48 protein-coding genes, 3 tRNA genes and 1 pseudogene (2 of these 52 running past the window's edge) are annotated in these 57,671 nt (G+C 53.8%); 38 read left to right on the top strand and 14 right to left on the bottom strand.

Translation table 11 applies throughout. The features are described 5' to 3' along the window. From ABKA16_RS05115 to rsmD, 5 genes are all read left to right on the top strand, one after another. Positions 1-703, top strand: partial view of a permease gene (locus ABKA16_RS05115; protein WP_381000353.1) — the 3' portion only. It extends 431 nt beyond the left edge of the window; the window shows 703 of its 1,134 coding nt (coding positions 432-1,134); its start codon lies beyond the left edge, outside the window; the stop codon is at positions 701-703. After that, positions 700-1,668, top strand: coding sequence for a TIGR03943 family putative permease subunit (locus ABKA16_RS05110; protein WP_381000355.1), 969 nt, complete (start codon positions 700-702; stop codon positions 1,666-1,668). The genes ABKA16_RS05115 and ABKA16_RS05110 overlap by 4 nt, the downstream gene beginning before the upstream one ends. Positions 1,669-1,806: 138 nt before the next feature. Next, positions 1,807-2,001, top strand: a complete 195-nt coding sequence (gene rpmB, locus ABKA16_RS05105; RefSeq protein WP_381000356.1) for a 50S ribosomal protein L28 — start codon at positions 1,807-1,809, stop codon at positions 1,999-2,001. A 129-nt stretch (positions 2,002-2,130) separates the two neighbouring features. Next, positions 2,131-4,572, top strand: coding sequence for an ATP-dependent DNA helicase RecG (locus tag ABKA16_RS05100; RefSeq protein ID WP_381000358.1), 2,442 nt, complete (start codon positions 2,131-2,133; stop codon positions 4,570-4,572). 193 nt (positions 4,573-4,765) lie between these two features. Continuing rightward, entirely contained in the window at positions 4,766-5,362 is a 597-nt protein-coding gene (gene rsmD / locus ABKA16_RS05095) for a 16S rRNA (guanine(966)-N(2))-methyltransferase RsmD (RefSeq protein WP_381000360.1), read from the top strand. Between the two features lie 337 nt (positions 5,363-5,699). Here rsmD and rpmF read toward each other — a convergent pair whose 3' ends face one another. From rpmF to coaD, 4 genes are all read right to left on the bottom strand, one after another. Then, positions 5,700-5,897, bottom strand: a complete 198-nt coding sequence (gene rpmF / locus ABKA16_RS05090; RefSeq protein WP_007148013.1) for a 50S ribosomal protein L32 — start codon at positions 5,895-5,897, stop codon at positions 5,700-5,702. Positions 5,898-6,033: 136 nt separating this feature from the next. Further along, complete coding sequence (locus ABKA16_RS05085; RefSeq protein WP_381000361.1) at positions 6,034-6,624, bottom strand: YceD family protein; 591 nt, start codon at positions 6,622-6,624, stop codon at positions 6,034-6,036. Positions 6,625-6,720: 96 nt separating this feature from the next. Further along, complete coding sequence (locus tag ABKA16_RS05080; RefSeq protein ID WP_381000363.1) at positions 6,721-7,509, bottom strand: hypothetical protein; 789 nt, start codon at positions 7,507-7,509, stop codon at positions 6,721-6,723. Positions 7,510-7,656: 147 nt separating this feature from the next. Beyond that, positions 7,657-8,157 carry a pantetheine-phosphate adenylyltransferase gene (gene coaD, locus ABKA16_RS05075; RefSeq protein WP_381000365.1) on the bottom strand — a complete coding sequence of 167 codons (501 nt, stop codon included), beginning with the start codon at positions 8,155-8,157 and terminating at the stop codon, positions 7,657-7,659. 216 nt (positions 8,158-8,373) lie between these two features. Between coaD and ABKA16_RS05070 the strand changes: the two genes are divergently transcribed. After that, positions 8,374-8,640, top strand: coding sequence for a DUF3039 domain-containing protein (locus tag ABKA16_RS05070; RefSeq protein WP_381000609.1), 267 nt, complete (start codon positions 8,374-8,376; stop codon positions 8,638-8,640). A 72-nt stretch (positions 8,641-8,712) separates the two neighbouring features. Here ABKA16_RS05070 and ABKA16_RS05065 read toward each other — a convergent pair whose 3' ends face one another. Then, positions 8,713-10,059: a nicotinate phosphoribosyltransferase gene (locus ABKA16_RS05065; RefSeq protein ID WP_381000611.1), complete on the bottom strand. Its 1,347-nt coding sequence runs from the start codon at positions 10,057-10,059 to the stop codon at positions 8,713-8,715. 176 nt (positions 10,060-10,235) lie between these two features. Between ABKA16_RS05065 and rph the strand changes: the two genes are divergently transcribed. Both rph and ABKA16_RS05055 read left to right on the top strand, forming a co-directional pair. Then, entirely contained in the window at positions 10,236-11,072 is an 837-nt protein-coding gene (gene rph / locus ABKA16_RS05060; protein ID WP_381000366.1) for a ribonuclease PH, read from the top strand. A gap of 4 nt (positions 11,073-11,076) precedes the next feature. After that, positions 11,077-11,778, top strand: a complete 702-nt coding sequence (locus ABKA16_RS05055) for a non-canonical purine NTP pyrophosphatase (RefSeq protein WP_381000368.1) — start codon at positions 11,077-11,079, stop codon at positions 11,776-11,778. A gap of 52 nt (positions 11,779-11,830) precedes the next feature. On the opposite strand, the gene ABKA16_RS05050 is transcribed toward ABKA16_RS05055, so the two are convergent. Beyond that, positions 11,831-11,911 (bottom strand) — tRNA-Leu (locus ABKA16_RS05050). A 79-nt stretch (positions 11,912-11,990) separates the two neighbouring features. Continuing rightward, positions 11,991-12,063 (bottom strand) — tRNA-Thr (locus tag ABKA16_RS05045). Positions 12,064-12,334: 271 nt separating this feature from the next. Between ABKA16_RS05045 and ABKA16_RS05040 the strand changes: the two genes are divergently transcribed. From ABKA16_RS05040 to ABKA16_RS04985, 12 genes are all read left to right on the top strand, one after another. Then, positions 12,335-15,592, top strand: a complete 3,258-nt coding sequence (locus ABKA16_RS05040) for an Rne/Rng family ribonuclease (protein WP_381000369.1) — start codon at positions 12,335-12,337, stop codon at positions 15,590-15,592. A gap of 186 nt (positions 15,593-15,778) precedes the next feature. Continuing rightward, positions 15,779-16,087: a 50S ribosomal protein L21 gene (gene rplU, locus ABKA16_RS05035; RefSeq protein WP_007148023.1), complete on the top strand. Its 309-nt coding sequence runs from the start codon at positions 15,779-15,781 to the stop codon at positions 16,085-16,087. 46 nt (positions 16,088-16,133) lie between these two features. After that, positions 16,134-16,385: a 50S ribosomal protein L27 gene (gene rpmA, locus ABKA16_RS05030; protein ID WP_381000371.1), complete on the top strand. Its 252-nt coding sequence runs from the start codon at positions 16,134-16,136 to the stop codon at positions 16,383-16,385. A gap of 242 nt (positions 16,386-16,627) precedes the next feature. Further along, a complete protein-coding gene (gene obgE, locus ABKA16_RS05025) occupies positions 16,628-18,286 on the top strand; it encodes a GTPase ObgE (RefSeq protein WP_381000373.1) in 1,659 nt (552 codons plus the stop codon). Next, positions 18,276-19,472: a pyridoxal phosphate-dependent aminotransferase gene (locus ABKA16_RS05020; protein WP_434156657.1), complete on the top strand. Its 1,197-nt coding sequence runs from the start codon at positions 18,276-18,278 to the stop codon at positions 19,470-19,472. Before obgE ends, ABKA16_RS05020 begins: the two co-directional genes overlap by 11 nt. A 265-nt stretch (positions 19,473-19,737) precedes the next feature. Next, a tRNA-Trp gene (locus ABKA16_RS05015) sits at positions 19,738-19,810 on the top strand. Positions 19,811-19,879: 69 nt separating this feature from the next. Beyond that, positions 19,880-20,110 carry a preprotein translocase subunit SecE gene (gene secE, locus ABKA16_RS05010; protein WP_007148027.1) on the top strand — a complete coding sequence of 77 codons (231 nt, stop codon included), beginning with the start codon at positions 19,880-19,882 and terminating at the stop codon, positions 20,108-20,110. A gap of 63 nt (positions 20,111-20,173) precedes the next feature. Next, positions 20,174-21,124: a transcription termination/antitermination protein NusG gene (gene nusG / locus ABKA16_RS05005; RefSeq protein ID WP_381000376.1), complete on the top strand. Its 951-nt coding sequence runs from the start codon at positions 20,174-20,176 to the stop codon at positions 21,122-21,124. A 158-nt stretch (positions 21,125-21,282) separates the two neighbouring features. After that, entirely contained in the window at positions 21,283-21,714 is a 432-nt protein-coding gene (rplK, locus tag ABKA16_RS05000; protein WP_007148029.1) for a 50S ribosomal protein L11, read from the top strand. A gap of 61 nt (positions 21,715-21,775) precedes the next feature. Beyond that, entirely contained in the window at positions 21,776-22,468 is a 693-nt protein-coding gene (gene rplA, locus ABKA16_RS04995; protein ID WP_381000378.1) for a 50S ribosomal protein L1, read from the top strand. Between the two features lie 920 nt (positions 22,469-23,388). Next, positions 23,389-24,069: an HNH endonuclease family protein gene (locus ABKA16_RS04990; RefSeq protein WP_381000613.1), complete on the top strand. Its 681-nt coding sequence runs from the start codon at positions 23,389-23,391 to the stop codon at positions 24,067-24,069. Between the two features lie 485 nt (positions 24,070-24,554). Further along, positions 24,555-25,955: an NCS2 family permease gene (locus ABKA16_RS04985; protein ID WP_007148033.1), complete on the top strand. Its 1,401-nt coding sequence runs from the start codon at positions 24,555-24,557 to the stop codon at positions 25,953-25,955. Between the two features lie 340 nt (positions 25,956-26,295). Here ABKA16_RS04985 and ABKA16_RS04980 read toward each other — a convergent pair whose 3' ends face one another. Beyond that, positions 26,296-26,481, bottom strand: a complete 186-nt coding sequence (locus ABKA16_RS04980; protein ID WP_381000381.1) for a hypothetical protein — start codon at positions 26,479-26,481, stop codon at positions 26,296-26,298. Between the two features lie 474 nt (positions 26,482-26,955). Here ABKA16_RS04980 and ABKA16_RS04975 point away from each other — a divergent pair, with 474 nt between their 5' ends. Further along, positions 26,956-27,855: a hypothetical protein gene (locus ABKA16_RS04975; protein ID WP_381000383.1), complete on the top strand. Its 900-nt coding sequence runs from the start codon at positions 26,956-26,958 to the stop codon at positions 27,853-27,855. A gap of 642 nt (positions 27,856-28,497) precedes the next feature. Here the strand turns inward: ABKA16_RS04975 and ABKA16_RS04970 are convergent. Then, positions 28,498-29,538, bottom strand: a complete 1,041-nt coding sequence (locus tag ABKA16_RS04970; RefSeq protein ID WP_381000385.1) for a G5 domain-containing protein — start codon at positions 29,536-29,538, stop codon at positions 28,498-28,500. Between the two features lie 260 nt (positions 29,539-29,798). Continuing rightward, entirely contained in the window at positions 29,799-30,152 is a 354-nt protein-coding gene (gene trxA, locus ABKA16_RS04965; protein WP_381000387.1) for a thioredoxin, read from the bottom strand. Positions 30,153-31,108: 956 nt separating this feature from the next. Between trxA and ABKA16_RS04960 the strand changes: the two genes are divergently transcribed. From ABKA16_RS04960 to ABKA16_RS04910, 11 genes and pseudogenes are all read left to right on the top strand, one after another. Then, complete coding sequence (locus ABKA16_RS04960; RefSeq protein WP_007148039.1) at positions 31,109-31,744, top strand: DUF4916 domain-containing protein; 636 nt, start codon at positions 31,109-31,111, stop codon at positions 31,742-31,744. Further along, positions 31,744-32,748 (top strand): alpha/beta fold hydrolase, encoded by a 1,005-nt coding sequence (locus ABKA16_RS04955; protein WP_381000390.1) that lies wholly within the window; start codon positions 31,744-31,746, stop codon positions 32,746-32,748. Before ABKA16_RS04960 ends, ABKA16_RS04955 begins: the two co-directional genes overlap by 1 nt. 464 nt (positions 32,749-33,212) lie before the next feature. Then, positions 33,213-33,584 carry a glycine cleavage system protein GcvH gene (gene gcvH, locus ABKA16_RS04950; protein ID WP_381000615.1) on the top strand — a complete coding sequence of 124 codons (372 nt, stop codon included), beginning with the start codon at positions 33,213-33,215 and terminating at the stop codon, positions 33,582-33,584. Next, positions 33,559-35,151 (top strand): App1 family protein, encoded by a 1,593-nt coding sequence (locus ABKA16_RS04945; RefSeq protein WP_381000391.1) that lies wholly within the window; start codon positions 33,559-33,561, stop codon positions 35,149-35,151. The genes gcvH and ABKA16_RS04945 overlap by 26 nt, the downstream gene beginning before the upstream one ends. Position 35,152: 1 nt before the next feature. Next, positions 35,153-37,684: a S9 family peptidase gene (locus ABKA16_RS04940; protein ID WP_381000393.1), complete on the top strand. Its 2,532-nt coding sequence runs from the start codon at positions 35,153-35,155 to the stop codon at positions 37,682-37,684. A gap of 54 nt (positions 37,685-37,738) precedes the next feature. Further along, positions 37,739-39,274, top strand: coding sequence for a lipoate--protein ligase family protein (locus ABKA16_RS04935; RefSeq protein WP_381000394.1), 1,536 nt, complete (start codon positions 37,739-37,741; stop codon positions 39,272-39,274). 125 nt (positions 39,275-39,399) lie between these two features. Beyond that, positions 39,400-39,663, top strand: a pseudogene (locus ABKA16_RS04930) (ribosome maturation factor RimM); the annotation flags it as partial. 78 nt (positions 39,664-39,741) lie between these two features. Continuing rightward, on the top strand, positions 39,742-40,200 hold the full coding sequence (locus ABKA16_RS04925) for a ribosome maturation factor RimM (RefSeq protein WP_434156717.1): 459 nt from the start codon (positions 39,742-39,744) through the stop codon (positions 40,198-40,200). 101 nt (positions 40,201-40,301) lie between these two features. Beyond that, positions 40,302-41,270: a tRNA (guanosine(37)-N1)-methyltransferase TrmD gene (trmD, locus tag ABKA16_RS04920; RefSeq protein ID WP_381000395.1), complete on the top strand. Its 969-nt coding sequence runs from the start codon at positions 40,302-40,304 to the stop codon at positions 41,268-41,270. A 793-nt stretch (positions 41,271-42,063) separates the two neighbouring features. Continuing rightward, positions 42,064-42,579 (top strand): 30S ribosomal protein S16, encoded by a 516-nt coding sequence (gene rpsP, locus ABKA16_RS04915; protein ID WP_381000396.1) that lies wholly within the window; start codon positions 42,064-42,066, stop codon positions 42,577-42,579. A gap of 2 nt (positions 42,580-42,581) precedes the next feature. Then, positions 42,582-42,815 carry an RNA-binding protein gene (locus ABKA16_RS04910; protein ID WP_007148048.1) on the top strand — a complete coding sequence of 78 codons (234 nt, stop codon included), beginning with the start codon at positions 42,582-42,584 and terminating at the stop codon, positions 42,813-42,815. A 446-nt stretch (positions 42,816-43,261) separates the two neighbouring features. On the opposite strand, the gene ABKA16_RS04905 is transcribed toward ABKA16_RS04910, so the two are convergent. The 3 genes from ABKA16_RS04905 to cysS all read right to left on the bottom strand — a co-directional run bounded on the left by ABKA16_RS04905 (position 43,262) and on the right by cysS (position 48,055). Next, on the bottom strand, positions 43,262-44,434 hold the full coding sequence (locus ABKA16_RS04905; protein ID WP_381000398.1) for an endonuclease/exonuclease/phosphatase family protein: 1,173 nt from the start codon (positions 44,432-44,434) through the stop codon (positions 43,262-43,264). A gap of 223 nt (positions 44,435-44,657) precedes the next feature. Continuing rightward, on the bottom strand, positions 44,658-46,286 hold the full coding sequence (gene ffh, locus ABKA16_RS04900; protein WP_381000400.1) for a signal recognition particle protein: 1,629 nt from the start codon (positions 46,284-46,286) through the stop codon (positions 44,658-44,660). A 32-nt stretch (positions 46,287-46,318) separates the two neighbouring features. After that, positions 46,319-48,055, bottom strand: coding sequence for a cysteine--tRNA ligase (gene cysS / locus ABKA16_RS04895; RefSeq protein ID WP_381000401.1), 1,737 nt, complete (start codon positions 48,053-48,055; stop codon positions 46,319-46,321). Positions 48,056-48,318: 263 nt separating this feature from the next. Here cysS and ABKA16_RS04890 point away from each other — a divergent pair, with 263 nt between their 5' ends. From ABKA16_RS04890 to ABKA16_RS04865, 6 genes are all read left to right on the top strand, one after another. After that, on the top strand, positions 48,319-49,038 hold the full coding sequence (locus tag ABKA16_RS04890; protein ID WP_381000403.1) for a type 1 glutamine amidotransferase: 720 nt from the start codon (positions 48,319-48,321) through the stop codon (positions 49,036-49,038). Continuing rightward, positions 49,038-50,924, top strand: a complete 1,887-nt coding sequence (locus tag ABKA16_RS04885) for an ABC-F family ATP-binding cassette domain-containing protein (RefSeq protein ID WP_381000405.1) — start codon at positions 49,038-49,040, stop codon at positions 50,922-50,924. Before ABKA16_RS04890 ends, ABKA16_RS04885 begins: the two co-directional genes overlap by 1 nt. A gap of 97 nt (positions 50,925-51,021) precedes the next feature. Continuing rightward, complete coding sequence (gene arcA, locus ABKA16_RS04880) at positions 51,022-52,356, top strand: arginine deiminase (RefSeq protein ID WP_007148055.1); 1,335 nt, start codon at positions 51,022-51,024, stop codon at positions 52,354-52,356. 257 nt (positions 52,357-52,613) lie between these two features. Next, the gene (gene argF / locus ABKA16_RS04875) at positions 52,614-53,648 is read left to right on the top strand and encodes an ornithine carbamoyltransferase (protein ID WP_381000407.1); all 1,035 of its coding nucleotides are present in this window, start codon (positions 52,614-52,616) and stop codon (positions 53,646-53,648) included. 549 nt (positions 53,649-54,197) lie between these two features. Beyond that, positions 54,198-55,010: a ribonuclease III gene (gene rnc / locus ABKA16_RS04870; RefSeq protein ID WP_007148057.1), complete on the top strand. Its 813-nt coding sequence runs from the start codon at positions 54,198-54,200 to the stop codon at positions 55,008-55,010. 391 nt (positions 55,011-55,401) lie between these two features. Beyond that, the gene (locus tag ABKA16_RS04865) at positions 55,402-56,547 is read left to right on the top strand and encodes a quinone-dependent dihydroorotate dehydrogenase (RefSeq protein ID WP_381000409.1); all 1,146 of its coding nucleotides are present in this window, start codon (positions 55,402-55,404) and stop codon (positions 56,545-56,547) included. A 5-nt stretch (positions 56,548-56,552) separates the two neighbouring features. On the opposite strand, the gene ABKA16_RS04860 is transcribed toward ABKA16_RS04865, so the two are convergent. Further along, positions 56,553-57,671, bottom strand: partial view of an NADH:flavin oxidoreductase/NADH oxidase gene (locus ABKA16_RS04860; protein WP_381000410.1) — the 3' portion only. It continues 165 nt past the right edge of the window; 1,119 of the gene's 1,284 nt are visible here — the last part of the coding sequence; the start codon falls outside the window, past its right edge; its stop codon occupies positions 56,553-56,555.

The following is a 57,671-nucleotide window of genomic DNA, read 5'->3' as shown; positions in this document are numbered from 1 at the left end:
TGTCACATTCCTGCTGTGTGCCCCGGTGGCGAACCCTATCGTAGTGTGGTCAACATACTACTCTTTTAACGGGTCGTGGGCTGCTGTCCTTCAGCGCTCAGGGTACGGCATACTCGTCAGCGTTGTTGTAGGGATGCTTTTCGCCCTGTTCCCGGTAAAATATGATATCTTCAAAAAACCGGATAGCCATGATAGCGTAAACTCTGCTGAGGCAGATAATATCCAGGACCCCAGCACCGGCCATCACCATAAAAAAGTACCTGAAAAAGCTACTTGTGCCCAGATGCTCACTATTTATCTGGAAGATGCCAGGGATGAGTTTTTCTCTGTTGGCGGCTATCTCCTTATCGGGGCATTGATCGCCAGCGCCCTGGGGGCTTCGGCGCTGACTGCAGTGCTCAAATCATGGCCGCATGGCAGCGGGACGCTTCCGGCCGGCCTTGTGCTCCTTGCAGTAATGATGCTGGCAGGTTTCGTGATGTCTGTCTGTTCATCATCAGATGCTGTTATCGGACGGAGCTTCTCCACATACATCCCGTTCGATTCGGTCCTGGGATTCCTTGTTTTCGGTCCTATGATGGATATTAAAAATGTGCTTATGCTCCAGTCCCGCTTCAATCGGAGATTTATTATGCGCCTTGTGCTGTCCGTAGCAGGGACCTGTTTTGCAGCTATGGCTGTGCGGTTGGTGGTGATGATATGACGGGATATGATACGGACTCTGTCCGTTGCGCCCCTTCTGCCGCGCAGGCATCTTCACAGGAATATGCGCAGGGGCCCAGGCAAATGCCTGCGCATGCTGATGCCTTTGATGTGATCCAGGCTCTGGCCTCTTTATGCAGTTCTGGGGCCTTTATATATCTCCTTGTAAGCGGAAGATATGCGAGATTCGTTACGCCGCGGCTGGTCCCTGTCCTGTGGATAGCGGCGCTGGCACTGCTGGCGTGGGGAGCTGCAGGGGTTCTGCGCATTGCCGGGGTACGCCGCCAGGCCCATCCCGGTATCTGCAGGGGGGATGGAAGAGCTGAAAATAAGGGGCGTAACGGTAACAGCGGGTGCTGCGGGGAAAATAATAATGGAAGCAGCCATGCCGCGGAAAGCTGGATCCATATATGGACACGCTGGCTCAGGCTCCTTGTGCTCCTCCTTCCCGTTACTCTGCTTGCAGTACCGTACACCGCTTTTGCCTCCACCCTGGCAACCTCATTGGGGTCGCCTCCGGCGTATGAAAGCTCCTTCAGCAGCGGACAGTCTGAGTCCGGGAAGTTGCCCGGGCTGGACAGGGCTAAAAAAGCGATCACTATTGATGCTGCGCATTTCGGCCCATGGTTTGAAGAAATAGGCGCCCATCCGGATGTGTACAGCGGGTATTCTGTCACTGTTGCCGGTTTCGTTGAACATACTGCCATGAACACCGGTAAGGATTTCACTGTTTCCCGTATGCTGATGACATGCTGCGTGCAGGATATGACAGCTTTTGGCTTTACGGTAAAAGGCAACAGCGCTGTCAGAAAGGCAGGGGACAGTGTCAGGGAGCACCAGTGGGTCCTGGTAACAGGGAAGATCAGGACATATAAATCTGCATCCCGGGATGCTGAAGACGGTGTTGCGATTGAGCCGGACAAGGTTGAAAAGACGGCAGATGTGCAGGGATATTTCTACAGGTAGCATAGAAACACGGCAGAAGTTTGCGCATGTACGGGCATTAGGCTAGTATAAACAAGTTGCGTGCCTGCAAGGCTTTTGTGCGCTCAGACGGCGTTGCTACGCGGGCGCAGGATGACGTGAAACTACTGAGGAGTTATTATGGCAGCTCGTTGTGATGTATGCGGCAAAGGCCCGCAGGTCGGCTATTCCGTATCCCACTCACATATCCGTAATAAGCGCCGTTTCCTTCCAAACCTTCAGGCTGTTCACACAACTATAGATGGCGAGAATGTCCGTCTGCGCGTGTGCACTTCCTGCCTCAAGGCCGGCAAGGTCCAGCGCCGTGTTGCATAGTGTGCGGCACACAGGTTATTAAAGCTTTACCCCGCATATTGCGGGGTTTTGTTATTGTGGAGCTGGATCCTGATACCGCGGGATCCTGTGTGTACCGCAGCGCTTCATCACTGTGACAGGGAGGCAATAATGGCTGTATCGCTCCAGTCTTCATTATCTTCCGTTATGCCTAATAAGCGGCGTGTGAGCGCATTCAAAAGCCTTGGGGTCTTCAATGTTGAAGATCTGCTTACTTACTACCCTTTTCGGATCACGGACCCTGTACCGCACTGCAGCCTGCGTGATGTGAAGATTGGGCAGAAGGCTGCCTTTGCAGCTGCTGTAAAAAGGGTGAGGTCTGTCCCTATGAATGCCCGCAAGGGGTATCGCGTGGAAGTACAGGTTGAAGATTCAGCTTCCGCAGACACTTCGGCGGGAGGATATCCCGGTACCGCAAGCTTTATTTTCTTTTCACATAAAAAGCATTATGTTGACTGGCTTTTAGGGAGATTCAGGCAGGGGGCCGCCATCGTGGCATCAGGGGAACCGGGCCTGTATGGGAATACCCTTCAGTTTACCCATCCTGATGTGCTGGTTATAGGGAAGGACATTGATACGCCTGAAGAAGGGCTGGAGCTGCTGTCGAGGCCGCAGCCTGTGTATCATGCGAGCTCCCGTATATCATCTCAGCATATACATGAATCTGTTGTCGGCATAATAAAGATGCTTGCCCAAAATAGCGGGGCAGGAGCAGTCCCGCCTCCATCCGGGGACTCCGGCCCCGGGGAAGGCGGCAGCAGTCCCGGTTCCGGGGATATAAGGGAAGAGGCCGGTTACGAGGCTGATACTGCCGGCATACCGTACAGCCAGCTCAGCGGGGCTGTCCCTGATATCCTTCCTGAAGAAACTGCTGCATCGCAGAAGATAATGCACCGTGCCCAGGCGCTGCTTGCTATCCATATGCCGCAGGCTGTTAATGAGTTTTGGCAGGGGATACGTGCTATGCGGTTTGAAGAAGCTTTCATCTCGCAGACGGCACTGCTGCAGCAGCGGGAGAAAATGCGTGAAAGCAGGTCGTATGTGTGCAGCGGCGGGGAAGGGGCCGGCAGCCGGGATACGGACGGCAACAGGGCCGGAGAAGGTGCTCAGGAAGGGCTGGCGGCCCAGTTTATTAAAGCGCTGCCCTTCGCCCTTACCCAAGGGCAGAAGGATGTGATCGCCCGGATCCAGGCGGATATGGCACGGAGTTATCCGATGAGCCGCCTTCTCCAAGGGGAGGTTGGATCGGGCAAAACTGTTGTGGCGATTGCCGCAATGCTCCAGGCGGTACAGTCCGGATATCAGGCTGTGCTGGTTGCCCCGACACAGGTGCTGGCCCAGCAGCATTATCAGAATATTAATGCAATGCTCGGCAGTGCCGGGATCAATATCCCTGTTGTACTGCTTACCGGAGGCATGCGCCTGGCTGAACGCAGGCGCGCCCTGTCTGTGCCGGCAAGCGGCGTGCCCTGTATAACCGTCGCTACGCATGCTGCGTTTTCATCAACCTTCCAGGCGCCGAACCTTGCTCTTGAGGTGATTGATGAGCAGCACCGTTTCGGTGTAGGGCAGAGGGAACAGCTGAGACGTGATTCTGAAATCATGCCGCATCTCCTGGTAATGACCGCTACGCCGATCCCCCGTTCTGCAGCAATGACATGGTTCGGGAACCTTGACATCTCATGGCTTACTGAACTGCCTGGCGGACGTAAGCCGGTCACATCGGTTATTGTACAGGAAAATGATGCGCGTACTATGGGGCAGATGTTTGTGCATGCCCGCAGGCGTATTGATGCCGGGGAGCGGGTGTACGTTATCTGCCCCAGGATCGACAGCAGTGCTGAAGGTACTGCTCCCGAAACGGACGGCCTGTTCCTGCGACAGTCGTATAACAGCAACGGCATGCCGGACAGTGAATCTGAAAACGGGATCCGTCAGCTGCATTCCGTAGAAGAGATATCCGAAAGGCTGTCATCGCTCCCGCAATTTTCGGGTATAGCGGCTGCAACGCTGACAGGCCGGGATGATGACGGGCAGAAGGATGCGGTTATGAGGTCGTTTGTATCCGGCGAGACTCCACTGCTTATTGCTACCACAGTGATTGAAGTGGGGGTGGATGTACCGGAGGCAAGCTGTATTATTATTTTTGATGCTGACAGGTTCGGACTGTCGCAGCTCCATCAGCTTCGCGGGCGCGTGGGCAGAGGAGGGACGCCCGGCTGGGCCTTCTTTATAACCCGTGCAGATCCGCAATCCCTCGCGGCTGAAAGGCTGGCAGTGATCCGCAGTTCCTCAGATGGCGCTGAGATCGCACAGGCTGACCTTGAGCTTCGCGGCGCCGGCGATGTGCTCGGCGATGCCCAGTCCGGAGGCCGCAGTTCCTTTAAACTTCTGCGTGTGGTAAAGGATGCAGAGATGATATCCCGCGCCCGCGAAGCTGCCGGCGGGCTGCTGCGTGATGATCCGGAGCTGGCCCTTCCTTCCCATATACAGCTGGCCGGCGCTGTGCTTGATTTTACCCGTGGGGCCGGGGGCTTTATTACATCATCCTGAGCTTTATATCCTGAACCCCTTCCCCCTGGATTGCGTCCCTTAGCCATCCTTTGCCCTCTCACTCTCCTTATGGCCGTCCTCGGCGTATCCCGGGATCCTGCTTAACCGGCTGCAGCGGATACTGTGTTTGATTATCACTGGTCCCGCTGTACATATCTGTTATGTTGTTAATGGCAAAGGGGATAATGAAGGCATGCGCATTATTGCTGGCAGGCTTAAGGGGGCCGAGATCAAGGTCCCGAAAAACGGGAAAACTACACGCCCGACAACTGACCGCACTAAAGAAGCTATCTTTTCGCGGCTGGAGTCTATAGGCGCCATAGCAGGTGCTGATGTCCTTGATCTGTTTGCCGGTACGGGCGCATTGGGTTTTGAGGCGCTTTCCAGGGGTGCGCGTTCGCTTGTTGCAGTGGAAGCCAGTTCCAGGGTTGCATCATGCATAAAAAGCACTGCAGGGGATCTGTGCCGGCTGCCCGGCTGGGACCCGTCCGTTAAGGTGAAGGTTGTTAAAGCCAGGGCAGAAAAATTTGTTTCGGCAGCCCCATCCGATAAACCCGGATCAGGCTCCCTGTACTCGCTCGTTTTCATGGATCCCCCATATGCCATGGATACTGAGGAATGCAATATCCTCCTTAAAGATATAGTTATGGGATCTGTGGTTACAGATGATGCTGTGATCGTTGTGGAACGTTCTGCGAGGTCAGAGGCAGTGAGCGCCCCCGCCGGCTGGGAAATTACCATGTCGCGCAAGTATGGCGAAACAGCCGTTGATTATATTGGGCGTTCCTGACCCGCTCCGGGTGTTGTGCCGTTTTTATTGCCGCCAGCTATTTTTGTCAGCCTGGTTCCATCCGCTTTTTCCTCATCCCTCCCGCTATCCCATTATTGGCTGGTGGTAAAACACACAGATACAAAATCAAAAAATGTGGAAAACCGCCGAAAGTAATTTTGTATCTGCGTGTTTTACCACCAGCGAGTGTGCAGTGCCGGCGGACGGATGCCTGGTGATGGGCAGGGCAGCAGCAAATTATTGGATGCCAGCAGTACCTGATGGGGAAATTAAAGGGAAATTAAAAAAGTACTGCCGCCCGTCGGCGGCAGTACCCTGTAATAATAGAAACGTCTCGTTACTTGTTAGCGAGGGTTGACTTCACTGCACCGCTGTATGTGCGGCCGCGATATGATCCGCAGTTCGGGCACGCAACGTGGGCGAGCGTCGGAGCGCCGCAGTTCGGGCATGCAATAGTAGTGGTAGCCTTGGCTTTCCATGTGGAACGGCGGGTATGTGTATTCGCGCGTGAAGTCCTGTACTTTGGCAGTGCCATGGGTAATTCCTTTTCGTTCGAACAAATTTACTTAAGCGTATGTGAGTTTAATGCGACCCCTCGAAATTGTGCTCTGGATTAAGACTCGCCGGGCGGCTGGGGCTTGCCGGACAGCTGTGGAGGGGTTACCGTCTGGTCAGGATTCACCGAGGCTTTTCCTGAAGTTTTCCAGCTCTGCCCACCTCAGGTCGGTGATCTCATGGCGGTGCTCAGGGTTTTCATTAAGATCGATCCCGCATTGGGGGCATAGCCCCTTACAGTCCGGTGAGCATAACAGTTGTGGCGGGAGCGCTTCAGCGAGATTATCCCGGATAAGCGCCTCGCAGCTGAGCATTGTTGACTGCGGGTCAAGGGGGTAAACGTCCTGCTGATCCCCGCTGCCCTCGTCGGCCTCGATTTCCTCCTCGCCATGCGGGAGTTTCTGCGGCTGCCCTTCGTATGTGAAGAAAGCAGTAAAAGGAGGGGCAAGTTTTATGCTTACAGGCTTCAGGCATCGTGTGCATTCCCCACTCAGCATCGATCTCACAGTACCGGTGAAAAGCAGGCCATCGGGAAGGCTTTCGGCTGTCCCGCTCAGATATACCGGCGACCCTTTGGGGATGCCGATAACAGCATCCCCTATGCCGTCCGGTGCCGGCATAGTTTCATCAATATCCAGGGTCTGCCCGGCACGCTGCGAAAGACTGGAAATAGATACAGACCAGGGGGTACGTTTTTCGCGGACCATATATCCTCTTAATTCCTTTTGATATCTTTTAAGTGTGATGTACGCGGTACAGTACCTCAATACCTTACATATTTCAATATCCTGTATATGGTTATGCTACTGGCGGTCGGGATAATCATCCGCTGACAGCCGCGGGATCTCCTGTTCGGCCTGTTTTTGCCGTTCATGCAGCACTTCCAGGCCGGACTGGATACTGTTATGGATCTCGGTGATCTGCTCATCCAAATCGTGCATGGATTTCTGTGCGTACCTGTTTGCTCCGGCTGTGAGCTGGTTGGCCTTATCCTGGGCATTGTCAAGTATCCCGCGGGCTTTCTGCGTGGCGATAGACACTACGTTTTCCTGGCCTGCAAGGAACTGTGCCTGTTCGTTGGCTTCGCGTATGATCCCGGCGGCCTGGCTGCGCGCATCAGAGACTATGGAGCTTGACTGTGTCTGCGCATTCTCCAGACGGCGTTCAGCTTCGCGCATCAGTGCAGAGGCACGCTCAAGCTGCACGGGGAGGTCTTTTTTCAGGTCGTGGAGCAGATCAAGGAACTCACTTTTATTGATTTTAGCCACATCAGCATTGAACACCCCTGTCTTGGCTTCTTCAATAAGCTGCTCCATATGCTCAATAATGTCATACGCGGTGGTGAACTGCTCGTCACCTATGCGGTCGTCATCATCGTCCGCCTCAGCGCTGTTATCCTTATAAGTTTCAGGTATATAATCGTGCAGTGCCTTCAGCGCAGCATTAGCGGGGCTTTCGTCCTGCCCGGCATTGCTGTCCTCACCGTTATCATTGTCATTTATAATATTTTGCTCAGGAAGCGTTGCCTGAGTTTCATCAGAGGCTTCATCCTCCGCACTGAACTCTGCATCCTGTGAAGTAGTATCGTCCATAATGGCCTTCCCTGTGAGTTATCCTTTACTGTATTTTACTTCCTTCGCATGATATCCGCATGCAACCTGCCATGGTATCCGCCTTGACGCTCTATCCCCACCATATGGGGACTGTCTGAATATCTGCCGTTCGCAGGCCGGGCGGTATCAGGGGTTCTTCTGCATATCATCCCGCAGGACCCTCAACAGGGGGGCAACTACGTTATCGGGCACCATCCCTGAGATATCGCCGCCATGGCGGGCAACATCCTTGACGATAGAGCTTGAGATATGTTCCTTGATCGGGTCTGCCGGCAGAAAAAGTGTTTCAACGCCGGCAAGCTTGCGGTTGACCAGGGCCATGCCGAGCTCTGCCTCATAATCGCCGTTCTGGCGCAGGCCTTTTACGATGACGCTTGCATCGACTTTGATGCAGTATTCGGTGATCAGCCCGCTGGTGCTGGAAACTACAGCATTGGTGCATCCATCGGCATAAAGGGCATCCTGTATCAGCTGCACACGCTCGGCCTCAGTGAATAAAGGTTTTTTGGCTGAATTTACGGCTACGACAACATGGATCTCATCAAAGAACTGTGCGCACCGTTCAATAACGTCCAGATGGCCGGATGTGACGGGGTCAAAAGACCCCGGGCATACTGCAATAGTCATAGTCCAAGTTTACCGCATGATTTTTTTGAAAGCACAATTAAAGCACAATAATGGCGCAATAACAGGGTAGATTATATAATCTAGTCAGAACAGACATACAGTTTTTACAGCAGGGGGCTTGAAAGCATGGATGGGATGCATAACAGCAACAGCATATGGGACAGGGATATCCGCAATGAGGATACGGAGAGTGCACCTGGGCTGCAGCCGCAGGAGATGCCGGACCAGTCAGCAGGGACCGCTGTCCTGGAGCGTGAAGAGACCGATGAAAAAAGCAGGCGGGGCGATGACGGCGACAATGACCGCTATGCACATTATGTGTCTAAAGAACGCCTGGAACAGGCACGTATCACGGGACGGCCGGTTATAGCGCTGTGCGGTAAAGTGTGGATACCTAAGCGTAATCCGGAGCAGTACCCTGTCTGCCCTGAATGCAAAAAAGTCTACAGCCAGATGCGCGGCTCAGGGAGTTCAGGGTTTTAAGTTTCCCTGTCCCTGCTTTCTGCCTCCATTGCTGCCGGCGGGCCCTTTGGCTGATAGCTGTCCCCGCTGCCCTCAGCCGCGGCCGACAGTGATGACCTGTGTCGGGATAGCAGGTTCGCCGTCGCTGAGCGACAGGGCACTTACGGGAAGTTCCCTGAGTGCGGCCAAGTGGTATTCGCGTGCCGCGAACAGCGCCTCGTGGGTAGTAAGGCTTTCGTCGATTAAACCATGGTCCACAGCGGTTATCTGCAGATCGCGGGTATCGCCGTATTCAGCAGGAAGTGCGCAGTTCTCCAGGGACTTCTGATCGCCTGCCAGGACCACCTCCCCCTGGGCAAGCCCATACTGGTAGGAACGGACTGCGCGCTTGCGCCAGCCGTCAGTGGCCTTGCCGAAAGACTTTTTGGCAACGGGATGCATGGAGCCGTCAGTGCCTTCGCGCTCAACCAGCTTGTAAACCATATTGTTCGTCACATGCCCGGACCCTGTAACAAGGCGGGTGCCGACGCCGTATGAATCAATAGGTGCGGCAGCAAGGGCAGCAATAGCGTATTCGTCAAGGTCATTGGTGACCGTGATTTTTGTATCCGTTGCCCCCAAAGCATCCAGCTGATGGCGTGCCCGCTGGGCCAGGGAGGCCAGGTCCCCTGAATCGATACGGATCCCGCCGAGCCCGGGGCCGGCCACTTCTACCGCTGTTTTTATGGCGTCGTCAATATTATATGTGTCCGTGAGCAGCGTAGTTTTTGCCCCTAAAGCGCTGACCTGCGATGTGAAAGCGTCGCATTCGGTGTCATGCACAAGTGTGAAAGCATGCGCTGCGGTACCGATGCAGGGTATGCCGTACAGTTTGGCTGCGGCAAGGTTCGCAGTCGAGGCGAACCCGCCTACGACCGCTGCCCGGGAAGCAGCGATTGCAGCATATTCGCTGATGCGCCGTCCGCCCATATCTGCACAGGGCCGCCCGCCCGCAGCCGATGTGATGCGTGAAGCTGCCGATGCCACAGAACAGTCGTAATTGAGGATACTTAAAACCAGCGTTTCCAGAAGCACGCATTCACCGAAAGACCCTTCCACCTGGAGGATAGGGGAGTCAGCAAAAAACATTTCCCCCTCACGGTAGGCGCGGATAGTCCCCGTGAACGTAAAATTGCTGAGATAATCGACAGTTTCCGGGGAAACGATATGGTTATCGTGAAGGTATGCCAGCTCGCTGTCGTTGAGCCGGAAATTTCTGAGATAAGCAAGGATGCGCCCCAGCCCTGCCATCACGCCGTAGCGGCGCCCCGAAGGGAGATGCCTGGTGAATACTTCGAATACGCTTTGGCGCGCAGCGGTACCGTCTTTAAGCGCCGCATCGAGCATGGTGTATTCGTACATATCGGTCATCATTGCCGGTGAAATATCAGAACTGACCATAGCACTCCAATCCTTGGCGGTCCGGTAAGGCATAAGGCTTCCTGCCTTCCTTTTCCGGTACGGGTACTGAAACACCGCATGCCTGTACCTTATACCCTAAGACTGTACCTTATACCCTAAGACTAGTCTTAAGTATAGAATCTTGAGAATCCGGATACTATGGCGAAGGAGTTAGTATGACGCAGATCAAGGATTTGCTTCCTGACAGCGATGCGCTGAATGCAGTGCGCGCAGATGGCCGGGCAGTTGATGAGCTGAGGCCGGTAAAGGTCATCCGCGGATGGACACAGTCTCCGGAAGGCTCAGTACTGATTGAATGCGGGAATACCCGGGTACTGTGCACTGCGACTTTCACTCAGGGGGTACCGCGCTGGCGGCGTGACAGCGGATTGGGATGGGTCACCGCAGAATATGCGATGATCCCCCGCGCCACCCAGGACCGTACAGACCGTGAATCGGTAAAAGGCAAAGTCGGGGGCCGTACCCATGAGATCAGCCGGCTTATTGGCCGTGTCCTGCGCGGAGTTACAGACCTGAGCAAGCTTGGGGAAAACCAGATACAGATCGACTGCGACGTGCTCCAGGCGGACGGCGGCACCCGGACGGCATCGGTGACCGGTGCCTACATAGCCCTTGCCGATGCCCTGGAGTGGGCAAAAGGAAAGAAGAAGATCAAATCGGTAAAAGCAGTGCTTAAAGACCAGGTATCGGCAGTTTCAGTGGGGATCATCAACGGCACGCCTATGCTTGACCTGCCGTATACGGAAGATTCACAGGCGATGACTGATATGAATATAGCGATGACCGGAAACGGCCAGTTTATTGAAATACAGGGGACAGCGGAGCACCGCCCCTTCAGCAGGGACGAGCTCGGCACTTTGCTGGATCTCGCGCAGAAGGGAAACAGCGAGCTTCAGCAGCTTCAGCGTAAGGCTCTGGAGATGCCGCTGGGGGAAACCTTGGAATATACAGGCAAAACAATCCGGCCGGTGTCCTCAGCAGAAGGCAGGTGACCTTATGGTCCGGCGTATTGTGGTTGCAACGCATAATCGCGGAAAAATACGTGAGATCGAACACATCCTGGCCGACGAAATGGGAAGTGCGGCAGCACGATTTGAGTTCATAACGTCTGAAGATGCCGGGCTTCCTGATCCGCGTGAAACGGGGATAACGTTCCAGGAGAATGCCCTTCTCAAAGCGCGCGACGCTGCGCAGCGCACAGGGCTTCCTGCAATGGCTGATGATTCAGGCCTGATCGTAGATGTTATGGGCAATGCACCCGGCATCCTCTCCGCGCGCTGGTCAGGGGCCCATGGTGATGATGCTGCCAATAATGCCTTGCTTCTTGCCCAGCTTACGGATATCCCCGGCACCGGGCGTTCTGCTCGTTTCCGCTGCGCCTGTGCGCTGGTAGTGCCGCGCGCTGATGGCACGGGTAATGGCGGGGGGAAGGGAAGCTGTGCTGCGGAGTATACCGAATATGTAGAAACGGGTGAAATGCCAGGCCGCATTGCACGCTCTCCCCGGGGCAGCAATGGTTTTGGGTACGACCCCCTATTCGTCCCTGATGACCAGAGCCGTGTTACAGATCAGCAGCGGGCGCAGAATAACGGGCAGCCCCTGACCAGTGCCCAGATGTCTCCGGAGCAGAAGGACGCTATTTCCCACCGCGGGGCGGCTATCCGTGCTATGGCCGCGCATTTTGCGGAACTCGTATAAGGCTGGATGCGGAAAAAGAGGGTTATACCGCAATAGTAGGAATGAATATCTGTGCGCGAGAAGGGACTTGAACCCTCACGTCAAAGACACAGGAACCTAAATCCTGCGCGTCTACCAATTCCGCCACTCGCGCGTTGGGCAGCTTTCCTTCACCGACCGATAGGATACATGATCCACCTTCTTCGGCGGCAGGCCGTGAAAACGTGAAGGGGAGCCGCTTACCAGAATCGGACTGGTGACCTTCTCATTACGAGTGAGACGCTCTACCAACTGAGCTAAAGCGGCATGTGCGGAAACACAAAAAATCATTTTACTTGATACTCACGATTTGTCTATCTGCTAATGGCGGGGTGTGTTATGGATTTTCGGCAAGGTATGCAATACTTATAGAAGGCGGACTGCATGCCGCCGGACGTGTTGGGCGTTGATCCCTCCCGGAGTTGTTGTTTTCCCGGGATGTGCTGGTGTCCGCCCTGCTGGAAGACTTTTGGGAAGCTATGGAAGCTTGCTGCGCGTACAGGCTCGAATGCTGAGCAGTGCATAGGCAGCAGCGTGCATGGCCAGGACCCGGAACACAATGCAGTGTGTTCCGCTAGGAGTAAATAACGTGTCAGATAAAGACGAAAAATTGAATACAGATATAAAAGATGCGCAGGCGTCTGCCCCGGATACTGTGAAAAGCCCGGCGGCTGCCGTCCGTTTTTCTGCAGCTGGTATGCCGAAACGTACGCGCAAAAGCAGAGGGCGTGTAACGCGCAGCGCGGGTGCAGCTGGTGACAGCGCCGTGCCGGTAGTCGTCGATACTGCTTCTGATACTGCTGCCGATCCCGTTTCTGACAGGCGGCGTGCAAAATCCGGATCCCATGCCGGCTCGGGAAAAGCGGTCAGCCGCAAGGCTGCAGGTAAAGCTGCGGATACCCGTAATACCCGCAATAATGCTGCAGGGGATGCTGATACCCGCAGCGACACTCACGATGGCAGCAACCAGAAAAACGGAAGTACCGGGAATCATGCGCAGCCGGCTGCGCGGGGTAAGCGTATACAGGCCCTTGCTGAAGAAATGTTCGTTGATAAAGGTATTGCTGCGTCCCAGGCCGAACCGGATGCCCATGCTCCCCGTGCAGCCGATACAGCATCCCCGGATACATCTTCCGATGACCGCGGCAGCTCGGCCAGCACCAGGTTCACCGGTAACAGCAGCGATTCCCTGTTTTCTGCACCGTTCTCACAGCAGAATACAGGACAGGATACGGACGGGGCAGCCCTTCCTGCCGCAAAGCCTATGATGTCGCTCCTTTTCCAGGCGCCTGTGCTTCCTGCTGCCGATTCTGTCCGGCCCAGGGCCACACGCGGCGGCAGCCATGTGACGCTTGACACTATCAATGAGGCTCTGGAAGAGCAGAGCAGCAGGAAAGATAAATCGCGCGGCATCGGTCCGCAGCCTCATGGCAGCCGTAACGGGAATGACGGACGCGCCGGCAGGAACGCTGCTGCAGGCAATATCCGTATGCCCAATGCCCACCAGGCTGAAGAGAAAGCTTTCAGCGGTGACAGCGACGCTGATGCCCTTTACGGAGGGCATCGGAGCAGCCGCCGGCTGAATGCCCAGGAGCGCCGGGCCGCAGCTGAAGTGGAACAGATCGAGGAAGACCTTGAAAATGACGAAATCACGTATAACCCTATAGAAAGCGAGCTTGAAGAACTTGCCCGGGAACGCCGGTACAGCAGGCGTTACGATGACGGCGGCGATGAGGAGGAATATGATTCCCAGCCGCGGCGCCGTACCCGCAGCAGCTCCTCGCGCACCAGGAAAGGGAACCGCCGCGGAAAGGGTGAGGACAGCAGCTATCCGGATGATGAGGGGCAGTTTGGCAGCCATACCCATAGCAGTGCTGATGACTATGAGGCAGACGATGAACCGGTTTCTACCCGCCGTCGCCGCCGTCGCCGCAGGGGTTCGGCTGATCAGCAGGAAGATGAGCGGATCCCGCGTTCACGCAAGCAGCAGTATATTGACAAGATAACTGGGATCGAAGGCTCTACGAGGCTGGAAGCCAAACGCCAGCGCCGCAGGGACAACCGCAGGGAACGTTCGCGCAGATCGCTTATTACCGAGCAGGATTTCCTGGCTCGCCGCGAGAATGTTGACCGCCTGATGGTCGTCCGTCAGAAGGGGCGCCACTCACAGGTCTCTGTTATCGAAGATAACGTTCTTGTAGAGCATTATATTTCCGATATTGAGGAAGTTTCATCCGTCGGGAATATCTACCAGGGGCGCGTGCAGAATGTACTGCCCAGTATGGAGGCTGCATTCGTTGATATCGGTCAGCACCGCAATGGTGTCCTGTATGCCGGTGAGGTCAACTGGGACGCTACCCGTCTTGATGGCCAGCCCAGGCTTGTGGAGCACGCATTCAGGCCGGGCGATAATGTGCTCGTGCAGGTGACTAAAGACCCTATCGGGCATAAAGGCGCACGTCTGACAGCCCAGATCACTGTGGCAGGGCGCTACCTGGTGCTTGTCCCTGCGGGAGGCATTACCGGCGTTTCGCGCAAATTACCGGAGCGCGAACGCACACGCCTGAAAAATATCGTTGATAAAGTTGCTCCCAAAAATATGGGCGTAATTATCCGCACGGCTGCAGAAGGTGCAAGTGAAGAGGCGCTGCAGCGTGATATGCAGCATCTGGTCAGCCAGTGGGACCATGTTGAAAAAGGCCTTAAAGATTACGAGAGTTCCAAGCGCCCCCATCTTCTCCAGGGGGAGCCCGATGTCGTGATCCGCGTGATCCGGGATATTTTCAATGATGATTTCAGCAAACTGGTTGTTGAAGGCGACGATGTGTACAGCAGGATCAGGGAATATCTTGAATCTGCTGCGCCTGATATGCTTGAACGCCTTGAAAAATGGGATCCTGAAGAGCATAAGGGCAGGGATGTTTTCGATAAATGGTCTATTGATTCCCAGCTGCGCAAGGGGATGGAACGTAAGGTATATCTCCCGTCGGGCGGTTCGCTGATCGTTGACCGCACTGAGGCCATGACGACTATTGATGTTAATACAGGCCGTTTTATTGGGCGCGGGCAGTCGCTTGAAGAGACGGTTACCAAGTGCAATCTGGAAGCTGCCGAAGAGATCGTGCGCCAGCTGCGTCTGCGCGATATCGGTGGTATGATCATGATCGATTTTGTTGATATGGTCATGCCGCAGAACCGCGACCTTGTCCTGCGCAGGCTTGTGGAATGCCTGTCCCGTGACCGTACCAAGCATCAGGTTGCTGAGGTGACTTCCCTCGGGCTGGTCCAGATGACCCGGAAACGTGTGGGGCAGGGGCTTGTGGAGGCTTTCTCCGAAGAGTGCCCGACATGCGGCGGACGCGGGTTTATCCTTCATGATGAGCCTACAGTTTCTGCAGATTATGATGACCCGTATGCGCTTAAAGGCGGGGATCCTTTCGTCCATACGAATAAGCACGGGTATGGGCGAAGCCATTATGACGACACTGATTCCAATGCCCCCAAGGGCTCTACTCCGCAGGTAAAGGCAACGCTTGCGCGTATCGCTGCCGCTGCGGCTGAGGCTGCCGAATCGGATAAAACAGCTTCCGGCAGGACGGATGCGGATAAGGAGCATACGGATGGGGCTGAAGCGGGCACTGCAGATATAGGTACGGCAGCTGCGGGTACGGCAGACGCTGATACAGCGGATGCCAATACAGCAGATACGGGTACGGTCCCTGCCGAAACTGCTTCTGCAGGATCTGGTTCTGCAGGATCTGACGACGGCGGAACGGACACGACCGAGGCCAATTAGTCCAGTACGCCTCCTATGTTAGGAGTTCACATGCATTTTGGGCGCGTTATAATGCAGCAGATTTGACGCGAGGCCAATATGCATATAGAGTAGATAGCTGGTGTCTTCAGGTGCAGCAGAGTTTCCGTGCTTCTGCAGTGCCTGCTGAGCAGCAGGAAAATAGCTTAAAACAGGCAAGGTAGAATTATGTACGCGATTGTAAAAGCTGGCGGCCACCAGGAAAAGGTTGAGGTTGGAGACAAGTTTATTGTCAATCGCCTTGACGCCAAGAAAGGCGATTCCGTAGAGTTCCCCGTCGCTCTTATAGTTGACGGTTCTAAGGTCACCGTGGCTGCCAAGGATCTGGCCAAGGTTTCAGTCAAAGCTGAAGTGGTTGATGATGAGGCTAAAGGCAAGAAGATCCACATCCAGAAGTTTAAGAATAAGACCGGCGTTGCACGCCGCAAGGGTCATCGTCAGAAGCTTACGGTCCTGAAAGTTACTGAGATCGCTTAGTGCGCTCAGGGGAAATACGGGTTGTAAGGATACGAAAGGAAATTAAATGGCACACAAGAAAGGTGCTTCAAGCTCTCGTAACGGTCGCGATTCAGGCCCACAGTACCTGGGTGTGAAGAAGTTCGGCGGCGAAACAGTTGTAGCGGGTAATATTATCGTCCGCCAGCGCGGAAGCAAATTCCATCCGGGGCATGGCGTAGGTATGGGTAAGGACCATACCCTGTTTGCGCTGCAGGACGGCACTGTACAGTTCGGTGTACGCCGTGACCGCAAAATCGTTGACGTTGTTGCACAGTAGTACTGCCGGAAGGTACTGGTAATAGTACTGCCGGATAATATTTCTGTGTTTTTGATAAGGCCGCGTTTTGACGCGGCTTTATTTATAAGCTGGTATTATTGTGATCCTGCAGAGGCGATCTTTCAGAGGTGATCCTTCAGGCTGGTTATGGGTCTGTCGGATAATAAGTACGGGCATCCCGGGCCGATAGCCGGAAATAGCTGAAAATAGTCAGAAATAGTCGGATACATACAGGTAATGATATGAGTGATTTCGTTGATAGGGTAACTGTCCATGTCAAAGGCGGTGACGGAGGGAACGGCGCCGCGTCTATAAGGCGTGAAAAATATAAGCCGCTTGCCGGCCCGAACGGCGGCGATGGCGGCAACGGCGGTTCTGTGATCGTTGTAGCAGACCCTAATGTTACATCACTCCTTGATTACAGGTTTGCCCCCCACCGCACGGCAGGGAACGGCACGATGGGTAAGGGGGACGACAAGGACGGTTCCCTGGGGGCCGATCTGGTTTTGCCTGTGCCTCCGGGGACTGTCGTCTTTGGTGCCGCCGCACATAAAAAAGAAGGGCTGCTGGCAGACCTGCGGAATGCGGGAGACAGGATCGTGGTCGCCCGCGGCGGCGCCGGCGGTTTAGGAAACCGCTCCCTTGCCAGCCGTGCCCGGCGTGCTCCCGGCTTTGCCCTGCTTGGTGAACCGGGAGAGGAACGGGACATTGTTTTCGAGCTTAAATCCATAGCTGATGTGGCTCTGGTGGGCTATCCGAGTGCCGGGAAATCAAGCCTTATCGCTGCTGTGAGCGCAGCGAAACCCAAGATCGCCGACTATCCGTTTACTACCCTTACCCCCAATCTGGGTGTGGTCAAAGCGGAAGATAAAGTTTTCACTGTGGCTGATGTCCCCGGCCTCATCCCCGGCGCGGCGCAGGGCAAAGGCCTCGGGCTGGAATTCCTCCGCCATATTGAGCGCACTGAGGTCATTGCGCATGTTATCGACTGTGCAACGCTTGATCCTGGCCGTGATCCTGTCTCTGACTATGAAACATTGGAAAATGAGCTGAAACAGTATGAAGACCAGCTCCAGCTGCCGCTTGGGGCCATCCCGATACGGGACCGCCCGCGTGTTATCATCCTTAACAAGATTGATGTGGCAGAAGCCCGTGAACTTGCAGAATTTGTAAAGCCTGATTTTGAGAAAATGGGGCTTAAAGTCATCATGGTTTCTACAGTAAGCCATGAGGGGCTGCGGGAGCTGACTTTCACCCTGGCTGAACTTTCTGAAAAAGTCCGCCGTACTATACGTGAGCGTGAAGCCCGGGATGGCTCCGGCGGGGAAGAGCGCGTTGTCCTCCGGCCTCTGGAGAACAGGTCCCGCCGCCGTCGGACGGGCGCCGGGACTGTTGGCGTTGATTTCAATATTACGCGGCATGAAGATGCTGACGGGAATTTCTGGTTCACAGTGACGGGTGAAAAACCTGAGCGGTGGGTCCTCCAGACGAATTTTGATAATGAGGAGGCTGTAGGCTATCTCGCTGACCGGCTGGCGAAATTCGGTGTGGAAGACGCCCTGAAAGCCCAGGGTGCCCGTATCGGTGATGAAGTGTATATCGGTACCGGCGATAATGCGGTAGGATTCGATTGGGATCCGACGATTGCTGCCGGAGCTGAGATGCTTGACAGCAGCCCCCAGTCGCAGCGCGGGCATGATGCCCGGCTGGATGCCCTGGAGGAACCAAGGAGCCAGCGGAGGACCAATGCCCAGCGCCGCCGCGAGTACCACGAGTGGATGGATGCTAAAGCGGCTGTCCGCGCGGCCATGGAAAAAGAACGTAAGGCAGGGCATTGGGCTGACCCGTCGAAGGCTGATGACCCCCATGATGAGCATGGATTGGAAAATTATGAAGCTTAGCAGCCGTATCCGCAATATCGGGGCAAGTGTCACCCTGGAAATTGACAGCAAGGCCAAACAGATGCGGTCTCAAGGCATCAGAGTTATCAGTTTCGGCGCAGGTGAACCGGATTTCCCGACGCCGAAGTACATTGCTGATGCTGCTTCGCGGGCAGCGCTGGATCCGCAGAACCATAAATACACTGCAACACAGGGCCTTCCTGAGCTCCGTGAGGCGATCGCCCGCAAGACTTTAAGGGATTCCGGATACCCTGCCGATCCTGCTGATATCGTGGTCACTAATGGCGGTAAGCAGGCAGTATATGAGGCAATACAGATAGTTGCCGATCCGGGGGATGAAGTGGTTATCCCTTCCCCCTACTGGGTGAGCTACACTGAAGCTGTAAAGCTTGCCGGAGGCGTACCTGTGTGTGTGCCGGCTGCTGCAGACACTAATTTTGAGCCGGCTGTTGAACAGCTGGAGCGGGTCCGGACGCCTGCAACGAAGGCGGTCATTGTCAATTCGCCGAATAACCCTACAGGATCCGTATGGTCGGAACAGGTTTTGCGGGATATTGCCCGGTGGGCGCTTGAGAACAGGATATGGGTCCTGTCTGATGAGATCTATGAGCATCTTGTGTATGACGGTGCTGAAGCTCCGCATATCGGTGCACTGGAGCCCGATATCCGCAGGCAGCTTATTGTGGTGAACGGCGTTGCAAAAACGTATGCAATGACGGGATGGCGCGTAGGATGGCTTATTGCACCGCCTGATGCAGCTGCGGCGGCAGCCAGGCTTCAGGGCCATATGACATCGAATGTCAATAATGTTGCACAGCGGGCTGCAATCGAGGCAGTCTCGGGGGATCTGTCGGCGGTGGTGGGGATGCGTGCCGCCTTTGATGTGCGCCGGCACGCCATTGTTGCTGCGCTCAACAGGATCCCAGGCATTTCCTGCAGCCTTCCCCAGGGGGCTTTCTATGTATTCGCCGATATCCGCGGGCTTCTTGGCCGGCCGCTCGGCAGCCGCAAAAAAGTGTATACGGATTCTGTCCAGCTGGCATCTGATCTGCTCGATGACATCCATATTGCTGTGATCCCGGGTGAAGGGTTTGGCATGCCCGGGTATATCAGGTTTTCCTATGCTCTGTCTGATGATGACCTTGCTGAGGGGATGCTCCGGCTGGAAAAGTGGGTAATGCTGTAGGCCTGCGGTCTTGAGTGCCTCGGGCCGGGTGGGGCAGCCAGAGTGCGGCGGGGATCAAGGGTATCTCATCTGTTCAAGTGCCTTGTCCGTCATCACAACAGTGAAGCTATGCTTTCTATGCCGGACACACGACGAGGCCTTTAGTGGACGAAATCCAAGCTCCACGGTAAACTTGGGGTTTGGCTGTTTTTGGATATTGCTGAGCATGCGGCGGATACCCTTGCTGAGGCGGTAAATCGAGAGCAATCGGTACAATAGACACCATAGGGGAGTGGCGCAATTGGTAGCGCAACGGTCTCCAAAACCGTAGGTTGTGGGTTCGAGTCCCGCTTCCCCTGCTGGAAGCCATCATCGCGCCTGCGGTGGTGGCAGATTATTAAGGACACCAGGCAAAAGGTAAGGATGATATGGCAGTATCTGATCATAGGCTTGCAAAGGATAAAAAGCCCAATATCTTTATGCGCATTGGCCTGTTCATCCGTCAGGTTTTTGATGAGATGCGCAAGGTTGTGGCGCCGTCAGGCTTTGAACTTTTGAAATGGTCGTTCGCAGTGTTCGTCTTTGTGTTCCTGCTTATGCTCTTTACCACAGGGATTGATTTCGGCTTTGGGAGGCTTATGTTTACCCTGTTCGGCTGAACAGGCCATATCTGGCAGGAAAGCAAATAAAGGTTTTAACGGCAAACGTTAGTGAAGGATAGTATGGCAGACAATACCGATAATCTTTTTGACGATGGAAGCAGCCACGTCCCGGCGGCAGACAGCGGCAGCAGTGATACCCTGCAGGCTGCTAAAGCAGAAGATGCTGCTAAGGCTGCAGAGGCTAATGGAACTGTTCCGGCTGAGGCACAGGAGGATCATGATGCCTCCCGCGAGGCTGCGGATAAGGAATCATCGGCTGGCGCAGAAGCGGGGACTGAGGTATCTGCCGATCCGGAACAACCGGATCAGGGCAGCAGCGGGGATGCCGATGCGGTCCCAGCCGGCGCTGAGGGTGCCGAACCTGATAATGCCGGGGAAACCGCGGATACGCCGGATGCCGGTGACAAGGCTGTCGATGAGTTCAAGAGGTCGCTGCGTACCCTTGACGGCAAATGGTATGTCCTTCACACATATTCTGGTTACGAGAAGCGTGTAAAAGCGAATATTGAATCCCGTGTGCAGAATTTCGGCCTTGAAGATACCGTTTTCCAGGTCGAGATACCGATGGAAGAGGTGGAGAAGCATACGGAAAAAGGTAAGAAAGTCGTTTCGCGCGTCCGTATTCCCGGGTATGTGCTTATCCGTATGTGGCCTGATGACGATGCCCGCCGTATAATCCGCGAAACTGAAGGTGTAACGGGTTTTGTGGGATCTAACCGCGAGGCCGTGCCGCTGAGCCGTCAGGAAGTTGTTGATATGATGGCCCCGATGATCCGTTCGGAGGCCCTTAAGGCTTCTGGCGACAAGCCTAAGGCTGTGCGCCAGCGCAAGGTTGAAGTAGTCTTCAGCATGGGCGAATCCGTCACCGTGACTGACGGGCCGTTCGCGACTATGACAGGTGTCGTTTCAGAACTTCAGCCGGCCGCACAGAAGCTTACCGTACTTGTCAATATCTTTGGACGCGATACACCTGTAGAGCTCGGTTTTGACCAGGTGGAGAAAATCTCCTAAAGCCTTTAGTCCCCAGATACTGGCATAATAAGAAAGCTTGTTTTGCCTTACTGCCCGTAAGGGAACCCTTTTTGCGGCAGAAGGCGGATCAGGAATGCGGGAGATACAGGCAAACGTCCTGTATCGGTCGTACCGCGAATAGAAAGAAGAACCAGATAATGGCTCCAAAGAAAAAAGTCTCAGCTATTGTTAAGCTGCAGATCCCCGCAGGGAAGGCAAATCCTGCACCGCCAGTTGGCCCTGCGTTGAGCGGCCATGGTGTTAATATCATGGATTTCACCAAGGCATATAACGATGCCACAAAGGATCAGATAGGGCAGATCATCCCTGTAGAAATCACTGTTTATGAGGACCGTTCCTTCACTTTCGTGCTGAAGACCCCTCCGGCAGCTGAACTTCTTCGCAAAGCAGCAGGTGTGCCAAAGGGTGCAGGGAACCCGTTGACCACCAAGGTTGGTTCTGTAACTCATGCTCAGGTGCGTGAGATTGCTGAAACAAAGATGCCTGATCTTTCTGCGCGCGATATTGACGCGGCTGTAAAGATCATTGAAGGTACCGCCCGTTCCATGGGTCTGACTGTAACCGATTAATAAACCAACTGTAAGCAGACAGGTGTGAGTGCCCTGGCTGCGACTGCTAAGGAGAAAGCAGATGACAAAACGTTCCAAGAAATACCGCGAAGCCGAAGAAATGGTTGATCGCGCTAATTTATATACTGATGAGCAGGCTGTTGCACTGCTCAAAGGCATGCCGAAACGCGGTTTCGACGAGACTGTTGAAGCTACATATGTGCTGAATGTCGATCCCCGTAAGGCCGACCAGCTTATCCGCGGAACCGTCAACCTTCCTCATGGGACTGGTAAAACAGCCCGCGTCCTCGTGTTTGCCCGCGGCCCGCAGGCAACGGCAGCGGCTGAAGCCGGCGCGGATGAGGTCGGCGACGATGAACTTATCGAGAAAGTATCCAAAGGCTACACCGATTTTGATGCCGTTGTTGCAACACCTGACATGATGGGCAAGGTTGGGCGTCTCGGGCGTGTGCTTGGACCCCGCGGCCTTATGCCGAACCCGAAGACCGGCACGGTCACCATGGATGTTGCTAAGGCTGTTGCCGATATCAAGGGCGGCAAGATCGAATTCCGCGTTGATAAAGACGGTAACCTCAGTTTCATTATCGGCAAGCTTTCATTCGGAGAGCAGGATCTGGTGGAGAATTTCCGCTCTGTTGCTGATGAGATCCGACGCTTGAAGCCTGCTACTGTGAAGGGGCGCTACATCGAGAAAGTTACTATGGCTTCCACGATGAATCCCGGCGTGCCGCTGGATATAGCTCCTCTGTCATAAGGCAGGGAAATGAATGATAGTTAAGGGGCAGGAAAACAATCCTGCCCCTTAACTATTTCCCTTGTTCTTCCTTATTTCCTCTGTTTTCATATTATTCTTATTCTTCTTTTTTCTTTTTACCCTTTCGCACTCGCCCTCCTCACCTGCGTTCTCCTTCTTCCTTCCCTCATCTCATCTTCATCCTTATTCCTCTTCATCCTCGCTCCGGTCGTCATCCCGCTTCACCTTCCAATCTCACTCTGCCCTTCCTTACACCCTGCCTTTTCTTACTCTCCAATCTCATCTCACCTCCTTATTTTTCGATCTCACCCCGTTCTTCCTTACTCTCCGATTTCATCTCACTTCTTTACTTTCCGACCTTTTATCCACATACATATGTAGTCCCACTTCCGACCTCACTCCATCTCTCCCTACCTTCTGACCTCACTCCATACCCTCCTTACTTTCCGATCGTACTCCACCATCTCCTTACTCTCCAATCTCACCCCCATCCCCTCACCCAACTCGAAGATACGGATCCTCCTCCGACGGTCTCCCCCCCCATATCCGTACGGCTGAAACTATAACGGGGAGAAGGCAGATAGCCTGTTATGTATCCATCATTGTACAGAAGGGCTGTGTCTGCATCTTTGAGTTGGGTGAGTGCAGCATACCGTATGCGGCTACAATGGAAGATGGCCCGTTGTTTGAATCGCATCAGGGTCGGTAAGAAGACTGGCTTTAGGGAATTATGGAGCAGCGTGATGAGGAATCGTCGTTTTAAGGTGACTGATGTTGCAGCGCCGGATAAGGATAATCCGCCGCTGAGGAGGAATACACAGCCTAGCATGGGTGCGCGCACAGGCAGCGGCTATGAGGATGCTCGGTTGGGTACCGGTGGTGTACGCGGGGGCGGATCATCGCATAAGCGCGCATGGGCAATGTTCATTCTTCTTGTCGCCCTGGCCGTGTTAACGGGCATCGCTATCGCTTTGATACTACCCAAAATCAGCTCCAGCGTGGCGTCATCAACGGGCGCGAACAACCCGACAGGGGAAGCTGCTAATATCCTGCAAACGCTGGCTGTGCGCGAAGACTCGAGATCGGCAGGAGGCTATAACCGCGGGCTTTTTGGTTTCCGCCAAACTGATGATGACGGTAACGGCTGCGATATCAGGGAAGATGTGCTGGCGCGCGATCTCAAGGACATCAAATATAAATATGCCGGGAGCTGCAAAGTGTCAAGCGGAGTTTTGAATGATCCATATACGGGGACGGTTATATATTTCCGCAGAGGCGCAAAAACAAGTGCTGCCGTGCAGATCGACCATGTAGTTGCGCTGCATAATGCATGGGATTCAGGCGCAAGCCAGTGGCCGTCAGCGAAAAAGTATAAGTTTGCCAATGATCCATATAACCTGCTTGCGGTGGAAGGGCAGGCAAACCAGGAGAAAGGCGATGCCTCTGCGGATGCGTGGCTCCCGACGAATAAGGGTTTCAGATGTGAGTATGTAGCGCGTCAGATCGGTGTAAAAGCCAAGTATTCACTTACAATCACGCAGGCGGAAAAGGATGTTATGATGGGCACATTGCGGTCATGCCCGGCCCAAAAATTACCGTGAAATAGAACATCAGACTGTGACAGTTTTCCTCTATGTCGTCTCCCGATCCTGGCGAAACTATATTACACATCTCATTATGCGGACGGATGCGCTGTATATGCAGGAAAATACGCTGATACATCCTCCATATGTATTATCCTCAGAGATGTTCCCACTTGATGGTCGTATTGGTTTTTGGTTTATATGGTTGATTCGCCAGGAATGCACAAATATAGATCAGTTAGTATGGCCTCATTTTGGATCATGGAATTATGTGCGGATGCCGACGGACATTGAGCACTGAGAGTTATGCGCATAAGTCTAAATCTATAAATGAAAATCTCATAATCAAAGTAATGAGAAAACAGATCGTCAAGGAGAGCGGTGGCACTTCTGGTGAACCAAACCAGTCCCACTACTAGCAGCTGCCTGTGGAGCTGCCCCAGGGTCTGGCGGGGAGGATCCGGAGTCCACATACACTATAACTCCGTACGCGAAGGAATCTAATGGAGCGACTATTCAAGCTCAGGGAGAACGGTACAAAAGTCTCCACTGAAGTTATTGCAGGATTAACAACATTTTTTGCGATGGCATATATTATCGCAGTTAACCCTAACGTGCTCACTGCAGCAGGGATGCCATGGGGCGCTGTGTTTCTGGCAACGATCATCGCAGCGATCATCGGCACACTGGTTATGGGCCTTTTTGCCAATGTCCCGTATGCTTTGGCGCCCGGCGTAGGGCTGAATGCGTTCTTTACGTTCACCGTGGTCAAAGGGCTTAATTTTACGTGGCAGGAAGCCATGGCGATGGTGTTCGTCTGTGGGATCATCAATGTGCTGATCACAGTAACGAAATTGCGGAAAATGATAATCCGCTCTATCCCGCCAATGCTCCAGCATGCAATCAGCGGCGGAATCGGTATTTTTATTGCTTACGTAGGACTTGTTGACATTGGGATAATCCATTTTACGCCTGATAATTCTGCGCGATCCGGCGCAAATATCAGCCTTGCAACCTTGAATTCTCCAACCTTGATCCTCTTCCTTATCGGACTGTTTATTGCCGTCGTCCTTACCGTACTGAAATTCCCCGGTAAATGGGGCGTCCTCAATAAAGGCTCGTTCATTATCGCCATGCTGGCCACGACTGTGATCGGCATCCCTATGGGAATCACCACTATGTCGCACAGCGTGAACCTGGGGGAAGCATTCGGGCAGCTGCCGCAGACATTCCTTGCGATATTTACCCCTCAGGGGTTCCCGGCCCTGTTCAGCAACCCCGCGAAGATACCCCTGGTTCTGGTGACGATTTTCGCGTTCTCTCTGTCAGATACTTTCGATACGATCGGGACTTTCATCGGGACAGGCCGCCGGTCAGGGATCTTCTCGCAGGCAGATGAAGAGGCAATGGAGAACGGCAAAGGTTTCAGCTCCAAGATGGACAAAGCCCTGTTCGCTGATTCCACAGCCACATCAATCGGCGCACTGATCGGCACATCTAACACAACTACGTATATTGAATCTGCAGCGGGCATTGCTGCCGGAGGCCGTACAGGGCTGACCTCTATTGTGGTCGCCGTCTGTTTCCTCCTCAGCGCAGTACTCTCACCGTTCGTTTCTGCGATCCCGAGTGCTGCTACAGCGCCTATCCTGGTAATCGTAGGATGCATGATGATGAGCGCCTTCGGTGAAATCGAGTGGAGCGATATCAGCGTTGCGATCCCTGCGTTCTTCACATCCATCTTTATGGCGTTCGCTTATTCGATCTCATACGGTATTGCCGCCGGGTTCATTACATATTGTATTACCAAGGTCTGCAGGAAAGAGGCTAAAGACGTACACCCGATCATATGGGGTGTGGCGATCCTGTTCATTGCAGATCTTGCGCTGCAGGCCGTATTCTAAGTTCCCCGCGTCAAAAGGCGTGTAAGAAATGTGAGAGGAGAGAGGGGAACGGTGAGGTGTGGTATATGATGTATACCTATACCGCTGCGGCGGCTGATATCCTATATATTATGTTGTATGGGTTTGTGCGGGTGCATCAGATGTGGATAGAGTACCTTCATAGATCCCTCAGAGAGGTGATTTTGGGCTTGAGGCTGAGATCGGGGATGGAATCTCTGTATAGGTTTGTGTTTACGAGAGACGTGTACCGGGTCAAGGTATGCCTTATTATCGCCGTTATATCGGGGTATATCCGAGGCAGCTCTAGTTAAAACCGTACCTGTATCTCTTTTCTCTCTCTTTATCTCGCTCTCTCTTCCTCTCTCTCGCTCTCTCTTTTTTCCCTCGAAAAAGAAACGATCCACTTGTCTCTTCTTTCTTTTTCCCGCACAAAGAGCATGCTTACCCGCGTATTTACCTCTATACTTATCTGCGCACACAGCCATCCCTCAGCCTCGCCTTCCCGCTTACCTCTCCTCCAACTCATTCCTCCTCCAACTTATCTCGCCTCCAACTCACTTTTCCTTCAACTCACCTCTTCTTCAACTCACCTAAAACGTATTTACGATACTGGGATCATTGAATATCTGCCCGTCATCAAAATGTATCTTCGAATTGGGTGAGACGGATCCAGCGCAGGAGAAATTATCTTGACCTCACTGAACTGTACAGGCCGAAATTGTGGAGTATGGATCATAAGACACAAAGCGTAAATCATAAACTACAATGCATAAGATATAAGGCATGAACTATAAACCATAAGTTATTAAGTCATATATCCCAGATCATAAACCATAAATAATGTCAACAATAAGATCATGCGTTTTATCCACATTCGACCACATTTACCAAGGACTCTGACTTCAGTGCCGGAAATACTTTAGACTGATAACGCGAAAACTGTAAAAGAAGATCATAAATGGGGAAGTAGCCACCTAGCGGTAACGGAGGTATAGGCAGAATGGTGGAAATGGTGAGCCCGCCAGGCCTAATGCTTTTCCGGCAGCCTGGCAAGTTCGAGATTATGAGGTACGCTGCCTGGGAACGGCAGCAAGAAGCGCTGCAGGTTTGTTCCGGTATACAGATGAGAACGAAACATTGTATAGTGGCGAGCCACTATACGGCAGCTGCTCTTCTCGGCGTACCCGTGCCTAAAAGGAAGCCAGGCCGGTCATTTCTAGTTGTGCGGCATAAAAAGGACCGGATAAGGTTAAAGAATGTCAGCTGCCGCTATTGGAAAAATCTGGATATTCCAGGCGCCCTCGTTGATATGGGAGATTTTCAGTGTGTGTCTCCGGAAGCCCTTTTTGTCCAGATGTCAATGGAACTTTCGCTGGAACAGCTGATCATTTTTGGCGATTCACTGATATGCAGAGATCGCCGGCTCAGGCTGACAACTATACGGAACATCAGGCACTTTATTATGCTGTGTGATCGTTGCCGCGGGATACGGAAATGTATAAAAGCGCTGTTCCGGATGTGTGAGGGCACTGATTCACCTCAGGAGACGAAGCTCAGGCTTGATCTTATCCGCTATGGTCTGCCGAATCCGTGTGTGAATCATCTGTTAAATAATAATTATATTGATTTGAGCTATCCAGAGTCAAAGATCGGTATCGAATACGATGGCCTGCATCATTTGGGGCAGATAAGTAAGGATCATGAGCGGGCCAATGGGATACAGGCTGAAGGATGGCATATTCTTACAGTCGATAAATATATTACAAGGAATTGGGCAAGCTTTATTAAATTTATAATTAACCTCTATGACCTTTTACGTATGAGAAATACCTCAAAAATATCTTTATTGAGGATTCCGCTTTCAGTACCCCAGATATGTGATCGCCGGCGGAGGCTGTGATTATTGAATAACCTGATTTTGTACGATCCGCTATGAGGCTGTATTATCCTGGTGCAGCCCGTACAAATGGATTCCTGCATCTTTCATAATGGTGGGTATTCCGTTGGGCAACAACCAAGATGCTAGGATATTTATAAAATCCGCTTAAGGCAATTAATTTGCTGCTCCTGTAGTTTTTAGTAACGCCTCACTGGTGCAGCTATATATGTATGATATCTTTATGATGCCGGCAGAGGTAAATGGCTACCGTAAAGATTTGTGATCGCTGATTATTTTTCGCAGCATATCTATCTTTTTCTTCGACTTTCCGTCGCCCCCCTATTCCTTTTACTCTCCCACTCAATATTTTGAGGAATTCCCTGAGGTACCCTCCTCATCGGCTCACCCAACGAGGAATTATATTTCATGATTTATTGAGAATTATGAGGAGAGTATTTTACATCTGCGCGTTAGGTGAGGGGGCAGGGGTAGAGAAGTGGAGGACAGGGGGAGGGAGAGCGAGACAGGGGAGTTAGAGAAGAAAGCAGGATGTAAGAGATAAAATGAGATAAAAAAGGTAGGCAACCACAAAATGGCTGCCTACCTTATGTCCGTTTTCATAAAAGGGATGTACAGACCAGTGCGGTCAGGACACGCTATGTATTAATACCATCCGGTTTTACGCGAATGTGCCCAAGCGCCGCAAGGCGTTGAGTATCGGCCGGCAATATAATTGAGGCCCCAGTTAATCTGTACTGTAGCATCGGTCTGCCAGCCTGCGCCCATCTTAGAACCTGGCAATGCTTGCGGGATCCCATAAGCACCCGATGGGTTGGCGGCGTTTGAACGCCAGCCGGATTCTTTCTGCCAGAGCTGCACCAGGCACGTAAATTCGCTTTCGCTCCAACCACGTGCAAGCACTTTTGAGTGAGCATAAGACTGTGCATCGCCTACCGGCATTGTTGTCCCATAACTCGCTGAGGAAGAAGAGGAAGGAGACGCTGATTTACGTTCAGAAGTAGAAGTAGACGCTGCCCTCTTCGTCCCTACAAGGATGACCTTGTTAATTGGCGCATTCTTCACATATTCCGTGATAGTGTTAGTGGCCAAAGTCTCGGTGCCATTCTTAGTCACCAGATTGGTGATTTCCATGGTACCTTCCTTACCTTCGGTCTCAACTTTAATGCTGCCGGATGGAAGGGAATCATCATTCTTCCGGATCACATTGAAGGGGATAGACTGCTCAAGGGTCTGGATCTCTGAATTGGTACTCGTAATTTTAATAACGGTAGATTCATTGACCTGATCGTCAAGGGAAGGGGAAACCGTGTCGTCATTTGTCAGAGTGATATTCCCGGCCTGCAGGACAGACTTCACTGTAGTAAATCCGCTTCCAGCGACCATACGGAGCTTTCCGTTGATCTCAACCCGCACATACGTAGTGTTCCTGTCTGCTCCGCCGCGATGCTCTTCAAGGGCTTCGCGGATCGTGCTTCGTGATACGTCCTGAGAACCGTCTTTCAGATCGCTTACTGAGTATTCGGTGATACGCGACGCACGCGATCCCGAATTCCGCCACGCAGCTATTGCCCCGCCAGTAGCAATCAGAACGACTGCAATCGCAGCAGCTGCTGCGCCTATCCACTGCTTTCGCGTGAAACGGCTAAAAATCGATCCTTTGCGCTCTATGTGACGTCCAGCCATAAAACTCCTTAATGCCATCCATCTGATAGCAACGACTTCACATTTTAGCAAGTGTCATAAACATCATTGGAAATATTTGCCTATTGCAGTATCCGCGTATCCAGCCAGTATGGTCCCGCTGTTTTATAACAGAATACTTCGCAGCAGGCGATAGATAAGAGGATGCCAGGGAATCCGATATCAGTTGCCCATATACTTATTCGCCTGCACAAGAGGCATGCATGGGGTGAAGCGCAGCTCGGGAGCCAGCGAAGGTTGCCTTACGCCTGCTGGGCTGGTTCCGCCTTGCTTACATCCAGATCTTTCGCCTTCTGTATCAATTCATCCAGATCGGACTTCCTTAACGCGCCGGCCTCTTTATAGATCGTTTTGCCGTTCTTGATGATCGCCAGAGTTGGGACGGCCTGTATCTCAGCATTTGCAGCCAAATCCTGATTCTGGTCAATATCTACCTTGCCGAAATATACATCAGCATTCTCATCGCTGGCCTGCTCGTAAATAGGGCCGAAAGCCTTGCAGGGGCCGCACCAGGTAGCCCAGAAGTCGATAAATACAAGATCGTTATTTTTGATAGTCTCGTTAAGATTCGTAGAGGTTATTTCATGCGTTGCCATTTGGCGCCTTTCTGTTCCTTAATGTTTATGGTTACGATTCAATGTTCTCAACTGTGGAGGCAGCCTTTATATTCCCCGCGGATTCGCTCCGGGCGATGAGAGGGCATTGGATTTGGGGAAGAGCGGGTCTGAGGCGGGGCGATAAGCCATGCCAGGCTGGAAGATGCGCGGCGGCGGTCAGATGGGAATCAGGCAGAGATGTTAGCGGGTACGTAGGGTGGGCAGGGGCAGCAGGAGGAGATAGGAAGGGAAACAGGAGGGTGTTAATGACCCGAGTGGGTGGGGACCGCCTCACCCAACTCGAAGATACATTTTGGTGATGGTTGGATATTCAATGATCCCGGTATCGTAAATACGTTTTAGGTGAGTTGGAGGAAAGGTGGGTTGAAGAAGAGGTGGGTTGAAGAAGAGGTGAGTTGAAGAAGAGGTGAGTTGGAGGCGAGATAAGTTGGGGGAGGAATAAGTCGGAGGAGAGATGAGCGGGGAGGGGTGAATTGAAAAGAGGACCGATAACGGTGTGCAGGTAGTAGATGAAAGAGGTGAGTAGGGAGGCGCGAGTTGAAGAGAGGGGCGAATGGGGAGGGGTAAGTAGAAGGGGCGAGGGGAGTATGCGAGTAGGTGAACGGATGGGAAGATGATACAGAGAGAGAAATCGTAGGTAAGTACGCAGGCACGTACGTTTCGGGATGAGGCCAGAGGAGGAACGGTGATGAGGAAAGAGATATGAGGAGGAAACAGAGGGAAAGCCAAACGTCAGAGACGTATCGCTGCAACGTATATGGTAAGCAGGGACGGTACCGCAACAGCGGCATACGTGATAACGGCATAAGTAAGGATAGGCAGGAAAGTCAGGGACGTCCAATTTCCCGGGCTATGGATCCAGATTTTGCTGTATTCTGTTTTGCCTCACGTTATCTTTACTGCACGTTATCAGCTGGACAGGGCATAATAAGGATATGCCAGTTTTGAATGATGAGATCCCGGATCCCGGTGATTTTGATGCCGGCCGTGACCGGAGCGGTTTTGGCGGTGACTCCCCCAACGATTTCATTCATGGGATGGGAGGTTCTAATCCGCCGGGCTGGCTTGCTAAGGATGAGATAGACGGTATCCGCAGGGAGGTGCCCATCCCTTATGTCATCGTAGTGCCGGTGCGAACGGATGACCTCGGCCGCATCCGGCAGGTCGGGACGCTTCTTTGCGCCAATGACGATAACGATGTAGCCCTGAGGCGGACTCTGATATCAGGGCGTATCCTTTACCATGAGTCGATCAGGGAAACGATTGCCCGCAATATTTCAAAAGATCTGGGGGATCTCACACTCTCATTCCTACCTCCTACGATACAGCCTTTTACCGTTGCGCAATTCTTCCCAACGCCGGGCTTCTCAGATTATTATGATCCCCGGCAGCACGCAGTAGCTTTATGCTACATTATCCCGATAGACGGCGATGTGAAGCCGCAGGATGAGACATTAGATGTGGAATGGTCCGATCCGGCCGATGCCCTGAAACCGGAGTTCCTCCGCCAGCTGGCCCACGGTATGGATCACATACTTGTCCAGGCACTCAGCGGAAGCGGGATGCTGTGATGGCCGGCCACGATAATACGCTGTCCCGCCGTAGCAACGCTGCGCCGAGGACGGATACCGCAGCTGCAGGGCATGGGGACAGCAGTGCAGTCGCGGATCCGTCCGGTCAGGCTGAAGGAATCATGGCTGCCATGCCTGATGACATGGAAATAGTGACTTCTGTATACCGTGAGGGAAACAAAGGCGATATACCCGTTGTGCTGCTTCACGCTTTTCCGGTAGACCATCGTGTATGGGACAGATGCGCCCAGGAACTGATCCGCATCTCGGAAGAGGAGCATGAAAACTATCCGATCTTCGCTCCTGATATGCCCGGCGCAGGCATGAGCCCGCTCCCTGAGCCAGGCTTGACAGGTCCCGTGGGTGAAGATGGGTCATATCCTGAGGCCTGCAGCAGGCTTGCCGCTTCCATTGTCATGGCCATTAAAGATATGGGCTATGACCGGGCAGTATGGGTCGGGATTTCCATGGGAGGCTATCTTGCGCTGGCTATCCAGCGGCTGTTCCCTGAATCTGTAGCGGGATTCGTCCTGTGCGATACACGCGCGGAAGAAGATGCCCCTGAAGCGCGTGCCGGACGGCTGGGCATTGCGTCTGAGGCTTTGGAAAGCCATTCAGTCAGCCCCGTCCTGCATTTTGCGCGGCCTCAGAAGGGTGATTCAGCGTTTAAGCAGTCGGCGGAATTCGTTGATACGTTTACCCGGTGGATTGATGAGCAGAGCCCCGCGGGGCTGGCCTGGCGTGAGCGTATGGCTGCCGGCCGCCGCAATGAGGTTGCCACGTTGTCTTCGGTTACGGCTCCGGCTGCAGTGGTCAGCGGGGAACTGGACAGATCCAGCGGACCATCTGTTATGAGGCCTGTCGCCGAGGCGATGGTGCACGCAGATGTGAAGTTTTATGAGATCAGGGATTCCGGGCATTTCTCCTGCTTTGAAAAGCCGCAGGAAGTAGCTCTGGCCATTGAGGATGCAGCCCGGCGGGCTTCACAGACGGTACAGCGGTAAGAGGGCGTTTGCTACTGTGTCGGCCAGGTTATACCTTCAGCATCTATTGATTTATGGTTTATGGTGATGCGTATGGATAGGGGAAACTCCTGCACGGCGAATTCTATGATTTACTGTGTACGTGCGTATGCGCAGCACCTCACGTGAAGTGCGGGCAGCATAAACTGTACAGGCTGTACAGATTGCAGAGTACCGGCAAAACAGTAGGGGAGCCGCATAAAATAGTTAAAATAGTACAATATAGAATAAAAAGGATAAAAGGCAGATTAAAGATTAATCTGAAAGGCAACAGTACACACGTGGGAGATATGGACATGGACAGCAACGAGATTGGTTTTGATACCGGCAGCGACACAGACGGAGGCGTTGATCCGTTCGGCAGCCCCGCCGCTGACAGCGGAGCGAGGGCAGGCCGGACCGGTATAAGGACGGGGAAATCGCGGAATACAGCGGATAGTATAGACATGCCCGAAGAGCTCAGCTATTCTGAAGACCATGTATGGGTCGATACTTCTGTATCCCCAGCAGTCCTTGGGATCACGGCATATGCGGCAGATAAGATGGGGAGCTTGGTCTATATTGATTTTCCGGCGGAAGGCGACCACGTCCGGGCTGGCGACGAGGCCCTTGAAGTTGAGTCCGCTAAAGCTATCTCCCCTGTGTCGGTCCCTGTAGACGGGACTGTCCGATATATCAACAATGCAGCCGATGAAGATCCTGAAATAGTGAATAATGACCCTTACGGCGAAGGCTGGCTGATAAAAATCGAGTTAGATGATGATGAGCCTGAACTTTTAGACAGTGAGCAGTATGCAAAGATCGTCAAAAAACAGTAACCCTGCTGACAGGGACAGTTTCTGCCGCAGACAGCAGGAGGGGAAACGGACAGACCTTGCAGGCTGCATATCTGCCTGCCTGAAGCGTGCCATGCACCCGCACCGCCAGGCACGGTGCCGCCTGGAGCGGGACAAGGCACAGGCGTTCATGGATCCTGTGAGTATGATGCAGCGCCGGCTTGCGGCAGCGCAGAAAAGATACAGATACAGGTACAGCCTGCGGAGCTCACAGCGGCGTAAGGAGAATCTGCGCGAGGCCGGGGATTATGCTGCGCAGGAGCGTCTGCAGGGAGCCGCTGAACCGCCTGCCGATACGATGGAGACGATCCCGATTATTGTCAGGCGCTCTTCCACAGTGGTTGACGCTCCATCTTCAAGGGAGCTGCTGCGGCAAAGGACGCTGTCATCCCGGGCTGCCCAGAGCCTTGTGACACTGGGATTTGATATGTGGCAGGCAGTTGCCAGCGCAATCGCTGCATATATTGGCTGGAAGCCGCGTGTTGCGCCTTATGTAGGATACGGGACTACGCGGTACGTGCGGCTTATCTGCCGGACCGTGCTGGGGATGCGCCGTCTGGCCCCGGCCGGGACGGTCTCCCTGGGTATCCGCAATATGCTTATGATCCCCGCCCCCCATACCCAGGTCCGTATGACGATTGACGGGGTGCCGGTGCATACTGCGCAGGTAGGCAATTCCGAGGCCTTCGAACCGATAGGCGGTACGGAAGAGCTGAAAGGCGATTCCATTTACAGCGACAGCAAAGGGTATCTCGATCTCCTGGCCCGCAGGCGCCTTAAGACAGGGGAACATCAGGCGTCTTATAAAGTCCGGGGCCGTCAGCCAGTCGAAGCCCCTGTCTATATCTTCCCTGTAACAACCCGGGTGGGGATCATCTCTGATGTTGATGACACTATCCTGGTTTCCCAGGTGACATCAATTTTCAAGGCGGTCTATAATTTTTTGCTCCGCAGCCCCAACGAACGCGCCTCAGTGCCGGGCATGGCGGTGCTGTATGCCAGGATCAGGGACATGTTCCCCGATGCACCGTTTTTCTATCTGTCAACATCGCCGTGGAATGTTGAAACGACGATCCGCAGTTTTATTGAACGGTATGGTTTCCCCAAGGGGCCTATGCTCCTGCGCGATCTTGATCCCAGGCCGAAAACCTTTATCCCCAGCGGAGTCCAGCATAAACTCGAATTCGTCGAGCAGCTTATGAGCGATTTCCCCCGTATGAAATTTATCCTCTTTGGGGATGACGGGCAGCGGGACCCTACGACTTATGCCCGCCTGACGCATATGTATCCGGGGCGTATCATTGCTATTGGGATCCGCCAGCTGAGCAGGGAGGAAACGACCCTCCAGCAGAAGCTCAATTTAGGCACCCCTGAGGCGCCCGCGCCGGATGTACCCGTTTTTTATGGGCCTACAGGTGCCAGCCTTATGAGGTCAATGATCCCGTATCTGCAGGAAGCTGTAAAGCCTGCGAAGAAGGCCCCCAAGGGCAGGAGCAGGAATAGAAGCAGAGACAGGGGAAACGGACAGGAAAAACGAAAGCAGGACTGATATGGATTTTTTGGACCCTCCGCAGCCCCAACGGATAAAGCATATCCGGGATATTCACGGTGAAACCTTTACAGATTACTATGAATGGCTCAGGAATAAAGATTCGCAGGATGTGCAGTCGTATGTAGCAGCTCAGGATGCTTACGCGGACAAGCGCCTGGAAAAGGTAAAACCGCTGGCATCTGCCCTTTTCGACGAGCTGAAATCACACGTGGAAGAAAATGACATGTCAGTTCCCGTGAGGCTTTTCGGCTACTGGTATTTTACACGTACACAGGAGGGCAGGCAGTATGGGATATCCTGCCGGGTGCCGGTGAAATCCGACAGCGACTGGGATCCTCCGCGTATTGAACCTGGCAATAACACCCCGCTGGATGGCGAGGAAATTATTTTTGACGCGAACAGGGAAGCACAGGGGCATGACTTTTTCCGCACCGGAGGGATAGACCTCAGTGACGATGGCCGCTGGATGCTGTATCTGGTGGATACCAGGGGTGATGAGCGGTACGACTGCTATGTGCGTGATCTGGAGAGCGGCCGGCAGATGCCTGATACGATCCGCGGCATCAGCTCGAATGCGTGTTTTACGCCCGACGGGCAATGGATATTCTATACGCGGGTCAACGATGCATGGAGGCCGGATTCCGTCTGGCGGCATCGGATGGGTACTGATACCACTGAGGACAGGGAGGTCTTCCATGAAGATGACGGCCGCTTCAACTGCGGTGTAGGCCTTTCCTTTGATGAGTCGCTGATCGTCATTGAAAGCAGCTCAAAAACTACCAGCGAAGTGCGTTTCCTTGATGTCGGGGACCCCGAAGGGGAGTTCTCCACTTTTATTCCGCGCAGAGATGGCGTGGAGTATGATGTCAGCTTTGCCAAATTCGAGGATGCCAGGGAGATCCTGCGGGAGCAGGCTCAGGCTGCCCGTCTTTCGGGATCCGGGAAGGACAGTATACGGCTTGCTGAGCTGGCTGAGGGGATCAGGACTGATGAAGAAGGCAATATACCTGTTGCGGTTGTTGTCCATAATGTGTATGACCCGAATTTCCAGATAGATATTATCAATATGCTTGAAAAGCAGCCTCCTTATACTTTGGGGGATGGGACATGCATTGCGCGGGGCAGCGATTACGGCTGTGAAAAGGCTGAAGCAGAGCATCGCAGGGCTCCTGTGGATACGCCGTACAGCGATGCAGTGAATCCTGGGATACTGCAGTCGGCGCGCGGCCTGGCTATTGGCGGCCTGGGGGTGTACAGGCATTTTGTGACTCTTGCTTACCGTTCGTCCGGCCTGCCCCATATAGCTGTTGAAGTAAAAGGCCGTGCGCTCGCTGATTATGTGCTTGGCCGGCCGTGGGGCTTTACGGAACTTACAGGTCAGGATCCCCATGCGCTGTATTCTGTTGATTCAACAGGAAACCCTTCTTATGAAGCACCTACTCTTCGATACAGTTTCACCAGCTACGTGCATCCTGCACAGCTGCGTGCTTATGACCCTGCTGCCGGGAAAGATACCCTGCTGAAAGCGGCATCCGTTAAAAACTACAATGAAGCGGAATATGCTGAGCGCCGTATCTGGGTGCGTGTACGGGACGGCGAGAAAGTACCCGTATCGCTTACATGGAAACGCGGCCTGGTCCCCGCAATGGATGAGGCATGCGACAGGGATGGATGTCCGCTGGGCTTAGGCATGACAGACTATGTTCTTGATGCCCCAGGAATAGAAGAAGCCCAGAAAGCTGCAGCCAGAGTGTGGGGTGCAGCATCGGCAGTGCCGACGGCAACAGCGGCACCGATGTTTATCACGGCATACGGCTCTTACGGTATAAGTTGCGATCCTGGATTTGGCGTGCCGCGCCTGAGTTTCCTTGACCGCGGCGTGCTCCGCGCGGAAGTCCATACGCGCGGCGGCGGGGAAATGGGGCGTGCGTGGTATGAGCAGGGGCGGCGTCTGAATAAAATCAATACCTTCAATGATTTCATTGATGTGACTGCTGCGCTGCAGGCGCGGGGATGGGCTTCCCCTGAAACTACTGTTGCCAATGGCGGGTCGGCCGGCGGGCTCCTTATGGGGGCTGTAGCGAATAGGGCTCCGTTCCTTTATGCAGGGATAGAAGCAGATGTCCCATTCGTTGATGCGCTGAACTCCATCCTTGACCCGTCCCTTCCGCTGACAGTAACGGAGTGGGATGAATGGGGGGATCCGCTGCACGATAAAAATGTATACGGCTATATGCGTGCGTATACCCCTTACGAGAATGTCGCTTCTGCGCGGGAGCGTTCCGAGCTTTTCGGCACGCCGCATTTTCCCCGGATATTCATTACTACATCTATGAATGATACCCGTGTGCTCTATGTGGAACCTTTGAAGTGGCTGTCGCGCCTGCAGGAAGCTGAGGTAGGCGCCGACGCCTTCGCCAGGATCGAAACTGAAGCCGGGCATGGCGGGGTTTCAGGGCGGTATAAGGCTTGGGAACAGATATCCCTTGAAAACGCATGGTGCCTGGATGCCATGGGTATCAGAGAATGAGCGGCAGGTATCCGGCTGCCGGCACAGCCCCTGCCGCTCGGGGAGGAGAGGCTGATGGCTGACCGGTATGCGGCGCATCCGTTGCGGGGCGAGTACAAAGAGCCTGGCAGCAAGCTTGTCGCCGTAGAAATACTGCTTCCATATCCTCCTGATGGTGCGGGCAACGGCTATCCCGTTAACGGGTCTCTCAATAACGGGATTAACGGGACTAAGGGCACTGGCCCGGGCATGCCCGGAAGCCCTGCCGGGTGTGCAAGGCTTGTCGGATATGGTAGCCCCGCTGGCCCTGATCCTAGCTCTGAGGGTATGGACGTCAGTATTGACGGTGATTTCTTTATCGATGGGACTGATGAACCCGAAAAAGTGCTGGCAAGCCTTTCGCATACTGTGAAGGATTGCCTTATAAGACTCCTGCCTGATCCGGACTCGGCCGCGCTCCGTCAGGATGCCGTAGAGAGGCTGTGGTCAGCCCTGGATGAGTGGGCTGCGCAGGGGGTCTGTATGATAGGTATAGGTGCTGACGGGTTGCTGGGGGCATTGCTTGCCGCCCTTGCCAGAAGGGTGCCTGCCCATATCAATGGCGGAGGATCCGGTTCCTCCGGTCCCCGTGGCCTCCACCAGCTGAGCCCTTCAGGAGATTTTTCCTCTGCCCGGTCCTGTGCTGCAGGGAATACCGGCTCTGATGCTGCTGATACTGTCAGCCCTGCCAGTACTGATATTCTTACTGATACTGATCTTCCTGCCAGTACTTCCATCTCCGAATCTCAACTTCCTGCCCAACTTCCTGTTGCGGCCGATCCCCGCTGGCAAAAGCTTGACCTGTCTGTGATACGCGACCCCAAGCCCCTTACCCCATCAATGCAGATGGCCATAGACGAATCGTTTGCGCTGGCTGTTGCCGATGGAACGCAGGGTCCTGTCTTCCGTTTCTGGCAGTGGGCGTCAGATGCTGTTGTTATAGGCGCACACCAGTCCTTTAGCCATGAGGTCCGTAAAGAGGCCGCTGCAGAAAATGGATTTACTGTGGTGCGGCGGGTGACAGGCGGCGGTGCAATGTTTATCCAGCCCGGCAACACGATCACTTATTCGTTGTATGTGCCGCTGGGCTTCGTGGAAGGTATGGGCATAGAGGCCTCCTATGAATACTGCGACCGTTGGGTTATCGAAGCCCTCCGGGGGCTCGGGATAGATGCCAGGTACAGGCCGGTCAATGATATCGAATCGCCCGGCGGGAAAATCGGGGGAGCCGCACAGCGCCGGTTCCGATCGCAAAAAGGCGGCCCGGGCTGCCTCCTCCATCATGTAACGATGGCCTACGATATCAATGCGCAGCTTATGAGTGAAATACTCAATATTTCTCCCCAAAAAAGCGCTGATAAGGCTGTGAAATCTGCACTGAAACGTGTCGATCCCCTGAGATCCCAGACTGATCTCACCAGGCAGCAGATCATCGATTATTTCGAGCATTTCCTTTTTAAATCCCTTCCTCTGGCGGATTATGCTGATATCCAGCTGAATATCCTTAACACGGCCAGACAGCTGGATATGGATAAATATTCCAATCCTCGCTGGCTCCGCTGTATCCCCTGATCCCTTGAGATATCGCTGTTTTATTCGTATCTTGTGCTTGTTCACGGCACTTCGGTAGCATAGGGGTTATGACAAATCGTACCGGGCAGGATAAGGATAGTGCTCTTCAGCATAACGGCGGCTCCCTGCAGGGCAGCAGCCTTCCGCAGAGCGGCCTTCTGAGGGTCTGCCGTATCGGGCGTGCTCAGGGGCTTAAAGGCGAGGTAAATGTACAGGTTTTTACTGATACCCCTGAAACGCGCTTTGCCGCAGGGTCTGTATTGGCTGACGGAAGCGGGAAACTGTATGCGGTAGAACGGTCAAGGACTTTTAAGGACCGCTGGATAGTGAAATTTGCGGATATCAATGATCGTAATGCATCGGAGGAGCTTAAAGGGACAGTGCTGTTCATAAAGAAATCTGCCGGCAAATCTACCGGCACAGGATCCGGCAGCGCCCCTCTTCCTCTTAATGGGGCTGCCGCAGGCATGCCCGGCGTGCCCCCTGCTCTTGATACTGCTCCTGATGCGCCTGGTGCTTCTGGCAGGTCCCCTGCTGCGGCAGACATCCTCCCGCTCTCCAATACCGGCAGTGGTCCGGCTGATGAGGATGGCGGGAATGATAAAACTGGCAGAGAGACCGGCAGCGATAATGATGGATGGTATCCCGATGAGCTGATCGGCTGTGAAGTGCTGCAGGTCAATGACCATGCTGAAGCGCTTGCGGCAGATTATGATGGAGTGGATGCGCATACTGTCGGGAAGATCGCTGGCGTCAGCCTCAATGGTCCGCAGGCCCTTATCGAGGCGAAGCTGAACGGTGATGATGCCCCGGAGCATAAAGGCAAACATGTGCTGATCCCGTTCGTCGAAGAGATCGTTCCGATTGTTGACCCTGCCGAGGGATATATTCTTATTGATCCCCCTGTAGGGTTATTCGACCTATAAACTTATAAAGGCGCTGTTCGGCTTGCAAAATGTAAATACGGCACGATATGCAGGATGCGGCAAGAAATCAAAAAGTATGGCACAACTTGGCAGGAAATGATATGGATATCAGCATTATTTCAGTTTTTCCGGAGTATTTCGATTCGATGCAGTTAAGCCTGCTGGGAAAGGCGCAGGCTCATGGGATCGTGCGGATACAGGCATTGGATCTGCGGGACTGGACCCATGATGTGCACCGGTCGGTGGATGACACTCCGGCCGGCGGAGGCGCAGGCATGGTGATGAAGCCTGAAGTCTGGGCTGAGTGTCTGGATGACGTACTCGGGACTTTCGGAGTTTCTGCCGTGTCCTCCTCGCACCCTGAGCCGTCTGATTCTGCTGCCGTGTCTGCTTCTGGTCCTGCCTCCGCTTGTACCTCCGCTGGGCCTTCCTCGCCGGGCCTTCCTCGCCGGGCCTCGCCGGGCCTCGCCGGGCCTTCCTCGCCCGCCTCCACCGGATCGGATTCCTTCTCTTCCGTCGGTGCCCCGTCCACGCTGATCTTTCCGAACCCCTCGGCACCGCTGTTTACGCAGAAAGATGCTGAGGAACTGTCGCATAAGGGGCATCTGGTTTTTGGCTGCGGCCGCTACGAGGGTTATGATGCGCGCATCCCCATGTATTATCAAGGCCGGGGGCTGGATGTGCGGGAGTATTCAATAGGTGATTATGTCCTTAATGGCGGTGAAGTTGCGGTGAGCGTGATGGTGGAGGCTATTACGCGCTTGATTCCCGGTTTTATGGGGAACTCAGATTCTATTGTTGAGGAGTCGTACTCCGGCGAGGATGGGCTTTTGGAGTATAAACAGTACACGAAACCGTCACAATGGCGTGGGCTGGATGTGCCTGAGGTATTGCTCAGCGGGGATCATGCGAAAGTTAGTCGGTACCGGCGTGATGAATCCCTGGAACGGACTTCCAGTATCCGCCCCGATATTATTGCGAGGCTTGATTGCAGCGTTTTGGATAAGGCCGATCGTAAAAAACTCACTGACCTCGGGTGGGATGTGTCGGGGGCTCATCCGCAGCGCTAACGTCCATTAAAATACTGCCGGACAGTGATATGCGGCGGTAACGTGCTGTGAAGCGGCGTGTTATGGCAATGTTGCCAGATCGTTGCTCTGGTTGTTTTGGGCTGTTTCTCTTCTCCAGTTGTTCCTCGGGCCGTTTCCCTATCCGTTTCCCCGGTCATGTTTTCTGTCGCTTTCTCCGGCCGTATCTCTGGTTATTCTTCGCCCCGCCTCACCCAACGCAGAGATATGAAATGGATTTCGATTGTTTCCGCGGTTCCGATAAAAGTATCTGCGGGTTGGGTGAGGCAGAGTGGAAAGCTGGGCAGGGAGGCGGGGCTGGGTACCTGAGAAGTATCCGGCGTTGATATCAGATCAGCGGTTCTTTGGTTTGTGCCCATGATCCGCTTTCAGATTGTAAGCAGGAGGATGATATATCTCGCGGCGTGTGGTAGCGATGTTCTCCGTTTATATTTTGACGGATATCGTACCGCCTTCCGCTCGACGCTCCCTCGCCTGATACCTGCTCACCCAACCCGCAGATATATTTTGTAGTTATAAGAGCCTGGGCCGGTTGCCATTTTGTATCTGCGAGTTGGGTGAGCCGTGCTGCGGCGGGCTACAGTAAGCCAGGCATTCTACCCGGAAAGACTGGCATGTAGCGGCAGAAAATCCACGAGTACGCCTATAATTGACTTTTGTTATCGCGCCTGAGGGGGCCCTCAAAACCCGATGGCGTGGGTTCATGCATGTGACACGGATTATGCCCCACATAATCAGCGGCATGTGCGCCCCGAAAGATACAAGGAGAGCCATTTTGGCAACACGTATTCGTTTAAAGCGTATGGGTAGGAAGTTTTATGCTTTCTATCGCGTAGTAATTGCTGATTCGCGCAAAAAGCGCGATGGCAAGGTGATCGAACAGATCGGCATATACGATCCGAACAAGCAGCCGTCGCTGATCCAGATAGATTCTGAGCGGGCACAGTACTGGCTTGGTGTAGGCGCTCAGCCTTCCGAACCTGTTGTAAAGCTGCTCAAGATCACGGGAGACTGGCAGAAGTTCAAAGGCCTTCCCGGTGCTGAGGGCACGTTGAAGACCGCGGAAGACGGACCTGATGCAGAGGCACGCATTAAAGCTGCCGATGATAAGGCACAGAAGCTTAAAGCTGCGAAGTCCGAAGCTAAGGCTAAAGCTGAGGAAGAAGCTAAAGCTGCAGCAGAGGCAGCGGCGAAGGAAGCGGAATCGTCTGAATCTGAGGCTGAGGCTGAGGCAGCCGACAGTTCTGCCGAATCCGCAGAAGAATCTTCATCTGAGGAAAAGGCTGAGTAGATATGCTTACTGAGGCGATTGAACATCTGATTCGCGGTATAGTTGATTTCCCCGATGACGTGTCGGTCCGGTCATATCAGAATCAGCGAGGCGAACTTATCCGCGTCCGCGTCAACTCTGAAGATATCGGCCGTGTTATTGGGCGCCACGGGCGCACAGCTACAGCGATCCGCACAGTGATCCAGGCGATTGCCGATCACAGTGTCCGCGTTGATATTATGGATGCGCGACCGTAATAAGCATTAATAAGCATTAAATTTCTGCGGGGCAGGCCTGTTTCAGGTCTGCCCTTTATTTATTGATCTGTATCTGTATAGATGTAGAGGAGACCCGGTATTTATAGGCAGGAGTACGGATAGGGGAGGAAGGGTATAAGGAGGGGAAGGAGGGGCCGCTATAGATGCTTATATTGAAGGAGGGGCTGCCGGCTGATGCCGGCAGGACAGGCAGCTGAATAGACACATATTCAAGCAATTGGTTATCCGGGCAGCCGGTTATTTTTGGGGATTTCCGGGCAGTTGGGCAGCACGGCAGCAGGATAGCCAGTCATGTAACCATGCGGATGCTTTTGTGTGTGGGAGAGGCGTGAAAAGCACTTCTAATGTTGAACGCATTGTATTAGCATGATATTTTTGTGTGTGGACAGGGCATGAAAAGCACTCCCGCCAGTTATCCTACTAAGTTACCCTACGATCAGTGTTGAGACAAGGGCACGGTGATCCGTCCGCGGTATAACCAGCGATTTGACGGTGGCTGCCCGGACAGGACCCGAGTAAAGCACGTGATCTATCTCAATCAGTGACGGCACCAGGGGCCAGGAGGCTGGGAAGGTGGGGTGTATCCCCTTATGGAGGTTGTAGGAAGCATCAGTCAGCCCGCTGCTGAGGATATTGCGGAAAACAGAGTGATGGATCCCGGAGTTCATATCTCCGGCAATTACAGTAGCTTCAATATGGGTGGAAATACCCAGGGAAGGATTATTGACCTGCGCAAAGCTTTTCAAGGCATTTATGCTGTTCCGCCATGATTCGCCGCCGCGCTGGGGCGATTTTGGATGGGTGCTGCCGAAAAGGACGTTATGCCCGTTAACGGATACTACGGCTGTCGGTATTTGGGAAGATTCGGACTGGACCGATTTATCATGCTGCTCGGCAGGCTGTTTACGTGTCCAGACAGCATTGAAGCCGCCGTTGTCCCGGCCGGTTTTTGCGCCGGACTGCAGGAAGGGGAGCTCATCTGAGATCCCGGCGGCTCCCATACGGTCAATGAAAGAATCGGTTGCCTCCTGAACGCACAGTACATCAACGTGGTTCGTCTTAATGGCCTGTACGATGCTTCCGGTGTCCGCCTGCCCATAGCGCGCATTTATAGTCATCACGGTTACGGCTGAGGGGTTGCTCAGCGAGCTTGCTTCCGAATCGGGAGTCCCGTCAGATACTGCGTTTGATACTGTCTGCCGGGGCAGTGCCAGAATCGGGTTCAGGGGCTGGGGGATCTCAGTAAAATAGCCGACTGACCATACGGTTTCAATAGCGATCAGGAGGAAAGAGACCAGGGATTGCCCCCACGAACGCCGTGCGAGTGCAATAGCAAGGATGACCAGCAGCGGTACGATCAGCAGGGGGATAAGGGCAGTTGCTTCGGGTACTGGCCTAAGGTAGCTGAAACGCTCAGGCAAAAAGTGCAGGCACATCCATAAAACAATGATGATAAGAAGTATCCACAGAATCATAGAGCTCCTTTTCCTTTTTCTTGATTTCTTCCCGGATGGACGTTTGGAAGCCCCGGATGGATTGTAGCTGTTATAGTATTGCGCTGTGCTTGATGCGGAAGAGTTTCCCTGTTGAGCAGCCATTATCCTCCTTAATTTGTGGACAGTATGGTGGCCTGCGGTAACTGCCTTGGATGCCATGGATATTTTTGGATAGCATGGGTATCTCAATGCCTCAGATACCCTGGGGCTCCGGGCATCTCAGGCGCCTCCGAGGCCCCTGAGTATCGAGGAATCCGGTATCCCTCCATGATCCCCCGCAGATATGCAGAAAGGTAAGAGCCTGGAGGCCTCTTTTCCATGAGGCTCAGGTGAGCCCGGGGATATTGAGGTTACCAAGATTGCCCAGATCAACGTTGTCAAGATCCTGACCAAGCCCTGTACCCAATCCGCCTGGGAGCTGGCCGGGCTGCGGTTTCTTCATGAAAGAAGACCCGCTGCCGCCTTTATGCCCGCCCAGTTTTTCCCTCAGGGCTTTTTCCTCAGCTTCACGTTTCATGGGGTTCCCTGAACGTCCTGACCTGTTCCGGTTCTTTTTCTTATTCTTTTTGTTCTTACGCGGGGAATTGCTATTGCCTATACCCGGCATACTGCTGCCTGACATCCGCTTCATCATTTTTGCAGCCTGGCTGAACCGGTCAAGAAGCCCGTTTACTGCTGATACTGTGACGCCTGAGCCGTAAGCAATCCGTGCCCTGCGGCTTCCGTCCAGTATCTGCGGGTTGCGGCGTTCCTCAGGCGTCATGGAATGGATAATAGCCTCAGTGCGGTCGACCTCCTTTTCATCGAACTGGTCGATCGCCTGCCGGTACTGCGACATACCCGGTATCATACCCAGGAGTTTCTTCATTGAACCAAGCTGCCGCACCTGCTGAAGCTGGCTTAGGAAATCATCCAGGCCGAAAGTGCCTTCGGCCATTTTTTCTGCAGCTTCGCGGGCTTCCTGCTCATCAAACTGTTTCTGCGCCTGTTCAATAAGGGTAAGGACATCACCCATGTCGAGGATGCGGGAAGCCATGCGGTCGGGGTGGAAGACCTCAAAATCTTTGAGCCCTTCGCCTGTTGAGGAGAAAAGGATAGGCTTGCCGGTAACTGACGCCACCGACAAAGCGGCACCGCCTCGGGCATCGCCATCGATCTTTGACAGGACGACGCCTGTAAAATCAACACCTTCATTGAAGGCTTCCGCTGTAGCGACAGCATCCTGGCCTATCATGGCATCAATAACGAAAAGGATCTCATCAGGATCAACAGCATCGCGTATATTGCGGGCCTGGCGCATAAGCTCTTCGTCAACGCCAAGGCGGCCTGCAGTATCAATGATCACTGTGTCATAAAGCTTCTGGCGGGCAACGTCGATGGAATCCTTGGCGACTTTGACAGGATCTCCGGCCGCAAGCCCGGCAGGGACGACATCCGAGCTTCCTGACTGTACCCCGGGCTCAGGCGCATAAACCGGCACCCCGGCGCGCTCGCCGACAACCTGGAGCTGGGTCACGGCGTTAGGCCGCTGAAGATCGGCAGCTACAAGCATAGGCGTATGCCCAAGGTCTTTCAGCCAATACCCGAGTTTCCCTGCAAGCGTTGTCTTGCCGGCACCTTGGAGGCCTGCCAGCATGATGATTGTAGGAGGGTTTTTGGCGAAATTAAGGGGGCGGTCTACATTGGCCCCCAGTATTTCGGTCAGCTCATCATTAACGATCGATACTACCTGCTGCGCAGGGTTTAGGGCCTGCGAGACTTCTTCTGCGAGAGCCCTCTCGCGCACCCGCGCAGTAAAGCTTTTGACGACGTCCAGCGAAACATCAGCGTCAAGAAGCGCACGGCGGATTTCGCGGACCGTACCGTCAATATCTGATTCTGAGAGTTTCCCTTTAGACCGAAGATGCTTGAACGCCCCGGTCAGACGGTCTGTGAGTGAACTAAATGCTGCCATAATCCTTTATTTTAAGATAGAGAGGGGAATTTCTAAAGTTTCCATGCAGGGCCGTGCGGGGTATCTTCAATAGTGATACCTGCTTCTGCGAGCATATCGCGAATAGCATCCGCGCGGGTAAAATCCTTGGATCTCCGGGCTTCTTCGCGTTCCCTGAGCTGCGCGGAAACAAGAGTGTTCAAAACCTGGGCGGCCCGTGACGGGGAAGATGCAGGGGAAGGATAAGCTGCCTGCGAAGGGACAGGGGAAGATTCCCGCACGGATGACAGCTGGCCACCGGTGAAGGAAGCAGCGGCAGCAAAACTATTCCCGCCGGGGAGCCACTGGGGATCCAGAGGGTCTAATCCGAGAACATCAAGCATAGCCCGCACAGACAGTACCGTATTTTCCAGATCGCTGTTCAGGCTGCCCGGTGTTCCGCTCTCTGACTCCTTCCGGCTGCCGGTGCCGGCGGCTGACGCCATGCTGGCCATTAGCGTATTCCCTCTGCGGATCTCGCTGAATATTACTGCGATTGCGCCCGAAACGCTGAAATCGTCATTCATGGCGCGTGTGAAGCTTTCAGGCAAGTCGTCAGCGCCTACGGCAAGCACCTCTTCGCGGGTAGGCCGGACTGCTGCCGCAGCAGCGTGTTCAAGGAAATTCATGATCCGGCTGTATGCGCTTTCGGCTTCCTGTAGTGTTTGAGCGCTCCACTCCAGCATGGATCGGTATTGGACGGCTGCCAGGGCGTACCGGGCGACCCACGGGGTATGGCTGGACAGTATGGATCCGACAGATAAGCCGTTCCCCAGCGATTTGCTCATCTTTTCGCCTTTTTGTGTCACCCATGCAGAATGCATCCAGTGGTGAGCAAATCCCCATCCGGCAGCACGGGACTGTGCTATTTCATTCTCATGATGGGGGAAACGCAGGTCAAGCCCGCCGCCGTGGATATCGAAATCATCGCCCAGATACCGCCTGCTCATAGCGGAGCATTCCAGATGCCATCCCGGGCGCCCTGTGCCGAAAGGGGTTTCCCATCGTGCAGTACTGGGGTCTGTATCTTTGGAAGCTTTCCATAAAGCGAAATCACGCGGGTCATGCTTAGCTTCCGACTGATCAGCGGCATCAGCGGGGTTGTATTTATCTTCACCCGAGGCATCTACTGAAGGGCCGAGGGCGTCAGCAACGCGGGCTGCCTCATCAGCTTCCCCTGTCTGCACGCCGCCTTCCTGGTGTGTCAGTGCGCCGTATCCTTTCCACGAGGGTACGTCAAAATATACGTTCCCGGAAGGGGTACCGTCAGCGTTAGCGGTTATGTAAGCGTGCCCGCGGTCTATGAGCCGTTCAACAAGGCTGACCATATCAGTGATGTGGCCGGTTGCGCGCGGCTCATAAGTGGGCGCAAGGACCCCCAGGGCATTGTAGGCATCTGTGAACTCATCCTCGTAGTAGTGCGCGCGCGCCCACCAGTTCTGGCCTTCTGCGGCCGATCTGTTCAGGATCTTGTCGTCAATATCGGTAACATTGCGTACAAATACGACTTCGTATCCAAGCTTCATCAGCCAGCGGCGGATAACGTCAAAAGCCACACCGGCCCTGAGATGCCCGATATGCGGGGAGCTCTGCACTGTTGCCCCGCACACGTACATAGTGACCTTCCCGGGGACGATAGGTGTAAAATCAACGGTCCCGTGGCGGGCAGTGTCATAGATGCGGATATGCTCCGCTGCCTTCGCGAGTACGGTGTCAGGGTGGATAGTCAAACCATTGGTTGTGCTGGCCATAAGCTCAGGGATCCTCCGCTGTTCGTATGTGTGCCGTGCATCCATCCTTTCCGGGTGCCGGCATCGTGCTGCAGCCGTTGCGGCTGTATACTTGTCTGCTCATACTCTACCTCATGGAGGCAACCTGGCTGATGCCGTCCTGTATCCTTAACATTTTCCTTGTATCCTTTTATTTTCCCGTCACCTTCTCTGCGGATTTCCGAAGATTTTCATCGCAGTGGTGTAATATGTCCTGTGCACAGTAGAATTATGGGTGAAAGATTATGGGTCGATCTGAAATTATTATTTTTCAGCATGTAGAGTGGGAGAAGCCCGGCCGCATCGCATATGCTTTTGAAGACAGCGGGCTGGATTATTCGGTCCTTAATATTTCCAAAGAAAAGAAAGCTGATCTCCCGGATATTGGCGGTATTGCAGGGATAGTAATAATGGGCGGCCCTATGGGGGCCAGGGATTTTGATGCATATCCTGGCCTCAGGGATGAAGCCAGGCTTGCGAGGGATGCTGTTTCTGCCGGGATCCCTGTGCTGGGCGTATGCCTGGGGCATCAGATCATCGCAACAGCCCTGGGCGCAAAGCTTAAACCCGCAGGGGCGGCAGAGCTCGGCTTTGCCCCAGTTGACCGCGTTTCGCGCGATGAATGGCTTCCTCTGGGAAAGAAACCGGTCTCGGTCCTGCACTGGCATTCTGATACTGTTGGCTGTCCCGATGGGGGGACTGTGATTGCCTCAACGAAGAAAACGAAAAACCAGGCGTTCCGTTGCGGTTCGGCCCTGGGACTGCAGTTCCATCTCGAGGTTGATACTATGCTTTTTGAGGAATGGCTCAATACTAAGAAAATGACAGGGGACCTTAAAAAATCGCAGATATCGCGCATGAAAGATGATTTTGAGAAAGAATCCCCCGCGCTCCAGGTGCTTGCAGATACGGTCTTCTCGGGTTTTGCGGCGCGCTGCACAAGTTTTGCCAGGGATCACGAGTGATGCCGGTTTTTGATATAGGGCTTGAACAGGTTTCCCTGTCATGCGCTACAAAAAGTATATGTGACAATGTGACTGTAGGCGTTAACGAGGGCGACCGTATCGGGATCGTGGGGCGCAACGGTGACGGCAAAACTACGGTGCTCCATCTGCTTTCGGGATCGCAGCAGCCGGATTCGGGACGTGTTTCTGCGCGGAACGGGCTTTCGCTGGGGATACTTGAACAGTATGACAGCCTGGACGATAACGATACTGTGCAGCAGGCTGCGCTTGGCGGGCAGGAAGAGTATGAATGGGCGTCCCGGCAGCATACCCGGGAAATAGTTGAAACGCTGCTCAGCGGTGTCGGGCTTGACAGCCGGATCGGCAGCCTGTCGGGCGGGCAGCGCAGGCGCGTGGACCTGGCCCGGCTGCTGCTCAGGGATTGGGATATCCTCCTCCTCGACGAGCCCACGAACCATCTTGATATGGCGACTATCCGCTGGCTGGCAGAGCATCTGAAGAACCGGTGGCAGCGTAATGCCGGGGCGCTTCTGGTGGTCACCCACGACCGATGGTTCCTTGATGATGTCTGTACCCATATGTGGGAGGTCCATGATGGGGGCATTGACCCCTTTGAAGGGGGATACAGCGCATATATCGAGCAGCGGGTGGAGCGGGACCGCCAGGCGGATGCAGCTGAAGCCAGACGCCGCAATCTTGCCCGCAAAGAACTGGCGTGGCTTGCCAGAGGTGCCCGGGCCCGTTCAACCAAACAGAAGTTCCATGTGAAGGCTGCCCGCGAACTGATCACTGATGTCCCTGACGCCCGCAACACCCTGCAGCTGAAGCAGATGGCGGTCTCCCGGCTGGGCAAGACGGTTGTTGACCTTGAGGGTGTGTCAGTAGTGTATCCCGGCAATAACGGTGCGGGCGGAGAAACGCCCGGTGGCTCCGGGCATAAAGTGCTTGATGATATTACATGGCTTATCGGCCCGGGGGACCGGTTCGGTATCGTAGGCGCCAACGGTGCCGGGAAGTCAACCCTCCTCCATGTCATTGACGGGTCACTGGAACCTTCCTCTGGGCGTGTCAAAATAGGCAAAACTGTCAAGTTTGCCGTGCTCTCGCAGCGCCTCGATGAGCTGGAGGGGCTGGGGGAGTATACAGTCAACGAAGTGCTGGGCAGATACAGGTCGGTCTATCTGGTTGACGGCAAAGAGACGACGCCGGTGCAGCTTATGGAGAGGCTCGGGTTTGGATCTGCGCAGCTTATGACTCCGGTCAGGGATCTGTCGGGCGGTCAGAAAAGGCGGATGCAGCTTCTGCTGATCCTTCTTGACGAACCGAATGTCCTGATCATGGATGAACCGGGCAATGACCTTGACACGGATATGCTTGCCGTTATGGAGGACCTGCTGGATACCTGGCCCGGCACCCTTATTGTCGTATCCCACGACAGCTATTTGCTGGAGCGGGTCACTGACCAGCAGTTTGCTCTGGATAACGGGAAGATCGTCCATCTCCCGGGCGGTATCAATGATTATTTCGATATGCTTGACCGCTCTGCGGATAATAGCCGCCATCTTGGTGCTTCGGCAGCGGTATCCCGGGAAGCGCCGGGGCAGGATGGGGACCGGGGGAAGGCTTTGCGGGCAGCTAAGCGCGAGGCTTCCAGGCGGGCAGGTTCAATTGAACGGAAAATCAATAAACTCAATGCTTCCAGAACAGGGATCGAGGACCAGATGGCAGCCTGGGATCCCGGCGACTATGAAGGCCTCAGCAGGCTTAACGTCCAGCTGCACGGGATCGAAGCAGAGATTGCCGCGCTGGAGGAAGAGTGGCTCGGGCTTCAGGAATTTATGGAAGATACGGGTCCGAATTTTAATACGGAGAAATACGGAAATTGAATAAATATACTAAAATAAAGTTCCGGCGCACGACTACTGTAAGAGAGTAATATAGTAGAGCAGAAACACGGTTACAGAAAGCAGGAAGCAGGTACTTATGGCTGATATAAATAGATCTGATACGGCCCAATACGGTCATTCCGGCAGCCCATATCAGGATGCCGTACATATCACTTCTGAGATTGGCCCGCTCCGCAGCGTGATCCTGCGCAGGCCGGGGGCAGAAGTGGAAAACATCACCCCTGATCTGATGGACCGCCTCCTTTTTGACGATATCCCTTACCTTCCCGAGGCGCAGAAAGAACACGACGCTTTTGCACAGACCCTGCGTGATGCCGGTGCGGAAGTCCTCTACCTTGAAGACCTTACGGCACAGGCGCTTGCCGATGATACAGCACGCGGGAAGTTTATCGACCAGATACTGGCTGAATCGCATTATCGGGTAGGGTATGTGCACGACGGGCTGAAACGTTATCTTTTAAGCCTGGAGCCAAGGAAAATGGTTCAGAATATTATGGCGGGCGTGCGCAAAGATGAGATCGACATCAGCATCGCCAGCCTCGAAGAGCTTGCTGAAAATGCGAATTATCCTTTCCTGCTCGAGCCTATGCCTAATCTTTACTTCACCAGAGACCCTGCGGCAGTGATCGGCAACGGTGTGCTTATCAACCATATGGCTTTCCATGCGCGTAAACGCGAGTCCCTTTTTATGGAATATGTGCTTAAATACAATCCGCGTTTTGCCGGGCAGGATATCCCTGTTTGGAGGGGGCGGAAGGTCCATTCCCGTATTGAGGGCGGGGATGTCCTGGTACTGAACGGGCATGTGGTTGCAATCGGCATTTCAGAGCGCACCTCTGCCAATGCAATAGAAGATGTTGCGCGCTCCCTGTTCGGACGTTCCGCGTATGACACTGTGATTGGCATCAATATCCCGCACGGCCATGCTACTATGCATCTGGATACTGTTTTTACAATGATCAACACTGACCAGTTCACTGTCCATCCGTCGATCATGGATTCGGGCGGGCGGATAGATACGTATATTATCCGGCCTTCCGCTCAGGCCGTGCGTGAAGGCAACATCAGCAGCGGTCAGGGCAGTTACGGGGATGGGAGTATCCGGATCACCCATTGCACAGACCTTACCGACGTCCTTAAAACTGTTCTGGGTAAAACTGAAGTGGACCTTATCCCCACAGGCAATGCGGATCCGGTGGTCGCCCCGCGCGAGCAGTGGAACGATGCTTCTAACACTTTTGCGGTGGCGCCGGGTGAAGTCGTCACCTATAACCGTAATTATGTATCGAATGACCTGCTGCGCCGGCACGGGATAACTGTGCATGAAATCGATTCCAGCGAGCTTTCCCGGGGGCGCGGGGGCCCCAGGTGCATGACCATGCCTGTTGTCCGGGATGATGTGGCTCAGTAATGTAATGTGTAATGTGTATGGGCTCAGCAGGGTGCCTCGAGCGCGTCCCGGGCGGTTTTAAGCATGTTTAGAGCGCGTTTCGTAAGGGCTGGCTTGCCCATCATGTGGCGATAACCCTGCCCTGAAGCCTGAAATAAGCCAGCCCTGCTAATCTTGGATCGGTATAAAACAAATAAACAGCAGCGGGCACAGGAGGCTCGGCATAAAAGCCGTACCAAGTGCCCGGTACGCGGCTGTACTGTAAGGAGATCGGAAATATGGAAACTGCTACAGCATCAGAAAATGTGTTCCAGGGGCGGAGCTTTCTGGCATGCAAAGATTTCACCCCTGCGGAGATCATGTATCTCGTAGATTTTGCCCTGCATCTGAAAAGGCTGAAAAAAGACCATATCCCGCACCGGTACCTGGAGGGGAAAAATATCGCGCTGCTGTTTGAGAAAACTTCGACACGTACCCGCTCAGCTTTTGTTACTGCTGCCAATGATCTAGGGGCTTTCCCCGAATTTATGGGGGCCGACAGCACTCAGCTGGGGAAAAAGGAGTCTGTAGAAGACACCGCGCGTGTGCTGGGGAGTATGTTTGACGGGATAGAATACCGCGGTTTCGCTCATTCCGACGTGGAGGCGCTGGCGCAGTATGCCGGTGTCCCCGTGTGGAATGGGCTGACGGATGAGTGGCATCCTACGCAGATGATTGCCGATCTGATGACGGTCAAAGAGAAATTTGGGCGGCTGAAGGGGCTGACGCTCACTTTTGTGGGCGACGGGCGCAACAATATGGCTAACAGCCTTCTTGTCGCCGGTATTATGGCCGGGATAAATGTGAGGATCCTTGCGCCGCGGGAATTACAGCCTTCCGGGGAAGTTGTCAGCATTGCCGCACAATTTGCCCGCCAGACAGGAGCCCGGTACCTTGTGACTGATGATATAGATGAAGGGGTACGCGGTGCGAATATTATTTATACAGATGTGTGGGTTTCCATGGGAGAGGACAACTGGGAAGAAAGGATCGGGCTGCTTGCTCCGTATACGGTTACGCTTGATATGATGCGCCGTACAGGGACGCCTGACGGCGAGCTGATCTTTTTGCATTGTCTTCCGGCCTTCCACGATGTCAAAACAGCGTATGGCAAGGAGATTTTTGAGAAATTCGGGATGGCGGAGATGGAAGTTACCGATGAGGTGTTCCGTTCTGATTTCTCGTGGCAGTTTGCGCAGGCTGAGAACCGCATGCATTCCATAAAGGCAATCATGGCAGCAACTTTGGGGAATCTCTTTATTCCCAGTGTTTAAGAAGGTTAACAGGCAGCAACCTGAGGGCCTGCTGTCCGGCAGGCCTGTTCCCTTATTTTTAAAGCTCAGGGGGCCAAAGGTTTCTGGGGCTTTTTTTGGGGGGGGGGGAGCTTAAAGCATGGAGCTTTGGCAGGTGTTACCTTTTCGCTCATCCGCGACCTGTTATCTCTTCGATTATCCTTTAAATTCATCTATTCTTCACCTATTCGTTGGCTCCCTTACCCCTTGAATGCCTATTGTCCTGCTCGTGCTTCATTAGTGATGCAATTCTATCGCTGATTAACATTAGCCTGTCTCCACTTGTCACCGTGGTGCTTCCTCGTATCATTATCCCCACATTAATTTACGGTTCCCTACCTGTCCACTCCTCTCATCTATCCGTTACCCTCCTCCCCTCAACCTCGTCTGTTTGTTGTCCCCTGCCTGCTTATTCCCCATCTGCCCGTTATCCCTCACCCAACACGACAATACATAACGATAAATGGCCTGAACACTCACAGCCATAAACGCATCGTTGAGTTGGGTGAGCACGCACATAGAATAGGTGGTATGACAAGCAACCAGAGTACAGACACCCAGGCGCCATCGCCCGAGGCAGAGGAACTGTTCAATGCCCTTGGGGCAGCGATAACCCCGGATCTTTTCATTGAGGCGCTTACCCACCGGTCTTTCACGAATGAACACCCGGGCGCGCGTAACTATGAACGTCTTGAGTTTCTTGGAGATGCGGTCCTGGAGCTGGTAGCTACGGAAACCTTGTATAAGATGCATCCAGACTATTCAGAAGGGCAAATGTCGCGCATCCGGTCAAAGGCGGTTTCCGAAGAATCTTTGTCAGAGATTGCGCGCGATAAACTGCATGCGAGCCAGTTCATCCTTCTGGGCATTGGGGAGCAGCGCGATAATGGGGCGGATAAAGACTCGATCCTCTGCGATATCGTGGAAGCGCTCATTGGCGCAGTTTTCGTTGAATACGGCATTGAGAAAGCGCGGGAGGTCGTCCATAACCTCATTGATGACAATCTCTCGTATTATTCGCACAGAGGCCCTGCACTGGACTGGAAGACAGCGATTGTCGTCAAAGCGCATGAAATGGATCTTGGTGAAGTGTCATACCAGATGGAAATGCGGGGGCCCGAGAATAAACTTGAGTTTACAGCCCATCTGTTTATAGAAAACCCGGCAGGGATCGCGAAGGATACCGGTGAAAAGGATGAAAGCCCAGCTGCCGGAGCCAGCGGATCATCGGAAAATACCGGTCTCAGCCAGCGCCGCGAGCTTGCTGTGGGCCATGGAAGCAGCAAAAGGAAGGCACAGCTTGATGCGGCCGAAAAGGCCTGGCGCATTCTTGATACGCGCTGATATATCGCCGATAACAGTACAAGTATTCATAAACTCCCGTAAGCCGTGCTGCACAATGACGTGACGCACTAATGCCCATTGCAATTATTTTAGCCAGCTCACACTTTAACCGGCTCACCCAACTCGATGATGCGTTTGTGGCTGTGAGCGTTCAAGCCGCCCATCGTTATGTATCGTCGTGTTGGGTGAGGAGGGGCAACGAACAGATGAGGTGGAGGTGGTAACGGGCAGGCGTGCGGCAAACAGGCAAACGGCAGCACATGGGAACAGGAAGGCAGCAGGGAGAAACACTGGACAAGGACTTTATGTGATGTAGTAATGCGGATAAATGCGTGAGGCGATGTAGAATCAAGAATACAACAGGATATTCAGGATATTAAGGAGTTGAGCCATGGCTTATGTTTCACAGTCGGCTGTGCGTAATGCTTTTAATAAGGCCAGTACGGGGATGTTCCAGTTCACTTATAAGAATGCAGTCAAAAAGTATGTGTTCAATCAGTCGCCTGATGATGCGCACGACCAGATGATCCGCTTTTGCCAAGTGAGCCAGAAAATCCCTCCGCTTATGTGGCTCCTTCAGCAAATGCTTGATTATACGGATCCGGTATTAGAAACACGTGTCATGGACATCGATTTCCATAACCCGTTCGGGTTGTCTGCAGGCCTGGATAAAAATGCTGACCTGCCTCTTGTGCTGGAAAAAGCTGGCTTCGGCTTTGAAACGGTCGGATCGACGACTTCCCGCCTGTGCGCAGGGAATCCGCGCCCATGGTTCCACCGTCTGCCTGAGTATGCGTCAATGATGGTCCACGTCGGGCTGGCGAACAGCGGATCGGAAGAGGTCATACGCCGTGTTGAGGATGCTTACAGGAAATCCCGGACTATGCGTTTGTCGGTATCAATCGCCCGTACTAATGATGATTCATGTGCGGGTATTGATGAGGGGATTGAAGATTACCGCATTTCGCTTGAGCGTGCAGCGAACCGCACGCATATGGTTGAGGTCAATATTTCATGCCCGAACACCCGGGTGGGCGAACCTTTTACGGAGCCTGAGAACCTCAACAGGCTTTTTGATGAGCTTGATAAGGTGCAGCACGATCAGCCGATCCTTGTAAAGATGCCGCAGGATAAGCCGTGGCCGGAGTTCAGGGATCTTCTTGAGGTACTTGTCGAGCATAATGTGCAGGGCGTGACGATTGCCAATCTGCGTAAGGACCGCACCGGCCTTGAAGTCCCTCCTGAATGGCCCGGCGGATTATCGGGCCTGCCGTGCGTTGCCCCGAGCAATGGGCTGATTGCCCGCACGTATCGTGATTTTGGCGATAAGCTTGAGATTGCCGGTGTAGGGGGCGTTTTCACGCCTCAGCAGGCATACGACAAGATCCGCGCGGGCGCAAGCCTCGTGATGTTCATATCGTCGCTTATGTATCGCGGGCCGCAGAATATTACTGTTTTAAAGCACGGCCTGGCAGACCTGCTTCGTGCAGACGGATATAATTCGGTGTCTGAAGCAGTTGGTGCAGCCATCCGCTAGCAGGGCTACCGCGTTATCCCGTATGCGCCGCGGGCATACTGTACCGGATAAGGCGCGTCGTGCCTGTCGAGGCCCAATTTTGCTGCTGCCCTCAGCGGCCAGTATGGATCCCGTAGTGCGGCACGCCCAATTTCGACTGCATCCGCCCGCCCCTGTTCAAGGATCTTTTCTGCCTGCTTCGGCTTGGTGATCAGCCCGACAGCTGTTACGGGAATATCAACTTTCGCTCGTATCTCCTGGGCAAAAGGCACCTGATAGTTCGGCTTTGCGGGGATTTTTGCCCCTGATATTATGGCGCCTGTAGACACGTCGATCATATCTATGCCATGGTTTTTGAGCACTTTCGCGAGTTCAACGCTTTGGTAGAGGTCCCATCCGCCTTCGACCCAGTCGGTAGCGGACAGGCGCATTACTACAGGAAGGCTGTCCGGCCACACCTCGCGCACTGCATCGGCTACTTCCACGGCGAAGCGGATCCGGTTTGCGAAACTGCCGCCGTATTCGTCTGTGCGGTTGTTGATAAGCGGATCCAGGAACTGTGATATGAGGTATCCGTGTGCGCCGTGTATCTCGACCATGTCGAATCCGGCGGCGCGGGCGCGTTCTGCAGCGCTGCGGAACTGTCCGACGACCTGATGTATCTCATCGCTGCTGAGCCCCCGCGATGGTGCAAAGTTCTCGTTGAACGGGGTATCTGTCGCCCCGACGGTTTCCCAGCCGCCGGCCTCAGCGGGTACGCTGGCATTGATGTATCCCAGTCCTGAGCAGCCGGATGACCCCTTCCTGCCGGCGTGGTTGATCTGTATCGCGGGCACAGCCCCGGCCTGCCGGATCCCGTCAGCGATCCATGACCATGCACCGATCTGTTCGTCATCCCATAGCCCCGTGTCATACGGGGAAATACGTCCTTCAGGGCTGACGGCAGTAGATTCCGCAATGATCGTCCCGAAGCCGCCCAGTGCCCGAGAAACGTAGTGCTGGTAGTGGAACGATGTCGGTTTGCCGTCCCGGGCGAATACGGAATACATATCCATTGGCGGGAGCCATATCCGGTTGCGGGATGTTACGGAGCGGATAGAAATTGGCTCGAACAAGTGCGGGCGGGGCTGTTTCCCATCCGGTGC

The organism is Scardovia wiggsiae, assembly GCF_051045985.1.
In the GTDB taxonomy this organism is placed as follows: Bacteria; Actinomycetota; Actinomycetes; order Actinomycetales; family Bifidobacteriaceae; genus Scardovia; species Scardovia wiggsiae.
The sequence above is the reverse complement of the archived record's forward strand: the minus strand, read 5'-3'. Positions and strand labels throughout refer to the sequence as shown.

What these genes read in the sequence shown, in the direction of transcription:
- ABKA16_RS05080 (WP_381000363.1), bottom strand. Translation starts at nt 7,509, where the DNA reads ATGGACGATACTACTTCACAGGATGCAGAGTTCAGTGCGGAGGATGAA.
- ABKA16_RS05020 (WP_434156657.1), top strand. Translation starts at nt 18,276, where the DNA reads ATGAAGCTTAGCAGCCGTATCCGCAATATCGGGGCAAGTGTCACCCTG.
- cysS (WP_381000401.1), bottom strand. Translation starts at nt 48,055, where the DNA reads ATGGCCAGCACAACCAATGGTTTGACTATCCACCCTGACACCGTACTC.
- ffh (WP_381000400.1), bottom strand. Translation starts at nt 46,286, where the DNA reads ATGGCAGCATTTAGTTCACTCACAGACCGTCTGACCGGGGCGTTCAAG.
- ABKA16_RS05085 (WP_381000361.1), bottom strand. Translation starts at nt 6,624, where the DNA reads ATGGTCCGCGAAAAACGTACCCCCTGGTCTGTATCTATTTCCAGTCTT.
- ABKA16_RS04905 (WP_381000398.1), bottom strand. Translation starts at nt 44,434, where the DNA reads ATGGCTGCTCAACAGGGAAACTCTTCCGCATCAAGCACAGCGCAATAC.
- ABKA16_RS04925 (WP_434156717.1), top strand. Translation starts at nt 39,742, where the DNA reads ATGCCCGGCGTGCCCCCTGCTCTTGATACTGCTCCTGATGCGCCTGGT.
- trmD (WP_381000395.1), top strand. Translation starts at nt 40,302, where the DNA reads ATGGATATCAGCATTATTTCAGTTTTTCCGGAGTATTTCGATTCGATG.
- gcvH (WP_381000615.1), top strand. Translation starts at nt 33,213, where the DNA reads ATGCCCGAAGAGCTCAGCTATTCTGAAGACCATGTATGGGTCGATACT.
- ABKA16_RS04970 (WP_381000385.1), bottom strand. Translation starts at nt 29,538, where the DNA reads ATGGCTGGACGTCACATAGAGCGCAAAGGATCGATTTTTAGCCGTTTC.
- ABKA16_RS04890 (WP_381000403.1), top strand. Translation starts at nt 48,319, where the DNA reads ATGGGTCGATCTGAAATTATTATTTTTCAGCATGTAGAGTGGGAGAAG.
- ABKA16_RS04885 (WP_381000405.1), top strand. Translation starts at nt 49,038, where the DNA reads ATGCCGGTTTTTGATATAGGGCTTGAACAGGTTTCCCTGTCATGCGCT.
- ABKA16_RS04935 (WP_381000394.1), top strand. Translation starts at nt 37,739, where the DNA reads ATGGCTGACCGGTATGCGGCGCATCCGTTGCGGGGCGAGTACAAAGAG.
- secE (WP_007148027.1), top strand. Translation starts at nt 19,880, where the DNA reads ATGGCAGTATCTGATCATAGGCTTGCAAAGGATAAAAAGCCCAATATC.
- obgE (WP_381000373.1), top strand. Translation starts at nt 16,628, where the DNA reads ATGAGTGATTTCGTTGATAGGGTAACTGTCCATGTCAAAGGCGGTGAC.
- ABKA16_RS04955 (WP_381000390.1), top strand. Translation starts at nt 31,744, where the DNA reads ATGGCCGGCCACGATAATACGCTGTCCCGCCGTAGCAACGCTGCGCCG.
- argF (WP_381000407.1), top strand. Translation starts at nt 52,614, where the DNA reads ATGGAAACTGCTACAGCATCAGAAAATGTGTTCCAGGGGCGGAGCTTT.
- trxA (WP_381000387.1), bottom strand. Translation starts at nt 30,152, where the DNA reads ATGGCAACGCATGAAATAACCTCTACGAATCTTAACGAGACTATCAAA.
- rph (WP_381000366.1), top strand. Translation starts at nt 10,236, where the DNA reads ATGACGCAGATCAAGGATTTGCTTCCTGACAGCGATGCGCTGAATGCA.
- ABKA16_RS04990 (WP_381000613.1), top strand. Translation starts at nt 23,389, where the DNA reads ATGTTCATTCTTCTTGTCGCCCTGGCCGTGTTAACGGGCATCGCTATC.
- ABKA16_RS05070 (WP_381000609.1), top strand. Translation starts at nt 8,374, where the DNA reads ATGCCGGACCAGTCAGCAGGGACCGCTGTCCTGGAGCGTGAAGAGACC.
- ABKA16_RS04865 (WP_381000409.1), top strand. Translation starts at nt 55,402, where the DNA reads ATGGCTTATGTTTCACAGTCGGCTGTGCGTAATGCTTTTAATAAGGCC.
- ABKA16_RS04910 (WP_007148048.1), top strand. Translation starts at nt 42,582, where the DNA reads ATGCTTACTGAGGCGATTGAACATCTGATTCGCGGTATAGTTGATTTC.
- ABKA16_RS04980 (WP_381000381.1), bottom strand. Translation starts at nt 26,481, where the DNA reads ATGAGTTGGAGGAGAGGTAAGCGGGAAGGCGAGGCTGAGGGATGGCTG.
- ABKA16_RS05100 (WP_381000358.1), top strand. Translation starts at nt 2,131, where the DNA reads ATGGCTGTATCGCTCCAGTCTTCATTATCTTCCGTTATGCCTAATAAG.
- rpmF (WP_007148013.1), bottom strand. Translation starts at nt 5,897, where the DNA reads ATGGCACTGCCAAAGTACAGGACTTCACGCGCGAATACACATACCCGC.
- ABKA16_RS04960 (WP_007148039.1), top strand. Translation starts at nt 31,109, where the DNA reads ATGCCAGTTTTGAATGATGAGATCCCGGATCCCGGTGATTTTGATGCC.
- ABKA16_RS04975 (WP_381000383.1), top strand. Translation starts at nt 26,956, where the DNA reads ATGGTGGAAATGGTGAGCCCGCCAGGCCTAATGCTTTTCCGGCAGCCT.
- rplA (WP_381000378.1), top strand. Translation starts at nt 21,776, where the DNA reads ATGACAAAACGTTCCAAGAAATACCGCGAAGCCGAAGAAATGGTTGAT.
- rplK (WP_007148029.1), top strand. Translation starts at nt 21,283, where the DNA reads ATGGCTCCAAAGAAAAAAGTCTCAGCTATTGTTAAGCTGCAGATCCCC.
- rplU (WP_007148023.1), top strand. Translation starts at nt 15,779, where the DNA reads ATGTACGCGATTGTAAAAGCTGGCGGCCACCAGGAAAAGGTTGAGGTT.
- nusG (WP_381000376.1), top strand. Translation starts at nt 20,174, where the DNA reads ATGGCAGACAATACCGATAATCTTTTTGACGATGGAAGCAGCCACGTC.
- coaD (WP_381000365.1), bottom strand. Translation starts at nt 8,157, where the DNA reads ATGACTATTGCAGTATGCCCGGGGTCTTTTGACCCCGTCACATCCGGC.
- rsmD (WP_381000360.1), top strand. Translation starts at nt 4,766, where the DNA reads ATGCGCATTATTGCTGGCAGGCTTAAGGGGGCCGAGATCAAGGTCCCG.
- ABKA16_RS04985 (WP_007148033.1), top strand. Translation starts at nt 24,555, where the DNA reads ATGGAGCGACTATTCAAGCTCAGGGAGAACGGTACAAAAGTCTCCACT.
- ABKA16_RS05110 (WP_381000355.1), top strand. Translation starts at nt 700, where the DNA reads ATGACGGGATATGATACGGACTCTGTCCGTTGCGCCCCTTCTGCCGCG.
- ABKA16_RS05065 (WP_381000611.1), bottom strand. Translation starts at nt 10,059, where the DNA reads ATGGTCAGTTCTGATATTTCACCGGCAATGATGACCGATATGTACGAA.
- arcA (WP_007148055.1), top strand. Translation starts at nt 51,022, where the DNA reads ATGGCTGATATAAATAGATCTGATACGGCCCAATACGGTCATTCCGGC.
- rnc (WP_007148057.1), top strand. Translation starts at nt 54,198, where the DNA reads ATGACAAGCAACCAGAGTACAGACACCCAGGCGCCATCGCCCGAGGCA.
- rpmA (WP_381000371.1), top strand. Translation starts at nt 16,134, where the DNA reads ATGGCACACAAGAAAGGTGCTTCAAGCTCTCGTAACGGTCGCGATTCA.
- ABKA16_RS04945 (WP_381000391.1), top strand. Translation starts at nt 33,559, where the DNA reads ATGCAAAGATCGTCAAAAAACAGTAACCCTGCTGACAGGGACAGTTTC.
- ABKA16_RS05040 (WP_381000369.1), top strand. Translation starts at nt 12,335, where the DNA reads ATGGCCAGGACCCGGAACACAATGCAGTGTGTTCCGCTAGGAGTAAAT.
- rpmB (WP_381000356.1), top strand. Translation starts at nt 1,807, where the DNA reads ATGGCAGCTCGTTGTGATGTATGCGGCAAAGGCCCGCAGGTCGGCTAT.
- ABKA16_RS05055 (WP_381000368.1), top strand. Translation starts at nt 11,077, where the DNA reads ATGGTCCGGCGTATTGTGGTTGCAACGCATAATCGCGGAAAAATACGT.
- ABKA16_RS04940 (WP_381000393.1), top strand. Translation starts at nt 35,153, where the DNA reads ATGGATTTTTTGGACCCTCCGCAGCCCCAACGGATAAAGCATATCCGG.